This window comes from Primorskyibacter flagellatus (genome assembly GCF_014638275.1).
In the GTDB taxonomy this organism is placed as follows: Bacteria; Pseudomonadota; Alphaproteobacteria; order Rhodobacterales; family Rhodobacteraceae; genus Pseudooceanicola; species Pseudooceanicola flagellatus_A.
On record NZ_BMFJ01000002.1, the window covers coordinates 1,006,727 to 1,052,790 of the forward strand.

Annotated in this window: 42 protein-coding genes and 1 pseudogene (1 of these 43 cut by a window edge); 30 read left to right on the forward strand and 13 right to left on the reverse strand. The window is 61.3% G+C overall.

The annotated features are described in order from the left end of the window. The 3 genes from IEV87_RS19235 to IEV87_RS19245 form a co-directional block, all read left to right on the forward strand. Window positions 1-422: the 3' portion of a flagellar hook-length control protein FliK gene (locus IEV87_RS19235; protein WP_188479433.1), read on the forward strand. The gene continues 91 nt to the left of window position 1, outside the view; only the last 422 of its 513 coding nucleotides appear in the window; the start codon falls outside the window, past its left edge; its stop codon occupies window positions 420-422. Between the two features lie 9 nt (window positions 423-431). Continuing rightward, on the forward strand, window positions 432-1,085 hold the full coding sequence (locus IEV87_RS19240; protein ID WP_188479434.1) for a flagellar hook capping FlgD N-terminal domain-containing protein: 654 nt from the start codon (window positions 432-434) through the stop codon (window positions 1,083-1,085). Between the two features lie 75 nt (window positions 1,086-1,160). Further along, window positions 1,161-2,057, forward strand: coding sequence for an aminoglycoside phosphotransferase family protein (locus IEV87_RS19245; protein ID WP_188479435.1), 897 nt, complete (start codon window positions 1,161-1,163; stop codon window positions 2,055-2,057). Here the strand turns inward: IEV87_RS19245 and ubiB are convergent. Both ubiB and ubiE read right to left on the reverse strand, forming a co-directional pair. Further along, entirely contained in the window at window positions 2,044-3,579 is a 1,536-nt protein-coding gene (gene ubiB / locus IEV87_RS19250; protein ID WP_188479436.1) for a 2-polyprenylphenol 6-hydroxylase, read from the reverse strand. The genes IEV87_RS19245 and ubiB overlap by 14 nt on opposite strands. After that, window positions 3,580-4,326 carry a bifunctional demethylmenaquinone methyltransferase/2-methoxy-6-polyprenyl-1,4-benzoquinol methylase UbiE gene (gene ubiE / locus IEV87_RS19255; protein ID WP_188479437.1) on the reverse strand — a complete coding sequence of 249 codons (747 nt, stop codon included), beginning with the start codon at window positions 4,324-4,326 and terminating at the stop codon, window positions 3,580-3,582. A gap of 98 nt (window positions 4,327-4,424) precedes the next feature. On the opposite strand from ubiE, the gene IEV87_RS19260 reads away from it, so the two are divergent. The 4 genes from IEV87_RS19260 to IEV87_RS19275 all read left to right on the forward strand — a co-directional run bounded on the left by IEV87_RS19260 (window position 4,425) and on the right by IEV87_RS19275 (window position 7,430). Beyond that, window positions 4,425-4,922 (forward strand): hypothetical protein, encoded by a 498-nt coding sequence (locus tag IEV87_RS19260; RefSeq protein WP_188479438.1) that lies wholly within the window; start codon window positions 4,425-4,427, stop codon window positions 4,920-4,922. Between the two features lie 7 nt (window positions 4,923-4,929). Continuing rightward, a complete protein-coding gene (mutM, locus tag IEV87_RS19265; protein WP_188479439.1) occupies window positions 4,930-5,781 on the forward strand; it encodes a bifunctional DNA-formamidopyrimidine glycosylase/DNA-(apurinic or apyrimidinic site) lyase in 852 nt (283 codons plus the stop codon). 65 nt (window positions 5,782-5,846) lie between these two features. Continuing rightward, on the forward strand, window positions 5,847-6,623 hold the full coding sequence (locus tag IEV87_RS19270) for an enoyl-CoA hydratase (RefSeq protein WP_188479440.1): 777 nt from the start codon (window positions 5,847-5,849) through the stop codon (window positions 6,621-6,623). 21 nt (window positions 6,624-6,644) lie between these two features. Continuing rightward, window positions 6,645-7,430 (forward strand): SDR family oxidoreductase, encoded by a 786-nt coding sequence (locus IEV87_RS19275; protein ID WP_188479441.1) that lies wholly within the window; start codon window positions 6,645-6,647, stop codon window positions 7,428-7,430. Between the two features lie 237 nt (window positions 7,431-7,667). Here the strand turns inward: IEV87_RS19275 and IEV87_RS19280 are convergent, their stop codons facing one another. Genes IEV87_RS19280 through IEV87_RS19300 form a run of 5 tightly spaced genes read right to left on the reverse strand, consistent with a single transcriptional unit; the run spans window position 7,668 to window position 13,434 of the window. Next, window positions 7,668-9,311 carry an alkaline phosphatase family protein gene (locus IEV87_RS19280; RefSeq protein ID WP_188479442.1) on the reverse strand — a complete coding sequence of 548 codons (1,644 nt, stop codon included), beginning with the start codon at window positions 9,309-9,311 and terminating at the stop codon, window positions 7,668-7,670. A 22-nt stretch (window positions 9,312-9,333) separates the two neighbouring features. Beyond that, the gene (locus tag IEV87_RS19285; RefSeq protein WP_188479443.1) at window positions 9,334-10,848 is read right to left on the reverse strand and encodes a tripartite tricarboxylate transporter permease; all 1,515 of its coding nucleotides are present in this window, start codon (window positions 10,846-10,848) and stop codon (window positions 9,334-9,336) included. Window positions 10,849-10,857: 9 nt separating this feature from the next. Next, entirely contained in the window at window positions 10,858-11,286 is a 429-nt protein-coding gene (locus IEV87_RS19290) for a tripartite tricarboxylate transporter TctB family protein (RefSeq protein ID WP_188479444.1), read from the reverse strand. A gap of 22 nt (window positions 11,287-11,308) precedes the next feature. Then, a complete protein-coding gene (locus tag IEV87_RS19295) occupies window positions 11,309-12,247 on the reverse strand; it encodes a tripartite tricarboxylate transporter substrate binding protein (protein ID WP_188479445.1) in 939 nt (312 codons plus the stop codon). Between the two features lie 44 nt (window positions 12,248-12,291). After that, window positions 12,292-13,434 carry an NAD(P)/FAD-dependent oxidoreductase gene (locus IEV87_RS19300; protein ID WP_229737702.1) on the reverse strand — a complete coding sequence of 381 codons (1,143 nt, stop codon included), beginning with the start codon at window positions 13,432-13,434 and terminating at the stop codon, window positions 12,292-12,294. Between the two features lie 176 nt (window positions 13,435-13,610). Here IEV87_RS19300 and IEV87_RS19305 point away from each other — a divergent pair, with 176 nt between their 5' ends. The 7 genes from IEV87_RS19305 (at window position 13,611) to IEV87_RS19335 (ending at window position 20,006) form a co-directional block, all read left to right on the forward strand. Then, the gene (locus IEV87_RS19305) at window positions 13,611-14,186 is read left to right on the forward strand and encodes a helix-turn-helix domain-containing protein (RefSeq protein WP_229737704.1); all 576 of its coding nucleotides are present in this window, start codon (window positions 13,611-13,613) and stop codon (window positions 14,184-14,186) included. 99 nt (window positions 14,187-14,285) lie between these two features. Continuing rightward, entirely contained in the window at window positions 14,286-14,549 is a 264-nt protein-coding gene (gene rpsT, locus IEV87_RS19310) for a 30S ribosomal protein S20 (protein WP_188479447.1), read from the forward strand. Window positions 14,550-15,044: 495 nt separating this feature from the next. Then, window positions 15,045-16,460, forward strand: coding sequence for a chromosomal replication initiator protein DnaA (dnaA, locus tag IEV87_RS19315; RefSeq protein ID WP_188479448.1), 1,416 nt, complete (start codon window positions 15,045-15,047; stop codon window positions 16,458-16,460). A gap of 190 nt (window positions 16,461-16,650) precedes the next feature. Next, window positions 16,651-17,769, forward strand: a complete 1,119-nt coding sequence (gene dnaN / locus IEV87_RS19320; protein ID WP_188479449.1) for a DNA polymerase III subunit beta — start codon at window positions 16,651-16,653, stop codon at window positions 17,767-17,769. Between the two features lie 64 nt (window positions 17,770-17,833). Continuing rightward, window positions 17,834-18,943, forward strand: coding sequence for a DNA replication/repair protein RecF (gene recF, locus IEV87_RS19325; protein WP_188479450.1), 1,110 nt, complete (start codon window positions 17,834-17,836; stop codon window positions 18,941-18,943). A gap of 8 nt (window positions 18,944-18,951) precedes the next feature. Then, entirely contained in the window at window positions 18,952-19,389 is a 438-nt protein-coding gene (locus IEV87_RS19330; RefSeq protein ID WP_188479526.1) for a VOC family protein, read from the forward strand. Next, window positions 19,386-20,006 (forward strand): LysE family translocator, encoded by a 621-nt coding sequence (locus IEV87_RS19335; RefSeq protein ID WP_188479451.1) that lies wholly within the window; start codon window positions 19,386-19,388, stop codon window positions 20,004-20,006. The genes IEV87_RS19330 and IEV87_RS19335 overlap by 4 nt, the downstream gene beginning before the upstream one ends. Here IEV87_RS19335 and IEV87_RS19340 read toward each other — a convergent pair. Beyond that, entirely contained in the window at window positions 20,003-20,614 is a 612-nt protein-coding gene (locus IEV87_RS19340) for a glutathione S-transferase family protein (protein WP_188479452.1), read from the reverse strand. The two genes, IEV87_RS19335 and IEV87_RS19340, sit on opposite strands and share 4 nt — an antisense overlap. Window positions 20,615-20,778: 164 nt before the next feature. On the opposite strand from IEV87_RS19340, the gene gyrB reads away from it, so the two are divergent. The 8 genes from gyrB to IEV87_RS23080 all read left to right on the forward strand — a co-directional run bounded on the left by gyrB (window position 20,779) and on the right by IEV87_RS23080 (window position 31,875). Then, on the forward strand, window positions 20,779-23,196 hold the full coding sequence (gene gyrB / locus IEV87_RS19345; protein WP_188479453.1) for a DNA topoisomerase (ATP-hydrolyzing) subunit B: 2,418 nt from the start codon (window positions 20,779-20,781) through the stop codon (window positions 23,194-23,196). A gap of 297 nt (window positions 23,197-23,493) precedes the next feature. Continuing rightward, window positions 23,494-24,999: a type I restriction-modification system subunit M gene (locus IEV87_RS19350; RefSeq protein WP_188479454.1), complete on the forward strand. Its 1,506-nt coding sequence runs from the start codon at window positions 23,494-23,496 to the stop codon at window positions 24,997-24,999. After that, window positions 24,996-26,171, forward strand: coding sequence for a restriction endonuclease subunit S (locus tag IEV87_RS19355; RefSeq protein WP_188479455.1), 1,176 nt, complete (start codon window positions 24,996-24,998; stop codon window positions 26,169-26,171). The genes IEV87_RS19350 and IEV87_RS19355 overlap by 4 nt, the downstream gene beginning before the upstream one ends. Next, entirely contained in the window at window positions 26,161-26,859 is a 699-nt protein-coding gene (locus IEV87_RS19360; protein WP_188479456.1) for a DUF3800 domain-containing protein, read from the forward strand. Before IEV87_RS19355 ends, IEV87_RS19360 begins: the two co-directional genes overlap by 11 nt. A 5-nt stretch (window positions 26,860-26,864) precedes the next feature. Next, complete coding sequence (locus IEV87_RS19365; RefSeq protein WP_188479457.1) at window positions 26,865-27,323, forward strand: hypothetical protein; 459 nt, start codon at window positions 26,865-26,867, stop codon at window positions 27,321-27,323. Between the two features lie 174 nt (window positions 27,324-27,497). Beyond that, window positions 27,498-30,779 carry a type I restriction endonuclease subunit R gene (locus IEV87_RS19370; protein ID WP_229737706.1) on the forward strand — a complete coding sequence of 1,094 codons (3,282 nt, stop codon included), beginning with the start codon at window positions 27,498-27,500 and terminating at the stop codon, window positions 30,777-30,779. Beyond that, the gene (locus IEV87_RS19375; protein ID WP_188479458.1) at window positions 30,776-31,507 is read left to right on the forward strand and encodes a M48 family metallopeptidase; all 732 of its coding nucleotides are present in this window, start codon (window positions 30,776-30,778) and stop codon (window positions 31,505-31,507) included. The genes IEV87_RS19370 and IEV87_RS19375 overlap by 4 nt, the downstream gene beginning before the upstream one ends. Window positions 31,508-31,668: 161 nt before the next feature. After that, on the forward strand, window positions 31,669-31,875 hold the full coding sequence (locus tag IEV87_RS23080) for an antitoxin Xre/MbcA/ParS toxin-binding domain-containing protein (protein WP_373284069.1): 207 nt from the start codon (window positions 31,669-31,671) through the stop codon (window positions 31,873-31,875). Between the two features lie 648 nt (window positions 31,876-32,523). On the opposite strand, the gene IEV87_RS19385 is transcribed toward IEV87_RS23080, so the two are convergent. From IEV87_RS19385 to IEV87_RS19395, 3 genes are all read right to left on the reverse strand, one after another. Then, complete coding sequence (locus IEV87_RS19385; RefSeq protein WP_188479460.1) at window positions 32,524-32,757, reverse strand: hypothetical protein; 234 nt, start codon at window positions 32,755-32,757, stop codon at window positions 32,524-32,526. Between the two features lie 668 nt (window positions 32,758-33,425). Continuing rightward, window positions 33,426-34,436: an MBL fold metallo-hydrolase gene (locus IEV87_RS19390; RefSeq protein WP_188479461.1), complete on the reverse strand. Its 1,011-nt coding sequence runs from the start codon at window positions 34,434-34,436 to the stop codon at window positions 33,426-33,428. 180 nt (window positions 34,437-34,616) lie between these two features. Then, the gene (locus IEV87_RS19395; RefSeq protein ID WP_188479462.1) at window positions 34,617-34,994 is read right to left on the reverse strand and encodes a winged helix-turn-helix transcriptional regulator; all 378 of its coding nucleotides are present in this window, start codon (window positions 34,992-34,994) and stop codon (window positions 34,617-34,619) included. Window positions 34,995-35,124: 130 nt separating this feature from the next. On the opposite strand from IEV87_RS19395, the gene IEV87_RS19400 reads away from it, so the two are divergent. The 3 genes from IEV87_RS19400 (at window position 35,125) to IEV87_RS19410 (ending at window position 37,070) form a co-directional block, all read left to right on the forward strand. Further along, complete coding sequence (locus tag IEV87_RS19400) at window positions 35,125-35,733, forward strand: NAD(P)H-dependent oxidoreductase (RefSeq protein ID WP_188479463.1); 609 nt, start codon at window positions 35,125-35,127, stop codon at window positions 35,731-35,733. Beyond that, window positions 35,720-36,421 carry a glutathione S-transferase family protein gene (locus IEV87_RS19405; RefSeq protein ID WP_188479464.1) on the forward strand — a complete coding sequence of 234 codons (702 nt, stop codon included), beginning with the start codon at window positions 35,720-35,722 and terminating at the stop codon, window positions 36,419-36,421. Before IEV87_RS19400 ends, IEV87_RS19405 begins: the two co-directional genes overlap by 14 nt. A 349-nt stretch (window positions 36,422-36,770) precedes the next feature. Further along, on the forward strand, window positions 36,771-37,070 hold the full coding sequence (locus tag IEV87_RS19410) for an antitoxin Xre/MbcA/ParS toxin-binding domain-containing protein (protein ID WP_188479465.1): 300 nt from the start codon (window positions 36,771-36,773) through the stop codon (window positions 37,068-37,070). Between the two features lie 383 nt (window positions 37,071-37,453). Here the strand turns inward: IEV87_RS19410 and IEV87_RS19415 are convergent, their stop codons facing one another. Beyond that, the gene (locus IEV87_RS19415) at window positions 37,454-37,978 is read right to left on the reverse strand and encodes a 3'-5' exonuclease (RefSeq protein WP_229737708.1); all 525 of its coding nucleotides are present in this window, start codon (window positions 37,976-37,978) and stop codon (window positions 37,454-37,456) included. A gap of 812 nt (window positions 37,979-38,790) precedes the next feature. Here IEV87_RS19415 and IEV87_RS19420 point away from each other — a divergent pair. Genes IEV87_RS19420 through IEV87_RS19440 form a run of 5 tightly spaced genes read left to right on the forward strand, consistent with a single transcriptional unit; the run spans window position 38,791 to window position 44,623 of the window. Continuing rightward, window positions 38,791-39,498 (forward strand): TnsA endonuclease N-terminal domain-containing protein, encoded by a 708-nt coding sequence (locus tag IEV87_RS19420; protein ID WP_188479466.1) that lies wholly within the window; start codon window positions 38,791-38,793, stop codon window positions 39,496-39,498. Further along, window positions 39,495-41,426, forward strand: a complete 1,932-nt coding sequence (locus IEV87_RS19425; protein ID WP_188479467.1) for a DDE-type integrase/transposase/recombinase — start codon at window positions 39,495-39,497, stop codon at window positions 41,424-41,426. The genes IEV87_RS19420 and IEV87_RS19425 overlap by 4 nt, the downstream gene beginning before the upstream one ends. 5 nt (window positions 41,427-41,431) lie before the next feature. Further along, entirely contained in the window at window positions 41,432-42,421 is a 990-nt protein-coding gene (locus IEV87_RS19430) for a TniB family NTP-binding protein (protein ID WP_188479468.1), read from the forward strand. Continuing rightward, window positions 42,418-44,217 carry a TniQ family protein gene (locus IEV87_RS19435; protein ID WP_188479469.1) on the forward strand — a complete coding sequence of 600 codons (1,800 nt, stop codon included), beginning with the start codon at window positions 42,418-42,420 and terminating at the stop codon, window positions 44,215-44,217. The genes IEV87_RS19430 and IEV87_RS19435 overlap by 4 nt, the downstream gene beginning before the upstream one ends. Then, window positions 44,204-44,623: a hypothetical protein gene (locus IEV87_RS19440; RefSeq protein WP_188479470.1), complete on the forward strand. Its 420-nt coding sequence runs from the start codon at window positions 44,204-44,206 to the stop codon at window positions 44,621-44,623. The genes IEV87_RS19435 and IEV87_RS19440 overlap by 14 nt, the downstream gene beginning before the upstream one ends. 393 nt (window positions 44,624-45,016) lie before the next feature. Here IEV87_RS19440 and IEV87_RS19445 read toward each other — a convergent pair. After that, a pseudogene (locus IEV87_RS19445) lies at window positions 45,017-45,964 on the reverse strand (IS30 family transposase); the annotation flags it as partial. Between the last annotated feature and the right edge of the window lie 100 nt (window positions 45,965-46,064).

The following is a 46,064-nucleotide window of genomic DNA, read 5'->3' on the forward strand; positions in this document are numbered from 1 at the left end:
CCCAGCATGTTGCCACCAGACTCGACCCGCCGCCGGCCCCGGTCCCGGCAAGGCTGTCCGAACAGATCGCACACGCGGCCAGGACGCTCTCCGACGGGCCGGTCGAAATCACGCTTTCGCCAGAGGAACTGGGGCGCGTCCGCATGCATCTTCAGGTTTCCGACCAGGGTGTGACTGTGGTGATCGTCGCCGAACGGTCGGAAACGCTGGACCTCATGCGCCGGCATGGCGACCTCCTGACACGGGACATCGGTCGGCTGGGTCACGACAACGTTTCCCTGTCGTTCGGCGATCCGGGCAATCCAGGACACGCGCCGCGCGGGGGGCAGGGCGGGCCGTCCAATATTCAGGAGGCCGCCGACCCGGAAGGCGAGGACAGGCCAGCGTACTCTACCACGTCCGGCATGGACCTGAGATTGTAGGAGAGAGACATGGACATCGGCTCCGCGACAGCGGCTGCATCGAACGGGACCACCGCTGCCGGATCGCAGAAGGCAGTGATCAGCTCCGACTTCGAAACCTTCCTGAAGATGCTGTCGACACAGCTGAAGAATCAGGACCCGCTGAACCCCGTCGATTCCACCGACTACGCCACGCAACTGGCGACTTTTTCCTCGGTCGAACAACAGGTTCTGACGAACTCGCACCTGGAGGATCTTATCGGGCGTATCCAGCTTTCGGGGATGAGCGACCTCGCCGGGTGGGTCGGGATGCAGGCCCTGTCGACCGCGCCCGCGCAGTTCGACGGAAAACCGGTTGACCTGTCCATATCAGCCCCGGCGCGGGCAGACCGGGTAACGCTTGTGGTACGCGACGCATCGGGCAACACGATCTTCCGCGATGATCTGGAAGAGGGGCAGACCAGCTACGCGTGGGACGGCGAAATGGCATCCGGGGCGATCGCCGCGCCGGGCCGATACAGCTTCGAAGTGGAAAGCCGGCTGGAAGGCGAACTGATCTCCACCGAGGATGTCGCCAGCTACTCGCGGGTGACGGAGGCGCGCCGCTCGGGTGCGGACATCCTCCTTGTGGTGGAGGGCGGCGGTATGGTCATGGCTGCGTCCGTTACCGGCATCCGCGCGTGACGGTATTGCGCCTCCGGCTTGTCGGACGCTACGGCGTCCACTATGGCAACAGGACCGTTCTGGCCGGATTGCGACATGACCCTGACCCCAACCTCGCCGCCCGAAGCGCTTGTCGCCGCCGCTTCTGCGCATCCGGGAGTTTCGGAGGCGGGGGAATGGCAAGGTCTGTCGGGGGGGCGCACAAACCTGCTCTGGCAGGTCGGAACGGGTCCGGACTCGATTGTGGTCAAACTGTATCGCGCCGATGGTGCAACCCCGCTGTTTCCCAACGATCCGGCGGCGGAGTTTGTCGCCCTGACCGCGCTGGCCCCGGACCGACTGGCCCCGGAGCCGCTCGCGCAACTTTCGGGAACGTTCGGGCACGCCGTGATCTACCGCTTTCTCGAGGGGACCGCAGCCGTGCCGGACCCGGCCGGGCTGGCGCGTCTGCTAAGCCGCGTGCACGAACGCCCGCTCATCGCATCGTTGCGGACGGTACCCTCCGGCACACAGCAACTGCTCCGCCAGTCGGATGCCTTGGCCGCGCTGGTCCCCGATGCTCTGCCGAGGCGGTTTGCCGATCTCCGCCAGCACCTCGACCGGTCGGAGCCGGTGGTGTCCCCCGACCCGAAGTTCCTTCACGCCGATCCGGTCGGCGCCAATGTTGTCGCGACCCGGCACGGACCCGCGCTGATCGACTGGCAATGTCCCGGGACGGGCGACCCCTGCGAGGATCTGGCGATCGTCGTGTCGCCCTCGATGCGGTTGGCCTATCCGGGCGGCCTCCGTGACGAAGATATCCCGGCGTTCCTCGACGCCTACCCGGATCCTGACGTGACACGACGGTATCGCAAGTTGGCTCCGGTCTATCACATGCGGATGGCGGCCTATGCGCTGTGGTGCGATGCCACCGGTCGCGGAGGTGGCCATGCGGCGGTGACACTGGAGCTGGACGCGGCGGAGGCCGCGCTGTCCCCGATCAGGACAGGATGACGACCGCTATCAGGCTCAGCACAATCCCCGCGCCGAGCCCGCCGGAGAACCATAGCCAGCCCCCCGAACGCGGCTTCCGGGCAGACGCGTCGAGTTCGCTCATCTGACGCACCAGCGCGCGTTCGACCAGAACCGGCAGGCGCGGGCCAAAGCGGGCAAGCACCTCTGCCGTGCGGCCGAGGTCGCGGGCCAGCGCGCGGGGGCCGAGGTTGCGGCGGATGTAATCCTCGACCACCGGACGGGCGACTTCCCAGATGTTGATCTGGGGGGATAGCGACCGTGCGACGCCTTCGACCACGACCATGGTGCGCTGGAGGAGGATCAGTTCCGTCCGCGTTTCCATCCCGAAACGTTCAGTTACGTCAAAGAGATAGGACAGGAGCCGGCCCATGGAGATGCGAGTCGCGTCCATGCCGAAGATCGGTTCTCCGACAGCGCGCAGGGCACGGGCGAATTCGTCGACGTCCTGATCGGCGGGGACATAGCCTGCCTCGAAATGCACCAGCGCCACGCGCATGTAGTCGCGTTTGATGAAGCCGTAGAGGATCTCGGCATAGACCCGGCGTGTGTATTCGTCGATGTGCCCCATGATACCGAAGTCGTAAGCGATGATCGCCCCGTCCGCGGCAACCTTGAGATTGCCCTGATGCATGTCGCCATGGAAATAGCCGTCGCGCAGCGCGTGGTTCAGGAAAAGGGTCAGCACCCGTTCACCAAGCGCGTCGCGATCATGCCCGGCTGCATCCAGCGCGGCGTTGTCGCCAAGCGGCGCGCCCTCGGCCCAGGTCATCGTCATCACCCGGCGTCCGCTTTCCTGCCAGCGCACGGCGGGCAGCCGGAAACCATCGTCCCCTTCGGTATTCGACGCGAACGTGGAGGCGGAGGCGGCCTCGAGCCGCAGGTCCAGCTCTCCGCGCACGACGCCGTCGAAATGGGCGATGACCTCGCTTGGCCGCAGCCGGCGCGAGGCGGGGGAGAGGAATTCGATGATGGAGGCTGCGAGGTAGAAGGCGTCGATGTCGCGACGGAACGCGCGCTCGATACCAGGTCGCAAAACCTTGACCGCGACGTCCTCTCCGGTGGCGGCGAGACGGGCGTGATGGACCTGCGCGATGGAGGCAGCGGCGACCGGTTCGGAAAATTCAGAATAGATAGAATTGACTGAATGGCCGAGTTCCTCCTCCACCGTCCGACGTGCGACGGTCGTCGGGAACGGGGGCAGCTGGTCCTGCAGGACACGCAGTTGCCGGGCAAGGTCCTCTCCGACCAGGTCGGGGCGGGTGGACAGGACCTGACCGAATTTGATGTAGGCGGGGCCTAGGGCGGTCAGGGCGCGGGTCGCGGGGGGCATGGTGGGATCGCCGGGATGGCCCAGCCACTGGAACGGCCAGCCAACGATGCGCGCGGCCAGCCGCAGCAGGGGCGGCGCATCATAGGCGTCGAGCACGATCTTCATCGCGCCGGTCCGCTCCAGGGTGGCCCCTGTCCGGACCAGACGCCAGATGTTGTGCGGTCCGCGCATTCAGAGCTTCCAGCCGGAATGCAGTGCCGCAACGCCCATGGTCAGGTTGCGGTACTTCGCCTGTTCAAAACCCGCGGCGCGGACCATGCCGAGGAAGGTGTTCTGATCCGGGAAGCGGCGGATGGATTCCACGAGGTACTGGTAACTGTCCCGGTCCCCCGCAATCACCTGTCCCATGGCTGGGATCAGATTGAAGGAATAGCGGTCGTAAAGCCATTGCAAACCCGGCGTCGGAATTGTCGAAAACTCCAGAACCATCAGACGGCCACCGGGTTTCAGCACGCGGTAGGCTTCGCGCAGGGCATCCTCGGGCCGGGTCACGTTCCGGATCCCGAAGCTGATGGTGTAGACGTCAAAGCTCGCGTCGGCAAAGGGCAGGGCCATCGCGTCTCCGGTCACCCAGTCCAGGCTGTCGGCCATCTGCGCGGCCTCGGCCCGTCGCCGCCCCGCCACCAGCATGGGTTCGGTCAGGTCCAGCACCGTCGCGTGGCCGGACCCGGCCCGCCTGAGAAACCGGAAGGAGATGTCGCCCGTCCCCCCCGCCACGTCCAGCAACCGCTGTCCGGGACGCGGCGCAAGCCAGTCCATCATCGCATCCTTCCAGAGCCGGTGGATGCCAAGGCTCATCGCGTCGTTCATCACATCGTACTTCGATGCGACAGAGTTGAAGACGCCCTGCACCCGCCCGGCCTTTTCGGCCTCCGGGATGGTGTCAAAGCCGAAATGCGTGGTTTTCGGGTCGGTCATGGGCGGGGTTAACCTTGCCAAACAAAAGCCTCAGTTCCCTGCCATATCTGGGGGTGAGACACAAACCGTCAAATCGGCGCACGAAGGACCGAAGCGGTATGGAGCAGGTACAGGCCATCGTATTGCTGGCGCTGGCAATCCTCTTGCTGGCGGTGCTCATGCGCATGCACGGGCGGCTGGAGGCGTTTCCCGATTTCGACGGCAAGCCCGGCGAACGGTCGGTTCACCGTGTCGCCATCCCCCTGCGTATCGCCGTCGCCATGGTGTCGATGCTGGTTCTCCTCCGCACCGCCGAGGCCGCGCAGGAGTCGCGTGCCGCCCTTGTGCTGGGCCTGTCGCTGCTGCCCGTCTTTGCCTATGCCACGGCCTATTGCTGGCAGTTCCGCGCGGTACTGCGCGGCCACGACCTGACCCTGATGACCCCCGCATTCCGCACCCGCGATTACGATCTGACCCGCCTGACAGAGGTGCATGACGATCTGCCGGGCGCCTGCCTGCTGCGCTTCCAGGGTGGCCAAACCGCGTGGCTCGTGAAATATCTCAGCGGTCAGAGCACGCTGAGCCGCGCCATAGATGAGGCCCGGCCCTACTACTAGGTCCGCCATGCCCGAATTGCCCGAGGTCGAAACCGTTCGCACCGGCCTTGCCCCGGTGATGGAGGGGCAGGTGATCGCCAAGGCCCATGTCAACCGCCCCGACCTCCGCTGGCCCTTTCCCGAACGGATGGCCGAAAGGCTGACCGGCGCACGGGTGGAACGCCTGCGCCGACGGTCGAAATACATCCTCGCCGATCTCGACCGGGGAGAGACGCTGCTGATCCACCTCGGCATGTCGGGGCGCATGACGGTTTCGGGCGACCCGCTTGGCCGCTTCGTGCATGACCACCCGATGCCGGAAAAGCACGACCACGTCGTGTTCGACATGGAGAACGGCGCCCGCATCACCTTCAACGACACGCGCCGCTTCGGCGCGATGGACCTGATGCCGACGCTGGAGGCCGACCGGCATCCCCTGCTGGCCGCCCTTGGGCCCGAGCCGCTTGGCAATGCTTTCAACGAGGCCTATTTCACCGCCGCCGTGAAGACCCGGCGCACCCCGGTCAAGGCCGCGCTGCTGGATCAGAAGCTGGTTGCGGGGCTGGGGAACATCTACGTCTGCGAGGCGCTCTACCGCGCCCGCATCGCCCCGACCCGCCGCGCCGACCGCATCGGCCTGCCCCGTCTGGCAGCGCTGGTCCCGATTATCCGAGACGTGCTGGGAGAGGCGATCGCGGCGGGCGGATCCTCCCTGAAGGACTATCGTCAGGCGGACGGGGAACTGGGCTATTTCCAGCACAGCTTCGACGTCTACGGGCGCGAGGGCCAGCCCTGCCGCACCCCCGGCTGCGGGGGGACGATTCGGCGCACGGTGCAGTCGGGACGGTCGTCCTTCCATTGTCCGCAATGCCAAAGATGACTTGATCCGCAAGGCCATAGTGTTAGTGAATCGCCCCTAACGCTCACAACGGATTGGCCGATCACATGGCTTACGAGACGATCATCGTCGAAATCGAAGACTACGTTGCCACCATCAGACTGAACCGCCCGGACGCCATGAACGCGCTGAACGATCAGCTGTTCAAGGAACTGGCCGACGCCCTTGGCGCGGCGCAGGCGAACGAGAAGGTGCGCTGCATCGTCCTGACCGGGTCGGAGAAGTTCTTCGCCGCCGGGGCCGACATCAAGATGATGTCCGACCTGAGCTTTGTGGACGTTTTTGCCGGCGATCTCTTCACCCAGGACACCGCTGCGATCCTGCGCGTGCGCAAGCCGATCATTGCAGCCGTCGCAGGTTACGCCCTGGGCGGCGGCTGCGAACTGGCGATGATGTGCGATTTCATCATCGCCGGGGACAACGCCAAGTTCGGCCAGCCTGAAATCAACCTTGGCGTGGTCGCGGGCATCGGCGGCACGCAGCGCCTGACCCGGTTCGTCGGCAAATCGAAGGCGATGGACATGAACCTGACGGGCCGCTTCATGGACGCGGAGGAAGCCGAACGCGCCGGGCTCGTGTCCCGCGTGGTGCCGGTCAAGAAGCTGATGGAGGAGGCGCTGGCCGCCGCCGCCAAGATCTCTGAAAAGTCGATGATCACCGTCATGGCGGTGAAGGAGGCAGTCAACCGCTCCTACGAAACGACCCTGGCGGAGGGACTGCTGTTCGAACGCCGGGTGTTCAACGCCATGTTCGCGACGGACGACCAGAAGGAGGGCATGTCGGCCTTCCTCGAAAAACGCGAACCGCAGTTCCGCGACAAGTAGGACCGCGATCGGGGGGAGCCGATGGAGATTGCCGGAAAGGTCGCCGTCGTCACCGGCGGCGCACAGGGGATCGGGGCGGCCTTGGCGCGTGCGCTCCACAAGGCGGGCGCGGCCCATGTCTGCGTCTGCGACCTTGACGGCGCGGGCGCGGAGCGGGTCGCGGCAGAGATCGGCGGCACCGGGCTGCGCGTCGACGTGCGCGACGCCGCGGCCATCGCCGCGATGATCGACGCCGTGGAGGCGGCGCAGGGTCCCGTGGACCTCATGTGCTCCAACGCCGGGATCGCCAACGGGTTCGATCCGGCAGTGGTGAACGCGGCGGGCGCACCGGCCGACGAATGGCAGATGGCGTGGGAGGTCAACGTGATGGCCCATGTCCACGCTGCCAACGTTCTGGTGCCGCGCATGATCGCGCGCGGCGGCGGCTACTTCCTGCACACCGTCAGCGCCGCCGGTCTGCTGAGCCAGATCGGCAGCGCCACCTATTCCACGACCAAACATGCTGCCGTCGGCTTTGCCGAAAACCTCGCCATTTCGCACCGTGACGAGGGGATCCGCGTGTCGATCCTCTGCCCGCAGGGTGTCGCGACGCCGATGCTGTCCGGCATCGGTGGCGATGGTCCGCAGTCCGGCGACGGGGTCATGACGGCAGAGGCCGTGGCGGATTGCGCGCTGGAGGGGATCCGGGCGGAGCAGTTCCTGATCCTCCCGCATGAACAGGTCCGGGGCTACATGGAGGCCAAGGTCTCCAACTACGGCCGCTGGATCGGCGGCATGGCGAAGTTCCAGCGACAGTTCCGACGGTGAGCCGACGTTGGTCGGGCCTGCCGTACGTCATCCTCGGACTCGATCCGAGGCTTTTTCCCTGCTTCGCCCCTTGACCGGCAGATCCTCGGGTCGAGCCCGAGGATGACGGATCACGGGGTGGCCACCCACGCCTCCTGTCCAGCACCGCCCTGACACTCTCTCGCCCTTGGGCGAGGGGGGTGAGGGGGCGAAGGACTGCGTGCGGGGGAAGAACCACGTGAGAGGTCAGTAGCCTCCTTAACCCTTCGTAAAATCCGCCCCTGCCTTGCCGCGATACTTCACCGTCAACGCCTCCGGCACCTCCGATCCGTCGTAGAGGAACGGCAGGATCCCGACCCGCGCCGCCCGCCCGCGCATCTTCTCCAGATCACCTTCCGACCGCGTCACGCGTTGCGACATCCGCAGACCCCAGGCATGCAGATGTCCATAGAGCCGCTCCACCACCGCGGCGTAGGTCTCTTCCGCGCCGAGGTCGTGGAACTCTTCCGGATCGGTCTTCAGATCGAACAGCATGGGACGGAAACCGCCCTCTGCATGGATCAGCTTCCAGCGGCCGTCGAAGACCATGAACAGGCGCGCGTCTCGGCTGCTCAGCCCCAGAACGTCGCGCATCGGGGTGACGGAGTAGTCGTATTCGCTGATCACGACCTCGCGCCATGCCTCCGGCACCTCCCCCCGCAGAAACGGTAAAAGCGAGCGACCTTCGATGATATGCTCCGGCACCGCGCCGCCGGCGACCTCGACAAAGGTGGCGGCAAGGTCGATCGCCTCCACCAGTGCGTCGCAGGTGGTGCCGCGGGTCGCGTCGGCCTCTGCCCTCGGGTCATGGACGATCAGCGGGATCTTGACCGACTGCTGGTGGAACAGGTCCTTTTCGCCAAGCCAGTGATCGCCCAGATAGTCACCATGGTCCGAGGTCAGCACGATCATCGTGCTCTCCATCTGTCCGGTCTCTTCCAGATGGTCGAGGATGCGGCCAAGCTGGTCGTCGCACTGCCTGATAAGGCCCATGTAGGCCGGGATGACCTTTTCCCTCACCTCGTCGCGGGAAAACGACTGGCCGATCCTGTTGCCCATATAGGCGGCGTAGACGGGATGGGGATCGCGGCGCTCCTCCTCCGACCGGACGGCGGGCGGCACATCGCCGGGGCCGAACATGTCGTGATAGGGCGCGGGCACGATATAGGGCCAGTGCGGCTTGATGTAGGAGAGATGGGCACACCACGGCCCGTCCGCCGTCTTCAGGAAGTCGAGCGCGCGGTCGGTCAGCCAGGGTGTCTCGCTGTCCTCCTCCCGGACGTTGGCGGGCTTGTCGGCATTCCGGAAGAACCAGCCCGAGGCTATGTCGTCGCCCGAGATCCCGGCATTTGCAAAATCCTGCCACGGGTTGTCCGACGGATACCCCTTCTCCTTCAGGTATTCGTTGTAGGGCGACCGCTTGCGGTCGTAGAACCCGTCCGGCCCCTCTCCCCACAGTCCGTCGTCCCGCACCACCGCGTCGAAACCGCATTCCGACTGCCGCGCGCCGATCACCGTGTCCGCCGCAAGGCCGAGCCGCGCCATCCCCTCCGCATCCGCCACCATGTGGGTCTTGCCGATCAGGTAGCAGCCCATGCCGAGCGCACGCAGGTGGTCGCCCATGGTCATCTCTCCGACCCGGAGCGGATAGCCGTTCCACTGCGCCCCGTGGGATGACGCGTAGCGCCCGGTATAGAAGGACATGCGCGAGGACCCGCAGACCGGCGACTGCACATGCGCCTGCGTGAATCGGACGCCCATGGCCGCGACCCGGTCGAAGTTCGGAGTCTTCAGAACGGGATGACCGGCGCAGGACAGGTAATCGAAGCGCAGCTGGTCATACATGATGAAAAGGATGTTCATGGGCGGCCTCCCGCCGGAAAGGTTAATCAGGACTTCCGGCGGAGTCCAAGCCGTTGCGCCCGCGCGCCAGCCAGACCACCGTGACTGCCGCAACCACCAGCAGCGCCAGCGCGATCGGATGGCCAAGCAGGTTCACCGGGTTCGCGTCAAGGATCACCAGCGCCTGGCTGAGCGAACTTTCGAACCCCGCGCCGAGGAAGAAGGCGATGATGAAGACGATGACCGGATAGCCGAGAGCGGTCATCGCATAGCCGACCACGGCGGCGACCAGCATCAGCCCGACACCGAACAGACCGCCGGTCGAGAGATAGACGCCGATGAAGCAGAACAGCAGGGCGGAGGGGAAGATCACCGATTCCGGCGCCCGGATGACCCGCGCCCAGAGGCGGAGCGACAGCTGCCCGATCAGCAGGTTCATCAGATTTGCCATCAGCATCGCCCCGAACAGCCCGTAGATCAGCCGCCCCTGCGTCTGGAACAGCAGCGGCCCGGGCTGGATCCCGTGGATGTTGAAAGCCGAGATCAGCAGCGCCGCGCCGATTGAGCCGGGGATGCCGATGCCGAGCAGCGGGATCAGGTTCGCCCCCATGACGGCGGAGTTGGCGGATTCCGTCGCGGCGATGCCCCTCAGGTTGCCCTCGCCGAACGCCGGGCCATTGCCCGGGTCGCCCTTCTTCGCGGCGGCATAGGACATGTAGGCGGCGGCGGTCGACCCGATACCGGGGATCGCGCCCAGTACCGTGCCGATCAGCGCCCCGCGCGCCATGGCGAACCGGCAGGACCAGTATTCGGAGAAGCTTACCCGCTGCTCCGCGCCGCCGGCGCCTAGCGTGATTGTCGGCTGCGGTCCCGCCCGGCGGGCGGATGCGATGCGGCGGAAGATCTCGGCCACCGCCAGCATCCCGATCGCCACGGCGACCAGCGAGGCCCCGTCGTAAAGTTCGAAGTACCCGAAGTAGAAGCGCGGCGTCCCGTGTTCCGGGTCCAGCCCGACGGTCGCCAGCAGCAGTCCGGCGGCAGCGGCGATCAACCCCTTCACCAGCGAGTCCCCGATCAGTCCCGAGATGATGGAGAAGGCAAAGACCATCAGCGCGCAGATCTCCACCGGACCCATCTTCAGCGCGAGCCCGGCCAGCGGTGCGGCAAGGGTGATCAGCACGAGGTCCGACGCCGTGTCCCCGGTGACCGATGCGAAAAGCGCCATCCGCGTTGCCTTGACCGGCTTGCCCGACCTGGCCAGCGGATAGCCGTCCAGCGTCGTCGCCGCCGCGTCCGGCGTGCCCGGCGTGTTGATGAGAACGGCGGGAATGGCCCCCCCGAACAGCCCGCCCTTGTTGATCCCGACCAGGAAGGAAATCGCGACCAGCGGGTCCATGGCAAAGGTGAACGGGATCGCGATGGCCATGGCCATGATCGGCCCGATACCGGGTATCGCCCCGACCATCTGCCCCGCCGCTACACCAATCGCGACGAACAGCAGGTTCACCAGGGTGAAGGCGTCGGACAATCCGCCGAGGACGATGGAAAGTTCTGGCATGTCAGCGCCTTATGGAAGCGGCCGGCCAAGCAGCCAGACGACCACCAGCCAGGTGATCGCCGGGGCGCCCGCCACTGCGGCAAGGATCCAGACCGGCCGCCGTTCACCGATCAGCGCGACCAGCACGGCGGCGAAGACCGGCCCGGTGACGAGGAAGCCGAAGCGCCCCATCCCCCAGACCGCCGCCGCCGACAGCAGCGCGGTGATGGCGACGATCCCTGTCTCGTAAAAGTCCACCGCAACGCCCCCGCCCGCAAGCGCCGCCTGCACCAGTCCAAGCGCAAGCAGCGCCCAGGCACAGACCTTCGGCAGCGTGTCCGGTCGCATGAAGCCGTAGCTGACCGTTTCCGTATGTGCCGGGATCAGCCAGAGCAGCAGTGCCGCTCCGAACCCCGCGAAGGCGAGGCCGGAGAGGCGGTTGAGGAGTGGTGGTGTCACGGATGGTGTCCCGGGAGACGGGTTACTTGCCGAACAGCGTGCCGACGTTCTTCAGGCCGGCCTCGAGCATCATCTTCGTATCTTCGGGCCCGGCCATGGAGGGTTCGGTGTGCATGGTGTTCATGATCGCCTCCTTTGTCGCGTCAGAGGCCAGCGCGTCCGAGATCGCCTTGCTGATCGCCATCTTCGCCTCTTCCGGCAGTCCGGCGGGCGCGGCGATGTAGAACCACGGGTCGACATAGATGTCATGGCCCTGCTCCTGCACGGTGGCCGTGTCGGGCGCGTAGCTGTGGCGCGAGGCATTGGCGGAGGCGATCATCTTCAGCTCACCGCTTTCCAGGTAGGGGATATGCGCACCCGCGTTGAAGGCCGCGTCCACATGCCCGCCCAGAAGCTGCTGGAGCTCTTCGGCGGAGGATTTGGTGGAGACCAGCTTGAACCCGGCTTCGGTTTCCCCGTCGATGAAATTCATCAGCAGTTCCTGTGGCTTGGCATCGAATGCCACAAGCGCGCCGCCCTTTTCCTTGGAATAGGCGACCAGCCCGGCGAGGTCGTCGAATGGTGCATCCTTCTTCGCCACGATCGCCAGCTGAGCCAGCGCCACGGTGTTGAGATAGTCGAAGCTGGCTAGCTTGAACGGGATTTCGTCGGGTCGCACCGTCAGGTTGACCAGCACGGGCATGGTGACCCCCATGCCAAGCGTCATGCCGTCCGCCGGAACCGTGGCGAGCTGCGTGAACATGGCGATGCCGCCGCCGCCCGGCTTGTTCTCCACCACGATATTCCAGCCGGTCGCTTCGCCCATTTCTTTCGCAATGAGCCGGCCGAGCGTGTCGGTCTCTCCGCCCGCGCCGAAGCCGATCCACAGCTTCACGGGGCCCGAAGGTGACCAGTCGGCCAGCGCGACCCCGGCTGACAGGCAGGTGGCGGCCACGGCGGCCAGGAGTGTCTTGATCTTCATTGTCGTCTCCCTTGTTGAAGGTGCCGCGGTCCCTGCCGCGGCTGTTATGGTCTTGCCTGTTGAAATCGTGCCGGAGAGAGCTGCGCCGGGTCCAGGCCCGTTGCCGCAAGGGCGGGGTCCGTCGGCGCATCCGCGACCAGCTGCGCCGCCAGCCGGGCCAGCGCCGGGGCGGTCTGGATGCCGTAGCCGCCCTGTCCGGCCAGCCAGAAGAAGCCCTCCGCCTCCGCGTCGAACCCGCAGACCGGGCTGCGGTCCGGGGTGAAGGTCCTGAGGCCCGCCCAGGTCGATTCCACCCGCCGCACGTCCAGGTCGAACGCGGCGAGGACCCGGTCGATGGCGATGGCGATCTCGATCTCCTCGGGCCGGGAATCGCAGGGGTCGGAGGGGGTTTCGTTGGCCGGAGAGGCCAGGAGCATCCCCGCCTCTGGCTTGAGGTAGAACAGTTCCTCCGCGTCCACCGTCATCGGCAGACCGGCCGGATCGAACCCCGCGGGCGGGCGAAAGGTCACGGCAGACCGCCGCATCGGTGCCAGACCGACCGGTGTCAGGCCGGCCAGCGCCGCCACCCGGTCCGCCCAGGCCCCGGCGGCGTTGACGACGCACCCGGCCTCGATACTGCGCCCGCCCGCCTCCACCCGCCAGCCACCCGGCGTCTGTTCGAGTGCGGTCACGGGCGCGCCGGTCAGGACCTCTGCCCCGTTGGCGCGCGCGATCCGCAGATACCCCTGAAGCATGGCATGAACATCCATGTCCTGCGCATCCGCGTTCAGGAACCCGCCCGACGCATAGCCGGGCCGGATGATCGGGATCCGGCGCGCGATATCCTCCGCATCGAGCCAGCGCAGCAGGCCGGTGTCCTCCAGCCCGTCGAACATCGCCCGGAGCTCTGGCTCCTGGTCGGGGCGGGCGATGCGGATCAGGGTACGCGGGGTCAGCAGCGGCGCATCGCTGAACCCCTCGGGCGGTGCGGTCAGGAAAGGTTCGGAGGCCCGCGTCAGCGCCTGCACGACGACGTTGCCGTAGGTCTGTGCAAGGATCGCCGCCGACCGGCCGGTGGAATGGTAGCCGGGCTGGCCTTCCGTCTCTACCAGAACCGCGCTTCCGTGACGTGACAGCTCTGCCAGTGCAGAGACCCCGGCCATGCCGCCACCGACGACAAGGAAATCGTGGCCGACGCTTTTCCTCACTCTATATACCTGTCTACAATGGGTACCATGCCCCAAGCCTATCAGGCCGGGCGTGTCAGGTGAAGTGAATTTTTCCGATTGGAAAATTTCGGACGGGACGGCGACGGGTGATGCAGGACAGGGGCGAAGACAGGGCGGGTAGACCCCGCCCGGACGCGGAACAGAGTCGGTCCCAGATGGGCCAGCGGGTCAAGGACCTGCGGGAATCACGGGGCCTGACGTTACAGGCCCTGTCCGACCGCAGCGGACTTGCGATCTCCACGATCTCCAAGGTGGAGCGCGGTCTGATGGCCCCCACCTACGACCGGTTCTCGAACCTCGCACGCGGGCTTGGCGTGGACGTGTCCGAACTGTTCTCCACCCAGGGCGGGGCGTTCGAACATGGTACCATCGGCGTCGCCCGCGATACCGACTTCGGCTACCTTGAAACCGAGAACTACACTTACGAAATGCTCTTCCCCGATGTCCGTGGCAAGACCATGGTACCCATGCGAGGCACGTTGAAACCGCTGGAGAAAATGCGTTTCGACCGCATGGTCAGCCACCCGGGGGAGGAGTTCCTCATGGTGCTGGCAGGGCGCGTCGTGGTGCAGCTGGAAGGGGCGGAGGACGTGGTGCTCGACCAGGGGGATTCGATGTATTTCGACAGCGGCCGCGGTCATCTCTACGCCGCGGAGGGCGCGGAGGAGGCGCGTATCCTTGTCGTCTGTTCCGGCCTTGGCGACGACGGTGCGGAAACGCCTGCCGCGTAAGCAGCGAAGAAGCGACCCAACACGGTTGACTTTGCGGCGAGTCGGTCCTATCAGCGCGACTTCAGAACACCGAACCCCAAACCATGGGACGATAGACTTATGGCCAATACGCCTCAATCCAAGAAGCGCGCCCGTCAGATGGTTGCCCGCACGTCGGTCAACAAGGCGCGCCGCTCGCGCATCCGCACCTTCCTTCGCAAGGTGGAAGAGGCGATTGCGTCGGGTGACAAAAATGCGGCAAGCGCCGCCCTCCAGGCCGCCCAGCCCGAGCTGATGCGCGGTGTCTCCAAGGGCGTCGTTCACAAGAACACCGCGGCGCGCAAAATATCGCGCCTCGCATCGCGCGTGAAGGCCATCGCCTGAGCCGCCTGCGCAAGTAACTGAAGATTAAAGGGCGCCGGGAAACCGGCGCCCTTTCGCTTTGTGGCGCTTCTGCCACCGCCCCGAGATTCGATTTCACCCAAGCCCGAGTCAAGCGCTTCTTGGCGTTGCGCGCCTCGCGCACCAGTTGCTAGGTTCACTCAAGCGATTCACGTCGTCTTGGGGGGCACAGCAGTCCGGGATCGGCCATCGGGGTTACAGAAGCTCTTTTCTGCAGGAGTTTCGGGCACCGAAGCGGCGAAACCGTTCTGATCTGGGCAGGCGGAATCTGCAGCCTTGGGTTGAGCGGTCGGGGAAAAACTCCGCTCCATTTGCTGCAGGTCCACAAGTAGACCGCAACACCGGTTGCGCCGTTCCTGCTGCGGGGACGGCCATGGGTGCGGTTTGCCTCGGGACTACGGTCTTGCACACCGCCGCGGAACGTCCGTGGTCGGCAAAGTCATGTTGGCATTATAAAAACCTGGGGGCGAAGGGCAAATGACTAAGGATCAGTGGGGCGCGGTAAAGGCGAAGTTGCTTCAGAACGTGGGGCAGAACAATTACCGGAACTGGATCGAGCCGCTGATCTTCGATCGCACCGAGGAAGGCACCGCCGTCATCGGCGCGCCGAATTCCTGGGCCGGTACCTATGTTGCCCGAAATTTCGGCGATCTGATTCTGGGTGAGGTCTCGGCCGTGAATTCCGAGGTCCGTCGTCTCGAATTCATCGTCAAGAAGGCCGCCAACGACAACGCCCCCGAACCGGCCCGTCCTGCGCAGATGGAGGTCGAACCCGTGTCCTCCGCGCAGACCGTGACCGCCACGAAACCCGCCGCTGCGCAGAGCCCGGCGAAGACCGCGCTCGACACCATGCTGCAGGCCGCGCCGCTGGATCCGCGCTTCACCTTCGATCGTTTTGTCGTGGGCAAGCCGAACGAACTGGCCCACGCCGCCGCCCGCCGGGTGGCCGAGGGCGGGCCGGTCACCTTCAACCCGCTGTTCCTTTACGGCGGCGTCGGGCTCGGCAAGACGCACCTGATGCACGCGATCGCCTGGGAGCTGCAGACCAACCGGCCCGACCTGACCGTCGTCTACCTGTCCGCCGAACAGTTCATGTACCGCTTCGTGCAGGCGATCCGCGAACGCCGCACGATGGACTTCAAATCGCTGTTCCGCACCGTCGACGTGCTGATGGTGGATGACGTCCAGTTCATTGCCGGCAAGGACTCCACCCAGGAGGAGTTTTTCCACACGTTCAACGCGCTGGTGGATCAGAACAAGCAGATCATCATCTCGGGCGACCGTGCGCCGGGCGAGATGACCGACATGGAGGAACGCATCCGCTCGCGCATGCAGTGCGGTCTGATCGTCGACCTTCACCCGACCGATTACGAACTGCGTCTCGGCATCCTGCAAAGCAAGGTGGACACGCACCGCGCCCAGTATCCGGACCTCAAGATGGCACCGGGCGTGCTGGAATTCCTCGCGCACCGCATTTCGACCAACGTGCGGGTGCTGGAAGGCGCTCTGACCCGGCTTTTCGCCTTCTCGTCCCTCGTCGGCCGCGAGATCACGCTGGACCTGACGCAGGAATGCCTGGCCGACATCCTCCGCGTCTCCGAGCGCAAGATCACGGTTGAGGAGATCCAGCGCAAGGTGGCCGAACACTACAACATCCGCATGTCCGACCTGATCGGCCCGAAACGTGTCAGGACATATGCCAGGCCCCGGCAGGTTGCGATGTATCTGGCGAAAATCCTGACCGCCCGGTCCCTGCCGGAAATCGGTCGCCGCTTCGGGGGCCGCGACCACACCACGGTGATCCACGGCGTGCGCCGGATCGAGGAACTGAAGGCCCAGGACGGCCAGATCGCCGAAGACGTGGAAATGCTGCGCCGCGCGCTCGAGGCCTGAGACCGCCGCTTCGGACGCCACCGCCGGGGCAGGGACCACGCCACAGTCCCCGCCCGGCTTGACGCTCTGGCCAATCCCGCCCAAAAAAGCCAAGAAACCGCTTGTGCGGACGTGGGAAACGGGTAGCTTTCCGGTCCCGGCGCCCGTCAGGCGCACAGGCTAGGCCAACCTCGGACAGGAGTCAGGGCATATGAAGATCAGCATCGAACGCGCCGCTCTGCTCAAGGCCGTCAGCCAGGCGCAGTCGGTTGTCGAACGCCGCAATACCATTCCGATCCTCGCCAACGTCCTGATCGAGGCCGAGGGCAACGAGGTCCAGTTCCGCGCCACCGACCTGGACATCGAGGTGGTCGACAAGGCCCCCGCCATGGTCGAACGCGCCGGGGCGACCACCGTGTCCGCCGTCACCCTGCACGAAATCGTCCGCAAGCTGCCCGAAGGCGCGCTGGTCACCCTGTCCGAGGACGGCGCCGCGGGGCGGCTTACGGTGGCTGCGGGGCGGTCGAACTTCAACCTCGCGACGCTGCCGAAGGATGATTTCCCGGTGATGGCGTCGTCGGAATACGCATCGAACTTCTCCGCTTCCGCCCCGGTGCTGAGGCGGCTGTTCGACAAGTCGAAATTCGCGATCTCGACCGAGGAGACCCGCTATTACCTGAACGGCGTCTACATGCACGTCGCGGAATCCGAAGAGGGCCGCAAGCTGCGCTGCGTCGCCACCGACGGTCACCGGCTGGCCCGGATCGACGCCGACCTGCCCGAGGGCGCGGAGGCCATGCCCGGCGTCATCGTCCCCCGCAAGACGGTCGGCGAACTGCGCAAGCTGCTGGACGACGACGAAACAAAGGTCGCCGTGTCGGTGTCCGAAACCAAGGTGCGTTTCGCCACACCCGAGATCACCCTGACTTCCAAGGTCATCGACGGCACCTTCCCGGACTACACCCGGGTGATCCCGCAGGGAAACACCCGCAAGATGGAGGTCGACGCGAGCGATTTCGCCAAGGCGGTCGACCGGGTCGCGACGGTATCCTCGGAACGATCCCGCGCGGTGAAGCTGGCGCTGGACGAAGACCGGCTGGTCCTGTCGGTCAACGCCCCCGACAGCGGCGCGGCGGAGGAAGAGCTGGCCGTGGCCTATGGCGACGAACGGCTTGAGATCGGCTTCAACGCGAAATACCTGCTCGAGATCGCCTCGCAGGTGGATCGCGAGAATGCCGTGTTCCTGTTCAACACCGCAGGCGATCCGACCCTGATGCGCGAAGGCAACGACACCTCTGCGGTCTACGTGGTCATGCCGATGCGCGTCTGAGAAGGCCGCGGACGCGGCCTGCCTCCGGCGGGAGTATTTCTGGCAAGATGAAGATGGGGGACGCATGGGACGGCTCTGTCTGACCCGGCTGACCCTGTCGCATTTCCGGTCCTGGCGGCGGGCCGAGGTTACCTGCGACGGGCGCCCGGTGGCGATCTACGGGGCCAACGGGGCGGGCAAGACCTCGTTGCTCGAGGCGGTATCGATGTTTTCCCCCGGGCGCGGACTGCGGCGCGCGGCGGCGGAGGACCTGATCCGGCGGCCCCAGGGGCTCGGCTGGAAGCTGACCGGCGTGCTGCGGTCGCTGCATCAGATGCATGAGCTTGAGAGCATGGCGGAACCGGGCACGGCGCGCACCGTCCGGATCGACGGCAAGGCGGCGGCGCAGGCGGGACTGGGCCGGGTGGCGCGGGTGCTCTGGCTGGTACCGTCGATGGACCGCCTGTGGATCGAAGGCGCGGAGGGTCGGCGGCGGTTCCTCGACCGGATGGTGCTGAGCCTGCTGCCGGATCACGCGGAGGTCTCTGTCGCCTACGAACGCGCGATGCGGGAACGCAACCGGCTGTTAAAGGACATGGTGCGGGACGATCACTGGTACGTCGCACTTGAATCGCAGATGGCGGAGGCCGGTGCGCGCATCACCGCGAACCGCGCCGCCGCGCTGGAGATGATCGCCGCGGCGACAGAAGGCGCGGCGACCGCCTTTCCCGCCCCCGATCTGGCGCTGTCCCATGCAGAGGGTGATCTGCCGGAGGACGAAGCCGGCCTGCGCGGGGCACTGGCGGCAGGGCGGCGGCGCGACCTTGCCGCGGGGCGCACGCTGATCGGGCCGCACCGTGTCGACCTCGAGGCGCACTGGATGGACAAGGGGATCGCGGCGAAGGACGCTTCCACCGGGGAACAGAAAGCGCTGCTGATCTCGCTGATCCTGGCCAATGCGCGGGCGCTGTCCGGCGACTTCGGCGCGCCGCCGATCCTCCTGCTGGACGAGGTCGCAGCCCACCTTGACGCCACCCGCCGCGCCGCCCTTTATGACGAGGTCTGCGCCCTCGGTGCGCAGGCCTGGATGACCGGCACGGGGGCGGAGCTGTTCGCGGAGCTGGGCGACCGGGCGCAGCATCTGCATGTATCGGACGAAGACGGCGAAAGCCGGCTTGAGGAGGAAACGCCATGACCAAGCCCATCACCCCGCAGCGCGTGAACCTTGTCACCCTCGGTGTCGCCGACCTGAAGCGCGCAGAGGCGTTCTATGCCGCGCTCGGCTGGCACCCGCACGGGGAGCAGCCGGGGGTCGTCTTTTACCGGATGGCGGGACAGGGCATGGCGCTTGGCCTGTTCGGGCTGGCAGACCTGGCGGAGGATCAGGGCCGGAAAGGCGCGGCGCTTGGCACCGGGGCGGTGACGCTGGCACAGAACTTTCCCGACCGCGGCTCCGTGGATGCGGCCTTCGACCTTGCCGTGTCGGCCGGTGCCACGTCCCTGAAGCGGCCGGAGGAAGTGTTCTGGGGCGGCTACTCCGGCTACTACGCCGACCCCGACGGCCATGTCTGGGAACTGGCTCATAACCCCTTCTGGACCGTCAACGACGACGGCACCCTGACCATACCGGACCCCGAATGACCCTGACCCTCGCGCAGCTGGCGCTTTATGCCGGCGCTCTCTTCGTGCTGTTCCTGACACCGGGGCCGGTCTGGCTGGCCCTGATCGCGCGGTCCCTCTCCGGCGGGTTCCAGGCAGCCTGGCCGCTGGCGCTTGGCGTGGTGATCGGGGATGCGATGTGGCCGCTTCTGGCGATCCTCGGTGTGACCTGGCTGGTGGAACAGGCAGCCTGGCTGATGACGGCGCTGCGCTATGTCGGGGCGCTGATGTTCCTGACCATGGGCGTGCTGCTGATCCGCAACGCTGACAAAACCATTGCCGCCGACAGCCGCCTGACCCGCCCGGGCATGTGGGCGGGCTTTGCGGCCGGGCTGGTGGTGATCCTCGGCAATCCCAAGGCGATCCTGTTCTACATGGGCGTCCTGCCGGGTTTCTTCGACCTGACGCAGGTGACCTGGGCCGATGTGACGGCGATCATGGCCGTGTCGATGATCGTGCCTTTCCTCGGCAACCTGCTGTTCGCGGCCATGGTGGACCGGGTGCGGTTGCTGCTGGCCTCGGGCACGGCGATGCGGCGCACCAACCTTGTCGCGGGGGCCCTGATGTGCCTGGTCGGGGTGCTGATCGCCGTGCTTTAGGCCAGCGCCGCCATTGCCTCCTCAAGCCGTTTCGCCGCCGCCGCATAGGACGGCCGGTCCGTGCACCGCGCGAGATAATCCGCCACATGCGGCACCGGCTCGTACAGCTTGAACGCTGCGATATAGGCGATGGAGGAGGACATGACCGCATCCGCCATGGTGAAGCTGTCCGATGCGATCCAGTGGCGACCCTTTAGCCGGTCCTCGAAGGCGCCCGTCATCCGGTCGAAGGTGCCCCAGGGGTAGGAGGTCGGGCGCGGCTCAAGCCCGCCGACCTTTTCGGCAATCGCCGGTTCCAGCGCCGAAGGCGTGAAGAACATCCAGTAGAGGTACGGACCCCGCGCCGGGTCGTCCAGCGCCGGGGCCAGCCGCCCCATGGCATAACGGTCGGCGAGGTAGAGCGCTATGGCCGCGGAATCCGCGAGATGCACGTCATCGTCGCTGAGCGCTGGCAACTTGCGCAGGGGACTGGCCTGTTTGAACGCCTCGCTCGGCTGCGCCCCGTCCTTGTAGTTGAACCGCTCCAGCCGGTAGGGTTCGTCGATTTCCTCGAGCAGCCAGAACATGCGTTCGGCCCGGGTCTGGGGGTTCCAGTAAAGTGTGATCATCGGGTGCCTCCGCGGCCGGTTTCCGGTGCCCCGAACCTACCCGTTTCCGCGCGGCGGTCGAGTCCGCATTTGCCCGGCGGAAACCACCAAATATTGTGTGTTTGGCGTGACAAGCCCCCCATCCGCCGCTATAAAATCGTCATCTTAAGAGGAGTCTCTTCCGCATGGCCGAAGCCCAGAAGACCGAGCAAACCTACGACGCAGATTCGATCAAGGTTCTCAAAGGGTTGGATGCAGTTCGCAAGCGTCCCGGAATGTACATCGGCGACACCGACGACGGGTCGGGTCTGCACCACATGATCTACGAGGCCGTAGACAACGGAATTGACGAGGCGCTGGCCGGTCACGCGGACTTCGTTCGGGTGAAAATCCACGCCGACAACTCCGTCTCCGTGCGCGACAACGGACGCGGGATTCCGGTCAACATGCACCCCGAGGAAGGCATCTCTGCCGCGGAGGTCATCATGACCCAGCTGCACGCGGGCGGGAAGTTCGACCAGAACTCCTACAAAGTCTCGGGCGGTCTGCACGGCGTGGGGATTTCCGTCGTGAACGCGTTGTCGGATTGGCTGGAACTCCGCATCTGGCGCAATGGCAAGGAACACTATGTCCGGTTCGAGAATTCCGTCACCGTCGCCCCGCTTGAGGTTGTCGGCGAGGCAGAGGGCGAGAAGGGGACGGAGGTGCGGTTCCTCTCTTCCACCCAGACCTTCTCGAACCTCGACTACGACTACGCCACGCTGGAAAAGCGCCTGCGTGAACTGGCCTTCCTGAATTCCGGCGTCCGCATCGTGCTGGAAGACGAACGCCCGGCGGAACCGCTGAAGACCGAGCTGTTCTACGAGGGCGGTGTCAAGGAGTTCGTCAAATACCTCGACCGGTCCAAGCAGGCGATGATGCCCGAACCGATCTATGTCTCCGGCGAAAAGGACGGCATCGGGGTCGAGGTCGCGATGTGGTGGAACGACAGCTACCATGAAAACGTCCTGCCCTTCACCAACAACATTCCGCAGCGCGATGGCGGTACCCACATGGCCGGCTTCCGCGGCGCGCTGACCCGGACCCTGACGAAATACGCCCAGGAAAGCGGGATCGCCAAGAAGGAGAAGGTTTCCTTCACCGGCGACGATGCGCGCGAAGGTCTGACCTGCGTGCTGTCGGTCAAGGTGCCCGATCCGAAATTTTCCAGCCAGACCAAGGACAAGCTCGTGTCGTCCGAGGTGCGCCCGGCGGTCGAGAACCTGATGAACGAAAAGCTTTCGGAATGGTTCGAGGAGAACCCGAACGAGGCGCGCATGATCGTCGGCAAGATCGTGGAGGCCGCACTGGCCCGCGAAGCCGCCCGCAAGGCCCGCGAACTCACCCGCCGCAAGTCGGCGCTGGATGTGAACTACCTGGCCGGGAAACTGAAGGACTGCTCCGAAAAGGACCCCTCCAAGACCGAAGTCTTCCTGGTCGAGGGGGACTCCGCAGGCGGATCGGCGCAGACCGGCCGTGACCGCGGGACCCAGGCTGTGCTGCCCCTGCGCGGCAAGATCCTGAACGTGGAACGCGCGCGCTTCGACCGCATGCTGTCGAGCCAGGAAATCGGCAACCTCGTCATGGCGCTCGGCACCGGCATCGGCCGCGACGAGTTCGACATCAAGAAACTGCGCTACCACAAGATCGTCATCATGACCGACGCCGACGTCGACGGCGCGCACATCCGCACCCTGCTGCTGACCTTCTTCTACCGGCAGATGCCAGAGCTGATCGATGGCGGATACCTCTACATTGCGCAGCCGCCGCTCTACAAGGTTTCTCGCGGAAAATCAGAGGTTTACCTCAAGGATCAGCAGGCGTTGGAAGACTACCTTGTCGATCAGGGCACCGAGGGCGCGATCCTGCGGCTCGGAAATGGCGATGAACTCGCGGGCCCCGATCTGGTGCGTGTGGTGGGTGAGGCCCGCCAGACCAAGCGCTACATCGAAAGCTTCCCCTCCCACTACCCGCGCCACATCCTCGAACAGGCCGCCATCGCCGGAGCCTTCGTCGCCGGTCAGGCCGATGCGGACCTTCAGGGCGTCGCCGACAACGTGGCGGCGCGGCTCGACCAGATCGCGCTGGAATACGAACGTGGCTGGACCGGCCGCCAGACCCAGGACAAGGGCATCCGCCTGTCCCGCGTCCTGCGCGGGGTGGAAGAGGTCCGCACCCTCGACGGCAATGCCCTCCGCTCCGGCGAGGCCCGCCGCCTCGGTTCCGTCACCCCGGCGCTGCAGGAGGTCTACGGCACCCCGGCCCAGCTTGTCCGTCGTGACCGTACCCAGCCGATCTACGGCCCGCTCGACCTCACCGCCGCGATCCTGCAGGAGGGCGAACGCGGCCTTCAGCTTCAGCGCTACAAGGGTCTGGGCGAGATGAACCCGGAGCAGCTCTGGGAAACCACTCTCGACCCCGAGGCCCGCACCCTGCTGCGCGTCGAAGTGGACGACATGGCCGAGGCCGACGACCTTTTCACCAAGCTCATGGGCGACGTCGTCGAACCGCGCCGGGAATTCATTCAGGCGAACGCGCTGAACGTGGAGAATCTGGATATCTGAGTGTATGTAGGATCGCGCATAATCGTGCGCGGTCCTCATAAGTTTGCGCGATTTGCCCATAATGTTGCGCGAGCGAGATCTCGATGCTTTCCGCCGAGCTGAGCTTCGCGGCGGAAAATTTCGCAACATTGCGCCCGTGATCCCGATGCACCTTGTTTCGGGGGCACGCCGCAGAGCCAGTGTGCAAAACTAAAATCAGAAGAGAATGTCCCCCACATTCAGATGGGCGGGCTCGCATCTGTTGAATGCGCTCCTTCGGCATGTGACTATTGTTTTTGAAACTCAATGAGCAGTCGAATGAACCCTATTACACAACAAGAGATCAATAAGGCTGCCTGGGGCGCCTGTGACACTTTCCGCGGCGTGGTCGATCCCTCGATCTACAAGGACTACGTCCTGACCATGCTGTTCCTGAAATACGTCTCGGACGTGTGGCAGGATCATCGGACCCGTTACCAGGCCGAATATCCGGATGCTCCCGAGCTTGTGGACGCCATGATGCAAGAGGAAGCTTTCGTGCTCCCCGCGAACGCATCCTTCGATGCACTGCACAAGCGCCGCTTTGAGGCTGGCAATGGCGAGCGTATCGACAAGGCGCTGCATGCCGTCGAAGAGGCCAATGGCGCCAAGCTCAAGGACGTCTTCCAGGACATCAGCTTCAACTCGAACAAGCTGGGCGACGAGGAGCAGAAGAACGACATCCTGCGCCACCTGCTCGAAGACTTCGCCAAGCCTGCGCTCGATCTGCGCCCTTCACGGGTCGGCGCGCTCGACATCATCGGCGGCGCCTATGAATACCTAATCTCCCGCTTCGCCGCATCGGCAGGCAAGAAGGCCGGTGAATTCTACACCCCCGCCGAAGTCTCGGAACTCATGGCCCGCGTCGTCGACCCGCAGGAAGGTGACGACATCTGCGATCCGACCTGTGGCTCCGCCTCGCTGCTCATGAAATGCGGGCGCTTGGTCCGCGAGCGCAGCGGCACGCGCCGTTATGCGCTGTTTGGGCAAGAGGCGATCGGCTCCACCTGGGCGCTCGCCAAGATGAACCTCTTCCTGCACGGCGAAGAGAACCACCAGGTCGAATGGGGTGACACGATCCGCAACCCCAAACTGCGCACCTCGGACGACATGCTGCGCCACTTCGATATCGTGGTCGCCAACCCGCCTTTCAGCCTCGAGAAATGGGGCGTCGAGACTGCCGAGAACGACAAGTTCGCGCGCTTCCGCCGTGGCACCCCGCCCAAGACCAAGGGCGACTATGCTTTCATTCTGCACATGATCGAGACTCTGAAACCCGGCAACGGGCGCATGGCCGTGGTCGTGCCCCATGGCGTGCTGTTCCGCGGCTCGACCGAAGGCAAGATCCGTCAGAAGCTGATCGAGGAAAACCTGCTCGATGCCGTGATCGGCCTGCCGGAGAAGCTGTTCTTCGGCACCGGCATCCCGGCGGCGGTCCTGATCTTCCGCAAGCGCAAGGCAGATGACAGCGTGCTGTTCATTGATGCCAGCCGTGAGTTTGTGGCGGGCACCAACCAGAACGTGCTGAGCGAAGAGAACCTCGTGAAGATCGAACAGACCTTCCGCGCCCGTGAGACGGTCGACAAATACGCCTATCGCGCGACCAAGGCCGAGATCGTCGAGAACGACTTCAACCTGAACATCCCGCGTTATGTCGACACCTTCGAGGAGGAGGCCGAGATTGATCTGATGGCCGTGCGCAAGGAACGCGACCAGCTGCAAGCCGAGATGGACGGGCTGGAAACCCGCATGCAAGGGTATCTCCGCGAATTGGGCTGGACATGACCAACGAGATCAAACGCCTTGGCGACTATATGTTTAGCCGTCGTTCGAGAGGCGAAGATGGCCTGCCGACCCTCTCAGTCACCCTCGATCGAGGGCTGGTGCCCCGTGACACCTTGGAAAGAAAGACAGACACAAGTCTTAGCCCCGGCGAGCACCTTCGAGTTTTGCCAGGAGATATTGCCTATAACATGATGCGGATGTGGCAGGGTGCATCTGGCATGGCTGAAAATGAAGCCATCGTCAGTCCGGCATATGTCGTGCTCGCGCCCAAGGATAATCTTGATCCGCGCTTTGCAGCTTATCTGTTCAAGACGCCTCGTATGATCCACAGCTTTTGGGCTTACTCCTATGGCTTAACGAATGATCGCCTCAGGCTTTACCCCAAGGATGCGCTCAAGGTGCCAGTGGAAATTCCCCCACTCGCCGAGCAAAAGAAGATCGCGGAGATTCTGTCGACTTGGGACAAGGCCATCGAGACGGCCGAGGCGCTGCTGGCCACCGCCCGCACCCAGAAACGGGCCCTCATGCAAACCCTCCTCACCGGCAAACGCCGCTTCCCCAAGTTCGAGGGACAAGAGTGGCGCGAGGTGCGGTTGGGGGATATTGCACGCACTTGGTCTGGAGGAACTCCCTCGCGTAAGAGACCGGAGTTTTTTGGTGGACCGATACCTTGGATTAAGTCGGGCGAAGTCAACGCTGCGTGCGTTTTGTCCCCAGAAGAGACTATAACGGACGCGGCGCTTGAGGCCTCCGCCGCGAGGATGGTTAGTCCTGGCAACATTCTCGTAGCAATGTATGGCGCCACTGCTGGTATCGTATCAATCTCAGGTATTTCCGCAGCGATCAATCAAGCAATCCTTGCAGTTGAACCCAGTGTCGGAACACATACTGCCTATTTGCATCGTTCAATCGAACACGCCATGGACAAGACCAAGCGTCTTACCCAAGGGGGACAGCCTAACCTAAATGCGGCCATAATTCGGTCCACCAAATTATTTTTGCCGGAACTTGAAGAGCAGCGACTTATAGCGGGTGTAATCGACGATGCGCAAAGTGAAATTGATAAGTTGAGCAACCAAACCGCAAAGCTCCACACCGAGAAAAAAGCCCTGATGCAGCAACTCCTGACCGGCAAGCGACGGGTGCACGTGGAGGCAATCGATGCGGTTTGAAGTCTATTGCGATGAGGCATTCCCCGACTTGTTCACATCAGGCCATCCGAAAGCGCAATTCCTGATGATTGGCAGCCTCTGGCTGCCCGCTGACCTGAGGGATGACGCCAAGGCCAAGATCAAGACTCTTCGAGAGCGCCACAATGCTTGGGGCGAGATCAAATGGAGCAAGGTTTCTCCCTCAAAATTGGACTTCTACCTCGACTTAGTTGAGTTGTTCTTTGGCTATGGTGACAACTTGAGGTTCCGTTGCATCGCAGTTGACCGGGAACAGGTCAATCTTGCGCTTCACGAAGGGGACCATGAGCTGGGGTTTTACAAGTTTTATTACCAGGTCCTTCACCACTGGATACTCGATTTCAACAGCTACAGCATATTCTGCGACACGAAATCGAACCGGGAACGGGATCGTCTGCACGAGTTGGGCCGCGTCCTCGGCAACGCAAATCTGTCCGCATCGATTGAAAGCGTTCAAGCGCTGCCTTCGAAGCAAGTCGTCCTTATCCAGTTGGCCGACCTTCTATTGGGCGCCGCCAGCAGCCGGATGAATGACACATTGCGAGAAGGTAGTGCAAAAGAACGTTTGGTGCTGGCCTTGGAGGACCGGCTTGGCCACAAATTGCGTCCCACTATGCGCAGCGCGCGCAAGTTCAATATCTTCAAGATCAATCTTGGCGGAGGCTGGTAACAAAGATGCCCCCGTTTCTAAATTTGCCGGATGAGGCGGCGTATCGTGCGCATTACGAAACAACCTATGTTCGATCCCGCATCACGACGCATCACGGCATTCCAGTTTATTTTCAAAAAGACAAGTTTGATCACGCCTTTTATGAGGCCACGAACCGTGACGGGGTGAAGAACCAATTCTCCATGCCTCGCGCGCAACGTATGAACTGGATCGTGGCGACCTTGAATGCGCCTGCTGCTGACTGGTATCAAGGCTGGATAACGCCACGAAAACAATACGATCCGTCTCGGTCGGTTGCGGTTGCTTATGGCGACTTCGTGGTTGTCCTACGGTTTTCGGCCAAGCAGAACGGTGACCTCAAAGCAAATTTCGTGACATGCTATGATGCGGATAACAGCATCGGCAAAATCCGACAGTCGCCCGCTTGGACGCTGCAAGACTGCCAAAACGCGTTGGGAGTGTAGTGTGGTCGCTGATTTGCTACGCTGGTTCAGCGACCCAGACCTCGATAGGTTCGAAGCCGATAGGCAGCGAACTCATGCTCTCTATGTGCATTTGATTTCGGATTTGTCAACCCTGCGCACGCCGCCGCGAAGCGGTGAGTGCCGTCATGTGACACCAATTTGAGTAGCCTTTTAGTGACCCCAAACCGCGCCCCCGACACCAGAGAAGAAGCCGCCGCCAAGCTCCCTGCGCTACATGTGCTGATGGCAATGGGCTACAGTTATGCTGGGCCGGGCGAGGCGCTGGCGATGCGCGGGGCTGGCACGGGTGTGCTTTTGGAAAGTGTGCTGCGGGCGCGCCTGAAGAGGTATCGGTTCGATCATCGGGGGAGGCCCTGCGCGCTCTCCCCCGGTGGCATCGACGAGGTCGTGCGGACCTTGAGTTCAACCGGACTAACCGAAGGGCTGATCCCGGCGAACAAGACCCTGACGTCGCATATCACCAAGGGGATCACCGTCACCGAGTTCGTCGATGGCGAGAAGACTAGCAAAACCATCCCGCTGATCGACTGGACCGATGTCGGGGCCAATGAGTTCCACGTGGTCGAGGAATTCAGCGTGCAGCGCCCCGGCGGGCTTGGCAGTTACCGACCGGACATCTTGGTCTTCGTCAACGGCATCCCGCTGGCCATAATCGAGGCCAAGCGCCCGGTTTCGACGACGCGCGACAAGGCGATGGTCGAGGAAGGCATCAGCCAGCACCTGCGCAACCAGCAGGGAGACGGCATTCAGGACCTCTATGCCTACTCGCAGCTGCTGCTGTCGATATCTGGCTCAGAAGGGCTCTACGGCACCACAGGAACCAAGAAGAAGTTCTGGTCGATTTGGCGCGAGGAAGAGATTGATGAAGTGGAGCTCGCGGCCGTCCGAAATGCGCAGCTAAGCGCGGATCAAGTCGCCAGCCTATTCGCGGAGCGGCCGGGATATGCCCTCGATGACTATCAGCGCCTTCACGCTGCGCCCGTCAGTGTCACCGAACAAGATCGGTTGATCATCGGGCTGCTTCGGCCGGACAGGTTGTTGGATTTCACGCGGCGTTTCATGTTCTTCGACAAGAAGCTGGGAAAGATCGTCGCTCGCTACCAGCAGGTCCGCGGCGCCAAGGCCATCATCGAACAAGTTTCAAAGAAGAAGCCTGATGGAAGCCGAGAGGGCGGTGTGATCTGGCACACGACAGGCTCCGGAAAATCCAACCTCATGGTGTTCCTGACCAAGGCACTGCTTGTCGAGCCCGAGTTGGCAGGTGCGCGGGTCATCGTCGTGACCGACCGTGTGGACCTGGAAAAGCAGCTGGCAGGAACATTCTTGACCGGCGGAGCCTTTGGCTCTGATGTCGCGACAAAGAAGGACGGGGAAAAAGCCAAGGTCCAATCCGGGAAGGAATTGGCCGAGCGCATCGGTGGTGGTAACGAGCGGATCATCTTCACCCTGTTGCAGAAGTTCAATTCGGCGACGAAGCTGCCTGAATGCCACAACCCTTCGGATCAGCTTATCGTGCTCGTAGACGAGGGCCATAGAAGCCAAGGGGGTGAGAACCATGAACGGATGCGAAAAGCTCTGCCGAATGCTGCCTTCATCGCGTTCACCGGCACCCCGCTCCTGAAGGAAGACAAAACCCGCAACAAGTTCGGGCCAATTTTGCACGCCTACACCATGCAGCGAGCTGTAGAGGATGGAGCGGTTACGCCGCTGGTCTACGAAGAGCGGCAACCGGTTGTCGATATCAACGAAGCTGCCATCGACGCCTGGTTTGAAAAGATCACTAAAGGACTGACCGATAGCCAGAAATCGGATCTGAAGAAGAAGTTCTCCACCCGCGGCAGTATTTATCGCGCCACTAACCGGATCGATTTGATCGCATGGGATATCGCTGAGCACTTTAGCGAAAATTTCAAGAAGCTCGACTTGGGCCTGAAGGCGCAGCTGGCAACGGACTCAAAGCTATCCGCAATCCGCTACAAGGCGGCGTTGGACGCGACCAATCTGGTTACCAGCGCCGTCGTCATCTCTGCGCCCGACACCCGTGAAGGTCATGAGGACACTGACGAGGCCAAGACTCCGGAAGTGCAGGCATGGTGGAAGGCGATTGTGGGCAACGATCCGAAGGGCTACGAAGATGGCATCATTGAAGATTTCAGCACAGATGGTTCTCCAGACATCCTCATCGTTGTCGACAAACTTCTGACGGGGTTCGATGAACCTCGAAACTCAGTCCTCTACATCGATAAGCATCTGAAGAGTCACAACCTCTTGCAGGCGATCGCTCGGGTGAACCGTTTGCACGAGGCCAAGAAGTTTGGCCTGCTCGTCGACTACCGTGGAATTTTGTCCGAACTCGATACCTCCATACAGAGCTACCAGGATTTGGCTGCCCAAACTCAAAACGGCTACGACATCGAGGACCTCGCCGGAACGGTTGCCAACATGGCAACCGAGTATAAGCGCCTTCCATCACTTCACGATGCCCTCTGGGCGATCTTCAAACCGATCAAAAATAAGCAAGATTGGGAACAATATCGGCAACTTCTGGCTCCGAACTTCGCCGATCACGGCACGGGGCATATGCTCGATGATAATCAGAAAATCCGGGAAGACTTTTATGAGGCGCTCACAGAATTCGGGATGTGCCTACAGCTCGCACTGTCCTCACGCGCATTCTTTGAAGACGGAGCCTTCGACGAAGCCCAGATCCGCAGCTACAAGCGTGACCTGAAGTTTTTCACAGAACTTAGGACACAAGCGAAGCGGGACGCCCAGGAAATCGTAGATTTCTCCGAGTATGAGCAACAGATTCGCAGGATGGTCGACACCCAAGTGATTGGCCAAGACATTAAGGACCCTCCTGGCGTGCTGCCTATTGGCACGCTTGGCGAAGAGGAGCCGGAGGATTGGTCCGAAGAAAAGCAGCGCACCGAAGCCGACCTTATCAAGACGCGGATCCGGAAGACGATCGAACAGGATCTGATCGATGACCCCTACGCAAAGCGTGTATTCTCTGAGCTGCTCAGGGACGCTATTCGGCAGGCCGAGGCGCTGTTCGATCACCCGGACAAACAATACGTTTTGTTCAAGGACCTACAGAAACAGGTCAACGAGCGTAGAACACCAGGCGTCCCGGATCGCTTTGAGGGGCACCCCAAAGCCCAGTCCTACTTCGGCGTTCTGCGGACAGAGACCGAGGGAAGCGCGGGTGATCTCACTGAAGAGCGCATGATCGAAGAAGCCTTCCATATCGACGAGACTGTTGAGAACGCGGTAAAAACGCACTCAATCAACCCAGGCAACATCGAAGGCGAGATCCGCAAGCAACTCTTGCCGCACTACTTCCAGGTTCTCGGAGGCTTGGATGCGGCCAAATCGCTTATCGAGGAAATCGTGGCGATCGTTCGCGCAGGACGGACTAAGAGAGCCCAATGAGCGCCAATCCTGTTTTGACATACGGAGGCCAGACCGTTCACTATCGGGTTCAGACCGATGGTAGCCGGACGACCAAGATTGCGATCCACGTCGAGCCTAACGGTGAAGTCATCGTCGATGCACCGGAAGGCGCGAACCCTGTGGACATCCGCAAAGCAGTTCACAAAAGGGCAAGGTGGGTCTTCACGCAGGTCGAAAAATCACGAGAGCGCTTCAAATACGTTCGCGAAAAGGAATATATCTCCGGAGAAGAGGTTCTCTACCTGGGGCGTAGATACGTTCTGAAAGTGATCAAAGGTGACACTCAGCGCGGTGCGGTTAAGTTGAAGGGCAACAGGCTGGAAGTCCCCAGTCGTTCTGCATCAATGGAGAGCGTCCGTGCAGGGATCTGGGCTTGGTATCGTGTGAAGGCGCGTGACTATTTCGACCTGCGCTTGGCCGAGTGGGAGAAGAAGCTTCCCTGGCTCAATGATCGCCCGCCGTTTCGGCTTCAAGACATGGAAAAACGATGGGGCAGCTGCACCCCCGAAGGCACCATCATTCTGAACCCGCACCTGATTAAAGCGCCTCGTGAGTGCATAGATTACGTTATTCTTCACGAATTGGCCCATCTGAGGCACCATAACCACAGCAAGGAGTTTTGGGCGACAATCGATCAGGCGGACACAGACTGGAAACGTAAGAAGATTTTGCTCGATAGCTTGGCTGAGCGGCTATACGCACAATAGTCTCACGTTGCTCGACCTAAACAGAACTGCGCGCTTCTGGCGGCTGCTGTGCTTTTGAATTCGTCCACCTCGAGAAAGCCGTGTAGCATGTTCTCATGACGGAAGCTGGCGACGTATACCCTCTACCGACCGACATAGCGACACGGCTCTCTGAGCTCGGCATGACCGGCGCCGCTCACACGGAGTCCGTAAAGTTCGTGTATTCGCTCCGGAAGTGGACCGGTGACACAGATGCGGCTTTCGAGTGGTTTTCAGAACTACCTCTGCCGTCGTTCGGCGGTCGGACCGCCGCTGACCTCGTGCGAGAGGGGCGCGTGGATGCCGTGAAGGGCTATATTGAACGCGTCGCCACCGGAGGGTTCGCATGACCGAAGACAACAAGCGACGACTACGTCTGTTGCTTGAGGAGGGCTGAAACTCGGGGTTCGGAGAACTGGTCGACTACGGGACTTTCGAAGGGCTACGAGAGCGGGCTCAGAAAATCGGCGATGCCAAACGAGAGACGTTTGCTTCAGCAAAAGTGTTGAATCGATGGCTGGAGTTTTGGGCATCCGAGAATGCACTTCTATATCCGAACCGCGACTTAGATCAGGCGGATTCAGCGCCCGTGTAACATAATGGCACTTTGACGCAGTGGCAGAAGCCACCACCACGTAACTGCTTCGACGTTCACGTAGGGTGGGTTCCGAACCTTCCCTGCACGTGCGAACCCACCCTCGTGTCAAAACTGGCGGGGACATTTGATTAGTTCTACGCCGTCGGCTTCTCTGCATCACAATTCGACCCGCCTCAAGGCTCTTGGTCGCAGCTGGCAGTTTAACTTGTGATGCCGTCGTCGTGCGGCCGCAGAGTCCCTCAGACTGAGCACGTGCGCGTTAGGTGCTATGGATGACCCCGAACATGGCACAGGCAGCCTTGGTGCTCGTCCATTCATTCCCGGATGATGCAAATAAACGCTTCCGCAACGGTGTTTTTAGCGACTAAGCCATCGCTTGCTGGTCGCTCGAGAGCAATCCTCAATCAGGGAGTGTGCCCGGAGCAATTTTTCCCCGCGCCTCGCGAAAAGCATCGGGGAACTTGTCGTCATCCGAGCGCTCGCCAGCGTCGAGCGCTCGGCGAGTGAGCGCGAGCAGCCGCGAGAAACCCTCTGCCTGTGTCAAACCCTCGGCCTCACACCATCGCGCGAACTCTGAAGCGTTTTCAGCGGAGACAGTGAGCACTAACTCACTCTCATCTTGTTTTGATCTCATGAAAGCCTCTCTGGACCGTAGCCTTCTAAGAAAGGCGAGTTCCCGGATGGGTCGTTCCCAGCTCTACGGCAACCTTGATGATGCCACGATACCTTGGCTGACCAAACGCAGGATTGAAACCGCACAGCTCTGATGAAGGTCGAAGATAGAGCCGCAGCCCTGCTGTGTTGGAGAAAAAATGGACCACACTCGCACTGCATCAGTCAACTTAGGGCGGAAAGCGGTCGTTCGCTGCGCATCGCATGAATCACAGAGTTGCGCATTAAGCGAGCATCCTCGCACCCAAGCCTTCTTGGTTCATCCGGCCCTGTGAAGATCCTAAAATAGATAAATCTAGTTGCTCAGGGGTTCCGATCGGCCAAACAACTGACAGAAATGATCTCCTCCACCTCCGATTCCGAATTACTGGTTACAACCGAAAGGAAGCGACCCATTGATGCCACACATTGCATCACCTTGCACCCTGGATGCTTCCACTTGGAATACGCGTCGGCAGCCGCGATATGAACGAATGCGTCGATTTTCGTTACTAACTCTGGATTGTGATTATGGTCCGATCCATGGTGCGGAACGGTGAGTGTGCCGGTGTTTTCCATATGGCTACCGTAGTGTTTCATAAAAGCTGCGGCACGTTTCGTGGCCTTTAGCGCAGCATCGCCCGTGGTGAGTCAACCGATTTCTCGACGCAGTGTCGGTGCATGGAAGTACGAACCGAGACGGGCTTGGTACACCCCTTCTGTTGAGCCGTCGTTAGCCTTAGGCCCCGAGTAGAGACATAGCGAGGTCAAGTTGAAATCGTCCGCGACAGCTTCATATGCCGCAGCTAGGTCGGGCACTCCATTTAGCAGAAGGTCTGCGATATTCGCGGTGTTCCCAAGCCAAGACTTAAGACGCGAAACGGAAATTCCGCGAACCGTTGCTAGTTCACGTAGGAAAAGGAATTTCTTTGACTGGATGGTCGGATCAATGAACGGAGACAGGATCCACTCAAAGCAGCTCTCTCCACCGGCAACCGCGATTGCTAGAGTGTCGTCGACCTCGACAACAGTTGTAACCGCCTCTGTCCCATCAGACTCGATGAACGGCTCCTTACGCTCGTCTCCTGTGCCTCGGCCGATTAGTTTCAAATTAAGGCCCCTGGCGCGTTCGTCTCCCCACACGCGGGGAATGTCCGTTGGCCCGTCCGGAACATCATCATCCCCTCCTGAGCCCGGAGCGCCGCCATCTGATGATCCACGTCTAACAAAGAGAAGCTGTCGCGGCCCCAATCGTCCTAGCGCATTCGCGGGGTTCGCGACAAGTTCACGGAAGAACGGATCGTTGATCGTGGCTGGGTCTTCGTTGGCAGCTCGGGCATACGCAAAAAGGCGGTCTGCGACGTTGATAAGTGGCATCACGATGGTATCGACCGTCAGTCCGTTGGTTTTGTCCAACAGACGTTCGATTCCACTGATGTGGTCGAAGTGGATATGGGAGATGAAAAGCACATCCAGCTCGGCATTCGCGCCCACGGCTTTCAGATATTCGTCGATGCGGGCATTGCGCTGCGTCTCATATTTCTTCATCGCCCCGCAATCATAAACGTACCGCAATTTGCGACCATCCTCAGCTTCCAATTCTGCCGTATGGAAGAAGCCCTGGCCGACGGCGCGCTGGTCGCGCCGGATGATGAATGTCATCATTGTGTCCTTGGGTAGTACCCGCGAATGTGATCCTATACCCAATGCATCCCGCACAGCTTTCATTCAAGCCTGAAAATTTTTGGCACCTGGTCACGAATGACGGCCTTGGCAAAGCCGCGCAGCGGCACAGGTAATCCAAACCAATGACCGCTTTGGGCCGGTCGCGTTCTCGACAGGCTATCTCTTTTCAGGAATCAAAGCCTTCGGCAGGCCCTCACTCCACTTGCGCAGTTCATCCAGGAAACCCAAGGCTGTGCGCCCGAAATCAGTGATTTCGTAAACCACGGTGATCGGGGCGGTTTCACATACCTCACGCCTGACCAGCCCTTGGTCTTCGAGTTGCCGTAAGCGTTCCGTGATCATCTTCTTCGATGCGCCGTCGATCATCCGGGCGAGGTCGTTGAACCGCACCGGCCCATCCTTGACGTGCCAGAGGATGGAGCCGGTCCATTTCCCTCCGATGATCCGCATCCCGCGCTCGATAGCGCAGGGCTCGGTGCAGGCATTGGCCGCGCTCCGTCGACCTGCACCGTCTACTTCGATCTTTGCATCCATCGTTTTGCACTCCGCTGATCCATTTAGGTTTAGGTTACTAAAAGTATACTGGTTGCTTTTGCTTCCCACCAAGGTCATCTCATCCCGGACCCCGCCGAAGTCAAGCGGGCACAGCAACGGAAGAGACGATATGAGCAAGATCCACATCCTGAACGGCGCGCAGCCTTACGAATTTGCCCCCGGTAAACTCAACGAAACGCTGGCGGAGCGCGCCAAGGCGACATTTGAGGGACAGGGGCACGAGATCCGCCTGACCACGGTCGCGGCCGGTTATGACGTTCAGGACGAGGTTGAGACCCATCTTTGGGCGGATGTGGTCCTTTTGCAATTCCCGGTAAACTGGATGGGCGTGCCGTGGTCATTCAAGAAATACATGGATGAGGTCTACACAGTAGGTATGGGCGGGCAGCTCAGCAATGGCGACGGCCGAAGCGCCGCCGCACCGAAAGCGAATTACGGCTTGGGCGGCAAGCTGGCAGGCACGCGCTATATGATCTCGGCCACGCTGAACGCCCCGGCTGAAGCCTTCGGTGACCCGGCTGAGCCGTTCTTCGAGGGCATGTCTCTGGATGATCTCCTCCGCCCGGTCCATCTGAACGCCAGGTTCTTTGGCATGACGCCGCTGCCGACCTTCGGGGCCTTCGACGTGATGAAGAACCCCGACGTGGCCTCCGACCTCGCCCGGTTCGACGCCCATCTTGCCACGACCTTCGGGGAGATCGCCAATGACGCGGCCTGATATCGTCCTCTACACCGCCAACACCATGAACGGTTGGAAGCCCTTGATCTTCCTGCACGAGGCACAGATCGACTACGAGCTGGTGCCGATCGATTTCGGGAAGAAGGAGCAGAAAGCGCCCGATTACATGCTCCTGAATCCAAACGGGCGTATTCCGACCATTGTGGATCGCGGCGCGGATGATTTCGCAGTATTCGAGAGCGGCGCGATCCTGTGGTATCTCGCCGAGAAATACGACCGGTTCCTCAGCCACAACCCCAAGGAGCGCTCGGAAACGCTGCAATGGCTGATGTTCCAGATGGGTGGGATCGGCCCGATGATGGGCCAGGCGATGTTCTTCCAGCGGATCGCCAAGCCGAATGGCGATGAGGTGCCCTACGCCATTCATCGCTACGTGACCGAAAGCAGCCGCCTGTTGGAGGTGCTGGATACGCGGCTCGCAGGGCGCAAGTGGCTGGTAGGAGATGCGATGTCCATTGCGGATATTGCGACTTACCCTTGGGCGCGCAGCTACTTCTGGGCGACTGTGAGCGTCGACGGATTGCTGAACCTTCAAGCGTGGTTCGACCGCATCGACGCCATGCCGCGGGTTCAGGAGGCCCTGCAACTGCCAGAGCCGCGACCGTCTGCTTTCGGTCAGGGCGACACGGATGCAGCGGCCGCGGAGAACGCAGCCAGGTTCCGCTAAACACCTGACGCGCTGTCTCCGGGGTTGGTCCGGCCAGCGCGTTATATTTTCCGGTATTGTATCGGCTCGGATCAATGTCCACTTGAAGGAGCTGCGATGCGGCATCCATGCTGTATTTGAATGTCGGCAATGGGCCGAGGGCGCTGACCTGCTCCCCGGCTTGTCCTCTTTCTGAAGTTAACTCGGGGAGAACACTTTTGGTTAAGCGGATGAGGCATCATATAGACGCTCGCACAAGCGATCACCTCGGGTGGCAGCGATGGCCTGGATGGCTACCAGTGATGCGTAGAGCCATTCGCAGGAGTAGATACCTCTGCCATGCAGTGCGTTGATGATCGAGGTGTCCGCCATGCCCAAGAAATCTACGCCCTTTAGTAAGAAGCGCCGCCAGACCCGCTCTGACCTGGTCGATCTCCAGCCGGACCACAAGCGGGTTCGTGTGCCCGCCGACCTCGAAATAGAAGCGGAGGCGGAAATTCTCGAACTTATCAAAGCTTGGACTGGCTCCTACGTCCAAGCCGTTGCTTGGTATGACACAGAGCCCTTACCATCTTTCGATAACTTGACCGCAGCCGAACTGATGCGCCAAGGGCGAGCAGATGCGGTGAAAGCCTATATCGAGCGGATTGCCGACGGCGGATACGCTTGATGCGCCGCACTTTGAAGGTAAGTCGAGGTCGCTGATGGCGAAGTTCGAAACACCATCCGCCTGGAGTGGCATCCCTACTAAGGGTCCGGGTCTCCCCAATGGGGCGTCCGATGATCCGCGACATGCGTATCGTGGAGGGAAACTTGCTGGGGTTAATCCGCGCCGTGTTTGCAGGAGACTGATTGTCGTTAATTGCGCGGCCATGTCTTCAATTTTCAGAACTGCGTAGAATTTGGCCTCCCCGCTGAACTCTCACGTGAAAACGGCACGCTCTTGCGTGACAAGGTATCCTACAAGCGACCTTCGCACAGGATGCGACGCGTTGCAGAGAAGCTATATGTCGACTGAATAGGTCGCATGATTTCAGCGAACTTGGCGTGTCACTACGTTTCCGCCCCCTTGAGCCAGCCTTTCACAAGTCGGGCGCTGTCAGGTCCAGCTCTGTGCGGGACGAAGGTCCGTTCGAGGGTCTCGTAAACCATGTCGAGTGCATATCCATCGAATATGGAAAAGGTGATCTCGTTGTATTCCGCAATGTCAGGCTTCCTTGAATGACCGGCGGCAGCCAGCAGCTTGGAAAGCCACATCCTCTCAAACGTCGGCGCATCCGAAACCAGATGCTTCCCTGCGACCAGTGTGATGAGTGCGTGCGCAACTTCTTTTGCGGGCGCCGCGGCGGAGAGCGTTTCGAGCGGAATCCTGTGAACCGCGGCGCTGGCGATCGACCAATGGTCCATGCTCCATCCCGCGTCGGGCCGGATAAGAGAGGCCCAGGAACGGAGTTCACCTCTTTCAATCCATGAGATGCCGACCTCTACCGGCCAGCTACCCTCGGACAGGCTCGAAGCCTCAAAGTCGATTACGACGAGGCGTTCGAGGCAGCTCATTGTCTTCTTGTCGCAATTCATTCGGGCAACCTCATGTCCTGGATAGCTGTGACAGACTGGAGTTGCCTGGCTTCTTGTGGGGAGAGATTATCTCACTTCCTTGCCTTCCGCGCGAATGAGTTAGGGCTCTGGTAGCCGAGCAAGGAATGTGACCTGATGGGGGAGAGGTGCACTTGGATGTATCTGGCGACAGCGTTTTCCGCCGGCTGGCGGGATTGCCATGCGACCGGCCAGATCAGCTCCGATTTGATGGTGTTGAAGAACACTTCCACCATCGAGTTTTCGTAGCAGGTCCGACACCCGCTGATTAACTGCCGCGGACTACTTACTCTTGCCGCCTCCAGCTTCTTCGTCCTCTTCGTCTTCCAGTGGTTTACGCCAGTTGTCTGGCACCGGGTAACCCTGAACGATCTGCTCCATATTCCAATGCCTCTGTCACTTGCCCATTGATCATAAAGCGTAACCTGACAGCTTGAGTATACCATTTCGGCGTCAGTCGAGCCACATCGACGTTAAAACCTTGGGAATTCCCGCTTGTGGCGGCCGCCTTTCAGGGTTGACCCGGGGCTTTCAGATAGAATCGTTCAATTCTGCAAATCTGTCGACCGAAAAATCACATAGCCCTATAGGGCTATGTGATTAAAATAGGATATATTCTTGCAAATGGCATTTCTGGATTGTTATTGCCAAAATCAGAAAAAATGGGTAAATTATTGTTTATTTTCTTATACTTACATGATGTTTCGGCGTTGTTACATTTTAGTAGAATTTGTGCCTACGCATTGCCTCATTCGCCTACGAGAACGATTCCCATCAACTGATGGGGCGAAGAAATGTTCGACTACGACGGCAAACACACCGATCCAGCACGCACGATTTACAAGCGAGGGTTGCAAAAGAAGGTTAACCGTCAGACATCCGGCAAAGCGTTCGGGATCGTGGATACGGAGAGTGAACTCGAGTCGATCACCCTGATCGCGGCAGATCTCGATCCCCGGGTGCGCCGCGTCCGTCCGCAGCCATGCACGTTCGATCTCAATACTGGCGACGCCTACCCTTCGAAACAGGCTCTCATGGATGCCGTGCATGGAACCCGCTACAGGCCTTGGTGCTATACACCGGATTTCCTGTTGGAACTCGTCGACGGTTCAAAGGTCTTCGTCGAAAGCAAGCATACCCGGTTCCTCGAGCGGCATCCGACTTTCAGTGCAGTTCCTATCGCGATGGCCGACTACGGTCACCGGTATGCGATAGTCACCGAACGCATGCTGCCGCGACCGCTTCAGCGCAATCTCCGCACTCTGAAAGTGTCGCCGACAGTTCCTCTGAACGCTGACCAGCGCTCTTGGCTGATCGATGACTGCCCGAGCAGTCTTCTTTTTCGAGAAATCGAAGACCTCGGGTTTGGCAGGAACCGCGTCTATACTGCGATCCGCGAAGGCTACTTGGCAGCAAAACTGGATAAGACACCGTTCAATGACCGGACCGTCCTCATGCCTTCGGCGGGGTCAACCGCACATCTTGAGGTGCTTCCGATATGACCGTTGTTCAGAAAGTCGACGGGCGTCATCTGCGATTGGATGGCGAAATCTACAGGGTCATTGGGCGCGTTTCCGGTCGACCTGCTGTCTGCATTGAATTGGGCGGTCATCAGTCAGAGATCACGCTGGAGGAGTTCCATGATGCGATTTCACGTGGTGACGTGTCCGACGGCCAGGAACCTGAATTCGAGGGGCGCGTCCTGGGCCCTGAGGAGAAAGTGGAAGCGGCTTACCGCAAACGCCTCCTCGAGCTTGTGGAGACTTTCCAATCTGAGGGAATGAAATGGCCTGAGGTCATCGAGCAAGCCCAGAAGCAACTAAAACTGGATGAGAGGTTCGCAACTTACGCAGCCAATATGCCCAGTGTCCGCGCGATCCAGACTTTGCGAAAGAGGGTTCATCTGAAAGGTCACATTGGTCTTGTGGACGGACGGTCGGCCAACTCAGGAAACTTTGACCGGCGCCATGATGACCTTTTCGAGGAAATCGTTCTCGACATCATAGAAGAGCATTTCCTGCGATCGGATGCGGTGACCCTCACATTCGTTGCGAATACCGCGCGCGCAAAATACGCCAAGGAGTTCGTCGGCAAAGAAAGCGAGGCTAAGGCGTGCGGACGGAAATCGGTAGAAGCGATCATTCGTGACTACGTTGTTCACGAGGATGCTCTGAAGTCTCGAATGGGAGCGAAAGCTGCTCGTCCGTTGCTTCGACAAGCGGGCAGGTTTCAAAAGATCGACTATGCTTTTGACCGGCTCGAGATCGACTCCACTCAAGCAGATATTTTCGTCGTATACGAAGGCAACCTCGTCCGGCCCTGGGTAACGATCGTGGTCGATGCTGCCACCGGTTTCATCGTCGGTTTGGTGGTATCGCTCGCGCCGCCAACCGGTGCGTCGACCGTAGCCGCGCTATTCGAGGCAATGACAGGGCCTGATAATGCGTTCTTCGACCTGCATGGAATCCAAAATCGCGTTCGAGTGAAAGGGAATCCGCTGACGGTTGTGGCCGATCAGGGGTCGGAGAACGGCGGCGATATCATAAAACGGCTGCTGGAAGTGACAGGGGTCGAGCTCCAGAAAAATACCCCCGGCCATCCGGAGAAAAAGCCGTTTGTGGAGCGCGCAATGCGAACATTGAAGACTTACGTGACCCAGTTGGATGGGACAACACAGACGCAGCTGATGCCCGCCCAGACACGAACGGCAAAGGCTATAAATGAGGCGTGCCTGACCTTCGAAGAGTTCGCGACCATGCTTCAGCGCTGGCGCTTCGATATATATGGCAGGCTGCCCCGGCGCAGCGTGCAGTCTCCACTCCGGCGCTCGGAGTCGCCGACTGAAAGCTGGAAGCGACTTCTGACCTTGGCACATGTGCCCGAGCCGCTGAGCCGGAACGAGCTCATCCAAATGTTCTACTGCATTCGCGAAAAGCGTTGCCTGTTCCATTACGGCATTGAGGTGGGCCGCGTGCAATACTGGTCGTGGGACCTGGCACAGATTCACCGCAACAATCCGAATACAGTCCAGCTGGAAGTCTGGACGAACCCCGGGGACATTCGAACGGTGATCGTGGTGCATCCCGATACGGGCAAGGCCATTACGGTCCCTTGCAAGGACCCCGAAATGCCACCCCTCACATCGGCGGAACGAGATCGCATTCTGGCGGCGAACCGCCGAAAGCCTGAGGACTACTTCTCCGCGCATGAAGCGCTGGCAGCACTTGTGGGGGGCCTGCACCACGCCCCCCGCAAGAAGAAGTCGAAGATGGCAAAGGCTGGCGAAGAGGCGCGGCGGGTCCACAGGGACAAAGAAATCGTCCGGAAAAGCTCAACGCGTGTGGTGCAGGACAAGCCCATCGAACCGGCGGTGGCGATGCTGCCGGTCCAGATCCCCACAAAACGCAACAAAATAACAATGCGAGGCTGATAAATATGCTCGAAGCACCGTTGAAGAACCTTCGAATTTCCCATGCACGGTATGATGCCGCGATGTCTGCGCTGCGGGACGCGATCAATCTCGCAGGCGCTCAGGGGACGTGCATTCCGTTGCTTGGACCGACGCGGGTAGGCAAAACGGATCTGATCGAAGCGATCTGCAATGAGCTGGTCACCGAAAGCGCCGGTCCGGGTTACATGTTGCCGACGCCGGATCTGATCCAAGGATTCATCCGCCCAAAACCCAATGACGCAGAAATCTATGCGGCCATCACTAGAGCGATGGGCGCGCGGGTCGCTCCGAACACCAAGCTGGCGGTGCTTCAGGATCGGGTCCAGGAGCTCATTTATCAGCGCGGTATCAAATTTATCGTCCTCGACGAATGCAGCCATTGTGCCGAACCCGGCGCAAACCTCACCAGAAGGGCCGCAGCGGATCACATCAAGACGGTCATTGATCAATCCGGAGCCGTCGTGATCCTGGCGGGCTTGCCCAAATTCGAGAGACTCATCGATCAGAATGAACAGCTTTCGGCGCGTTCGATGGCATCAATCTATATGCTGCCTTACCGGTGGTCAGACCAAGAGGACCGGCAAGAATTCGTCGCCGTGACCCACTCGATATTCGACCATCTGGAGGACGTGGGTATCGAGCTGGAATTCGATCCTCTCGATATGACGCGGCGTCTCTATGCCGCGACCGGGGGGCGGGTTGGATTGGTCGTAGAGCTGATCGAAGCGGCCCTGAAGGGCCGTCTCACGTTGGAAGTGTTGTCGCGTCAGGACCTGCAAAAGGGAGCGTCCACGCGCCTCCAAACGTCTTCCGATATGCCGGCGATTTTCGCGCCCGAGGTGCCACAGGACACCGTCCTCGCGAGATCTTATGCCATGGTCATGCGGGACGCAGGGCTTCGCTTGCCCAATCCGAACTCCGCCAATGAACTGCATGCATTCCAGCAGGCCGAAGACGAGGTCACGGCGGCATGATCCCCCAGCGCGACGAAAGCCTCCTCGGATACCTGAAGCGGCACTCCGACGCCGAAGGATATCCGGATCTCGGTGGGTTTCTCTCCGACATTGGCTATTCCTACGGGCGGCCATTGGTGGAGAACGCAGAAAATCTGGCCGTGGCGCTGGGGGTAGAGTTCCCGCTTCTCGAACCGCTCCTCCCGCGTAGTCGCGCAACGGAGCCGGCCTTGGACTGGCGGTTTCATCGCATGTACGCGGACCCGGTCTGTCCGGCGTGTCTCGCCGCAGGTCTTCCTCGACGTAGAGAATGGCGGCACGCGCTTGTTTCCGCATGCGCTGTGCATGGCATAGAACTGCTCGGGACCTGCCACGGCTGCGAGTCCCCGCTGGGGTTGGCGAACGACGGACATGCGAGCTGCATTTGCGGAGCGCACTACGCTGACGCTCCACAGATCCCCGCGACTGTCGGCGCAGTCGAGATTTCTCGTGCTATCGCGGGACTCCCCGCAAATATCGTCGGTTTCGACCTGGAGGGCGGCTCTGACCGATCTGTAGCACGGACGGTGTGGTTCCTGGCTTCGGCGATGCGGTCCACGCGAACCGGGAAGCCGGGAAAAGACGGCATTCCAAAAACCTTAGCGGAAGCCCGCGCGATGATCAGACCAGTCGAACCGCTGCTGATTGACTGGCCGACAGCTTTCGACCGGCATGTGCAACATCTCTGGAACTCTCCAGAAGCGGACGGACAAACGGCCGCTGCGCGTCTGGGAGCATGGTATCAAGGACTGATGAAGCAAACCGGACCGGTCGCGAATGGGCTTCAGAAGCGGTGCCTCCATATAGCGGCGACCATCTGCGGGGATGCGTATGGGTTGGCGGGCCACGGTGACGAAACCGCGTGGGTAAGTGCGGCCGAAGGAGCAAGGATGTTGGGAATCCGGGCGGAAAGGATTGTCGATGCAGTCAGGACCGGCGTGATGAACGGGCGGCTGGCAAGGTCCGGTGCCGGGCACCAACACACCATTGTCGCGCGCTCAGATGTTGAGACCACGCGCATCCTGCGGGCGACGATGCTCGACAAGAAGCAGGCTCGCGAGCTTCTGGGGGTAAGTCGACAGCAGTTCGAGTTGCTACTTGAGGCGAGTGTCGTGGCACCGGTTCATGTCGATGTTCGTCATCCTTGCGTCAACGGGAGCTTCGATCGGGACGAACTGACAAGGACGGTCACCATAATCCGAAAGAACCTGGCTCCGACCGGTGGCATTGAAGAACCCACGCTTGCGTTTCGCGACCTTTCGCTACGAAGGACCACTGAAAAGAAGGCACTTCTGGCGGTGTTCCGGGCGATCAAATCAGGGACCATCCAAGCGCGCAACTTCGGCAGCGAACAGCGTCTTGGGGATGCGCTGTTTTCCGAAGAGGAGATCTCAAACATTTTGGCCGCACATGGCGCGCCGAGCGCAATGACGGCCGGAGAAGTTGCGAAGATAACGGGCTGGAAGGCGGAAAGTGTCACACATTGGTGCGCAGAGGGGCTACTTGTGTCCACTCGGGGCCGCGTAGGCGGGGCTGAGGCTTGGCTCATCGCCACAAGTGACCTCGCTCACTTTCAGCAGAAATACCTCGTGCTCGCGGATGTCGCGGAGCAGTGCCAAACGACTTCTCGGGCACTGATCTCGCGGCTTGCAGGTCAAGGTATTTCAACGGTCGGTGCGAAACCCGTCGGAAAAACGGCGAGAGGTCATCTTCTCCCCGTCGCGCATGTTGCGCATCTCTTGCAGCTAAGCGAAAGGCTGGAACATGCCGCAGGATAAAGGTCATTCGAGTCCCGAGTTATCGATCGAAGAGCAAATGGCGCGGACAACCCAAGCGGCCGCTCAGCTTCGGGTGGATGTCGTCGCTGTGCTCAGCTGGTATGATGTCGAGCACCCCGGCATGGTTGAACGGGTAGAGATCCAGCGACACTATTCGTGCGACGATTACGACATCGCGCATGTTGAACCTTTTTGCGAAGCCCAAGAGATCCGGAGGGAGGCCCGCCAAGACCTGGAGAAGGCCCTGACTGCGCTGGGCTGGCGCATCTATCCGGAGGGCAAAGATGTCCGCGGCTTCTTCGCTTCCCTGGATTCTATTTCTGCGCACAAGCGATTGTCGGAGGCTCGGCGCGTCCGAATGGCTCTGACTGCGAGTGGCGTCGAGCGATCCTCGGACAACGAGTAAGCCGGTTTCATCGAAGAGCGAAGATGCGACCCGGGAGCACTTGCTTCCGGTTTAGTCGCGCGCGGTTTTGTATCGACCGCATCAATCCCTACATCTTAGAAAATGACCGAACTCCGGCGATATGGGCGTAGTCCCGTGCGGAGACCGAAGACTCGAGCGCGCCCTGCCATAGCTTGCAGGGAGGCCTCCGAGTTGCTATACATTCCAGTAACTTAGGTTCGTCCGAATCCGGATGGCTGACCGCGCAAGGTTATGAGCCAAACGCGCACGATTATGCGCGAATGCCGCGCAAACCTTCGAGCGAATAGCGTCAGATTTCTCGTTTGAGATCAGTGAGCAGCGCGCACGCTTATGCGCAATCCTACAGTGTGAGCGATACCTGAACCGCGACTCCTATTGCCTGCGAGGGTAGGGGCGGCGTCCGGTCTCCTCCATCATTTTCTCGCGGAAGACCTCGGCCGGGGTCTTCCAGCCGAGACATTTTCGGGGCGTATTGTTCAGCTGATCGCAGAGCGTCTTCAGCTCGTGGTCCTCCATCTTGTTGATGTCGCGTTTGCGGGGCAGCCACCGGCGGACGCGCCGGTTGGTGTTTTCCACTGTGCCCTTTTGCCAGGGCGAGGACGGATCACAAAACCACGTTTGGGTCCCGATCTCGGCCTGCAGATGCGGCCAGCTGACGAACTCGGTGCCGCGGTCGAAGGTGATCGATTTGCGCGCCAGATGGGGCAAGTCCTTCACCGCGCTCATGATCTTCCCCATGACAGGTCTCGTTCGCTTGCTCGGGTTTTTCAGAAGCACCGTGAACCGACTGACACGCTCGACAAGCGACGTGACATTGGTTTGCCCAAGGTCCTGTTTGAACAACATCAAATCGCCTTCCCAATGCCCAAACTGACGGCGATGCGCGACATCGTCAGGCCGGAACAGGATGCTAACATTGCGGTCGAACTTGGGCTTCTGGCGCTTTCTGGCACGGCGCGGCCGACGGGCCTTGCGATGTTCGGGCAGATACCACCACAGTTCCTGCGACATGCCTTCCTTAGAGTAGATATAGCGATAGATCGTCTCTTGGCAGACCCGCTTCCTCGCACGCTCGAAGATCATTCGGTTGCCGATCTGCTCAGGCGTCCATCCAAGTTTGATGCGCGCCACGACAGCCTCGCACAGCTCCGGGTGTCGGATCAGCTTTCTCTGCACGGATCGTCGCTTCTGCGTCCGCAACTGGGCCGCATGGCCGAAATACCCGGCGTATTTCTTCGGAAAGGCATCGTCGGCCCAGAAGTTACGCTTGATCTCTCGTTGAATGGTCGACTTATGGCGTTTCAGAACCCGCGCCATCTCCCGTGATCAGCCCCACCTGAGTGGTCCAGTTGTAGTGTTAGTGCATGACCGGCTTTCGGTCCATCGGGACGATGGTTTCGGGAACCGGAGGGCGATAGTC

Coding starts and splice junctions, on each gene's coding strand:
- IEV87_RS19365 (WP_188479457.1), top strand. CDS start 26,865: ATGCCCCCGTTTCTAAATTTGCCGGATGAGGCGGCGTATCGTGCGCAT.
- IEV87_RS19405 (WP_188479464.1), top strand. CDS start 35,720: ATGACGCGGCCTGATATCGTCCTCTACACCGCCAACACCATGAACGGT.
- IEV87_RS19430 (WP_188479468.1), top strand. CDS start 41,432: ATGCTCGAAGCACCGTTGAAGAACCTTCGAATTTCCCATGCACGGTAT.
- gyrB (WP_188479453.1), top strand. CDS start 20,779: ATGGCCGAAGCCCAGAAGACCGAGCAAACCTACGACGCAGATTCGATC.
- IEV87_RS19415 (WP_229737708.1), bottom strand. CDS start 37,978: ATGAATTGCGACAAGAAGACAATGAGCTGCCTCGAACGCCTCGTCGTA.
- IEV87_RS19420 (WP_188479466.1), top strand. CDS start 38,791: ATGTTCGACTACGACGGCAAACACACCGATCCAGCACGCACGATTTAC.
- mutM (WP_188479439.1), top strand. CDS start 4,930: ATGCCCGAATTGCCCGAGGTCGAAACCGTTCGCACCGGCCTTGCCCCG.
- IEV87_RS19385 (WP_188479460.1), bottom strand. CDS start 32,757: ATGAGATCAAAACAAGATGAGAGTGAGTTAGTGCTCACTGTCTCCGCT.
- rpsT (WP_188479447.1), top strand. CDS start 14,286: ATGGCCAATACGCCTCAATCCAAGAAGCGCGCCCGTCAGATGGTTGCC.
- IEV87_RS19355 (WP_188479455.1), top strand. CDS start 24,996: ATGACCAACGAGATCAAACGCCTTGGCGACTATATGTTTAGCCGTCGT.
- IEV87_RS19410 (WP_188479465.1), top strand. CDS start 36,771: ATGCCCAAGAAATCTACGCCCTTTAGTAAGAAGCGCCGCCAGACCCGC.
- recF (WP_188479450.1), top strand. CDS start 17,834: ATGGGACGGCTCTGTCTGACCCGGCTGACCCTGTCGCATTTCCGGTCC.
- IEV87_RS19245 (WP_188479435.1), top strand. CDS start 1,161: ATGACCCTGACCCCAACCTCGCCGCCCGAAGCGCTTGTCGCCGCCGCT.
- IEV87_RS23080 (WP_373284069.1), top strand. CDS start 31,669: ATGACCGGCGCCGCTCACACGGAGTCCGTAAAGTTCGTGTATTCGCTC.
- IEV87_RS19340 (WP_188479452.1), bottom strand. CDS start 20,614: ATGATCACACTTTACTGGAACCCCCAGACCCGGGCCGAACGCATGTTC.
- IEV87_RS19440 (WP_188479470.1), top strand. CDS start 44,204: ATGCCGCAGGATAAAGGTCATTCGAGTCCCGAGTTATCGATCGAAGAG.
- IEV87_RS19305 (WP_229737704.1), top strand. CDS start 13,611: ATGGGCCAGCGGGTCAAGGACCTGCGGGAATCACGGGGCCTGACGTTA.
- IEV87_RS19295 (WP_188479445.1), bottom strand. CDS start 12,247: ATGAAGATCAAGACACTCCTGGCCGCCGTGGCCGCCACCTGCCTGTCA.
- IEV87_RS19335 (WP_188479451.1), top strand. CDS start 19,386: ATGACCCTGACCCTCGCGCAGCTGGCGCTTTATGCCGGCGCTCTCTTC.
- IEV87_RS19270 (WP_188479440.1), top strand. CDS start 5,847: ATGGCTTACGAGACGATCATCGTCGAAATCGAAGACTACGTTGCCACC.
- IEV87_RS19280 (WP_188479442.1), bottom strand. CDS start 9,311: ATGAACATCCTTTTCATCATGTATGACCAGCTGCGCTTCGATTACCTG.
- IEV87_RS19425 (WP_188479467.1), top strand. CDS start 39,495: ATGACCGTTGTTCAGAAAGTCGACGGGCGTCATCTGCGATTGGATGGC.
- ubiE (WP_188479437.1), bottom strand. CDS start 4,326: ATGACCGACCCGAAAACCACGCATTTCGGCTTTGACACCATCCCGGAG.
- dnaA (WP_188479448.1), top strand. CDS start 15,045: ATGACTAAGGATCAGTGGGGCGCGGTAAAGGCGAAGTTGCTTCAGAAC.
- IEV87_RS19395 (WP_188479462.1), bottom strand. CDS start 34,994: ATGGATGCAAAGATCGAAGTAGACGGTGCAGGTCGACGGAGCGCGGCC.
- IEV87_RS19240 (WP_188479434.1), top strand. CDS start 432: ATGGACATCGGCTCCGCGACAGCGGCTGCATCGAACGGGACCACCGCT.
- dnaN (WP_188479449.1), top strand. CDS start 16,651: ATGAAGATCAGCATCGAACGCGCCGCTCTGCTCAAGGCCGTCAGCCAG.
- IEV87_RS19275 (WP_188479441.1), top strand. CDS start 6,645: ATGGAGATTGCCGGAAAGGTCGCCGTCGTCACCGGCGGCGCACAGGGG.
- ubiB (WP_188479436.1), bottom strand. CDS start 3,579: ATGCGCGGACCGCACAACATCTGGCGTCTGGTCCGGACAGGGGCCACC.
- IEV87_RS19260 (WP_188479438.1), top strand. CDS start 4,425: ATGGAGCAGGTACAGGCCATCGTATTGCTGGCGCTGGCAATCCTCTTG.
- IEV87_RS19350 (WP_188479454.1), top strand. CDS start 23,494: ATGAACCCTATTACACAACAAGAGATCAATAAGGCTGCCTGGGGCGCC.
- IEV87_RS19375 (WP_188479458.1), top strand. CDS start 30,776: ATGAGCGCCAATCCTGTTTTGACATACGGAGGCCAGACCGTTCACTAT.
- IEV87_RS19435 (WP_188479469.1), top strand. CDS start 42,418: ATGATCCCCCAGCGCGACGAAAGCCTCCTCGGATACCTGAAGCGGCAC.
- IEV87_RS19360 (WP_188479456.1), top strand. CDS start 26,161: ATGCGGTTTGAAGTCTATTGCGATGAGGCATTCCCCGACTTGTTCACA.
- IEV87_RS19400 (WP_188479463.1), top strand. CDS start 35,125: ATGAGCAAGATCCACATCCTGAACGGCGCGCAGCCTTACGAATTTGCC.
- IEV87_RS19390 (WP_188479461.1), bottom strand. CDS start 34,436: ATGACATTCATCATCCGGCGCGACCAGCGCGCCGTCGGCCAGGGCTTC.
- IEV87_RS19285 (WP_188479443.1), bottom strand. CDS start 10,848: ATGCCAGAACTTTCCATCGTCCTCGGCGGATTGTCCGACGCCTTCACC.